The organism is Bacillus mycoides (assembly GCF_001757995.1).
In the GTDB taxonomy this organism is placed as follows: Bacteria; Bacillota; Bacilli; order Bacillales; family Bacillaceae_G; genus Bacillus_A; species Bacillus_A mycoides_B.
Map to the genome: position 1 here is coordinate 1 of NZ_LXLV01000031.1, position 57,671 is coordinate 57,671.

The 57,671-nt window shown below is 32.7% G+C and carries 48 protein-coding genes and 5 pseudogenes (1 of these 53 running past the window's edge); 40 read left to right on the plus strand and 13 right to left on the minus strand.

Features of this window, described 5'->3' with window-relative positions:
* On the plus strand, nucleotides 1-776 hold a 776-nt coding region (locus BWGOE10_RS11845; RefSeq protein ID WP_081340017.1), incomplete at its 5' end, for an exosporium glycoprotein BclB-related protein.
* 119 nt (nucleotides 777-895) lie between these two features.
* Here the strand turns inward: BWGOE10_RS11845 and BWGOE10_RS29930 are convergent.
* Nucleotides 896-2,310: pseudogene (locus tag BWGOE10_RS29930) on the minus strand (IS1182 family transposase).
* Nucleotides 2,311-2,799: 489 nt separating this feature from the next.
* Nucleotides 2,800-3,432 (minus strand): cupin domain-containing protein, encoded by a 633-nt coding sequence (locus BWGOE10_RS11860; RefSeq protein ID WP_070142697.1) that lies wholly within the window; start codon nucleotides 3,430-3,432, stop codon nucleotides 2,800-2,802.
* Nucleotides 3,433-3,663: 231 nt separating this feature from the next.
* On the opposite strand from BWGOE10_RS11860, the gene BWGOE10_RS11865 reads away from it, so the two are divergent.
* The 3 genes from BWGOE10_RS11865 to BWGOE10_RS11875 all read left to right on the plus strand — a co-directional run bounded on the left by BWGOE10_RS11865 (nucleotide 3,664) and on the right by BWGOE10_RS11875 (nucleotide 7,634).
* A complete protein-coding gene (locus tag BWGOE10_RS11865; protein ID WP_070142700.1) occupies nucleotides 3,664-5,196 on the plus strand; it encodes an SMI1/KNR4 family protein in 1,533 nt (510 codons plus the stop codon).
* Nucleotides 5,197-5,479: 283 nt separating this feature from the next.
* The gene (locus BWGOE10_RS11870) at nucleotides 5,480-6,787 is read left to right on the plus strand and encodes a phytoene desaturase family protein (RefSeq protein WP_070142702.1); all 1,308 of its coding nucleotides are present in this window, start codon (nucleotides 5,480-5,482) and stop codon (nucleotides 6,785-6,787) included.
* A complete protein-coding gene (locus tag BWGOE10_RS11875; protein WP_070142704.1) occupies nucleotides 6,765-7,634 on the plus strand; it encodes a sigma-70 family RNA polymerase sigma factor in 870 nt (289 codons plus the stop codon). Before BWGOE10_RS11870 ends, BWGOE10_RS11875 begins: the two co-directional genes overlap by 23 nt.
* Before the next feature lie 38 nt (nucleotides 7,635-7,672).
* On the opposite strand, the gene BWGOE10_RS32850 is transcribed toward BWGOE10_RS11875, so the two are convergent.
* Complete coding sequence (locus BWGOE10_RS32850; protein ID WP_002085567.1) at nucleotides 7,673-7,831, minus strand: hypothetical protein; 159 nt, start codon at nucleotides 7,829-7,831, stop codon at nucleotides 7,673-7,675.
* Nucleotides 7,832-8,137: 306 nt separating this feature from the next.
* On the opposite strand from BWGOE10_RS32850, the gene BWGOE10_RS11880 reads away from it, so the two are divergent.
* The 6 genes from BWGOE10_RS11880 to tdcB all read left to right on the plus strand — a co-directional run bounded on the left by BWGOE10_RS11880 (nucleotide 8,138) and on the right by tdcB (nucleotide 14,672).
* On the plus strand, nucleotides 8,138-8,731 hold the full coding sequence (locus BWGOE10_RS11880) for an O-methyltransferase (RefSeq protein ID WP_070142706.1): 594 nt from the start codon (nucleotides 8,138-8,140) through the stop codon (nucleotides 8,729-8,731).
* 335 nt (nucleotides 8,732-9,066) lie between these two features.
* Entirely contained in the window at nucleotides 9,067-10,179 is a 1,113-nt protein-coding gene (locus BWGOE10_RS11885; protein ID WP_070142708.1) for a toxic anion resistance protein, read from the plus strand.
* Nucleotides 10,180-10,203: 24 nt separating this feature from the next.
* Nucleotides 10,204-11,037 carry a DUF3974 domain-containing protein gene (locus tag BWGOE10_RS11890; protein WP_070142709.1) on the plus strand — a complete coding sequence of 278 codons (834 nt, stop codon included), beginning with the start codon at nucleotides 10,204-10,206 and terminating at the stop codon, nucleotides 11,035-11,037.
* A gap of 303 nt (nucleotides 11,038-11,340) precedes the next feature.
* The gene (gene plsY / locus BWGOE10_RS11895) at nucleotides 11,341-11,889 is read left to right on the plus strand and encodes a glycerol-3-phosphate 1-O-acyltransferase PlsY (protein WP_070142711.1); all 549 of its coding nucleotides are present in this window, start codon (nucleotides 11,341-11,343) and stop codon (nucleotides 11,887-11,889) included.
* Between the two features lie 90 nt (nucleotides 11,890-11,979).
* Nucleotides 11,980-13,566, plus strand: a complete 1,587-nt coding sequence (locus BWGOE10_RS11900) for an aminotransferase class V-fold PLP-dependent enzyme (RefSeq protein ID WP_070142713.1) — start codon at nucleotides 11,980-11,982, stop codon at nucleotides 13,564-13,566.
* A gap of 104 nt (nucleotides 13,567-13,670) precedes the next feature.
* Nucleotides 13,671-14,672 (plus strand): bifunctional threonine ammonia-lyase/L-serine ammonia-lyase TdcB, encoded by a 1,002-nt coding sequence (gene tdcB, locus BWGOE10_RS11905; RefSeq protein ID WP_070142715.1) that lies wholly within the window; start codon nucleotides 13,671-13,673, stop codon nucleotides 14,670-14,672.
* Nucleotides 14,673-14,789: 117 nt separating this feature from the next.
* On the opposite strand, the gene BWGOE10_RS11910 is transcribed toward tdcB, so the two are convergent.
* The gene (locus BWGOE10_RS11910; RefSeq protein ID WP_002109937.1) at nucleotides 14,790-15,119 is read right to left on the minus strand and encodes a YkvA family protein; all 330 of its coding nucleotides are present in this window, start codon (nucleotides 15,117-15,119) and stop codon (nucleotides 14,790-14,792) included.
* A gap of 189 nt (nucleotides 15,120-15,308) precedes the next feature.
* Complete coding sequence (locus BWGOE10_RS11915) at nucleotides 15,309-16,067, minus strand: hypothetical protein (protein ID WP_070142716.1); 759 nt, start codon at nucleotides 16,065-16,067, stop codon at nucleotides 15,309-15,311.
* Between the two features lie 93 nt (nucleotides 16,068-16,160).
* Between BWGOE10_RS11915 and BWGOE10_RS11920 the strand changes: the two genes are divergently transcribed.
* From BWGOE10_RS11920 to BWGOE10_RS11935, 4 genes are all read left to right on the plus strand, one after another.
* The gene (locus BWGOE10_RS11920) at nucleotides 16,161-16,430 is read left to right on the plus strand and encodes a hypothetical protein (protein ID WP_070142718.1); all 270 of its coding nucleotides are present in this window, start codon (nucleotides 16,161-16,163) and stop codon (nucleotides 16,428-16,430) included.
* 73 nt (nucleotides 16,431-16,503) lie between these two features.
* On the plus strand, nucleotides 16,504-17,850 hold the full coding sequence (locus BWGOE10_RS11925; protein WP_070142720.1) for a DEAD/DEAH box helicase: 1,347 nt from the start codon (nucleotides 16,504-16,506) through the stop codon (nucleotides 17,848-17,850).
* Nucleotides 17,851-18,155: 305 nt separating this feature from the next.
* On the plus strand, nucleotides 18,156-18,866 hold the full coding sequence (locus BWGOE10_RS11930) for a class I SAM-dependent methyltransferase (protein ID WP_070142722.1): 711 nt from the start codon (nucleotides 18,156-18,158) through the stop codon (nucleotides 18,864-18,866).
* Between the two features lie 119 nt (nucleotides 18,867-18,985).
* Nucleotides 18,986-19,399: a VOC family protein gene (locus tag BWGOE10_RS11935; RefSeq protein ID WP_070142725.1), complete on the plus strand. Its 414-nt coding sequence runs from the start codon at nucleotides 18,986-18,988 to the stop codon at nucleotides 19,397-19,399.
* A gap of 244 nt (nucleotides 19,400-19,643) precedes the next feature.
* Here BWGOE10_RS11935 and BWGOE10_RS11940 read toward each other — a convergent pair whose 3' ends face one another.
* A complete protein-coding gene (locus BWGOE10_RS11940; protein ID WP_002017047.1) occupies nucleotides 19,644-20,276 on the minus strand; it encodes a type 1 glutamine amidotransferase family protein in 633 nt (210 codons plus the stop codon).
* Between the two features lie 273 nt (nucleotides 20,277-20,549).
* On the opposite strand from BWGOE10_RS11940, the gene BWGOE10_RS11945 reads away from it, so the two are divergent.
* The 21 genes and pseudogenes from BWGOE10_RS11945 (at nucleotide 20,550) to BWGOE10_RS12025 (ending at nucleotide 41,526) form a co-directional block, all read left to right on the plus strand.
* Complete coding sequence (locus tag BWGOE10_RS11945) at nucleotides 20,550-21,026, plus strand: MarR family winged helix-turn-helix transcriptional regulator (RefSeq protein ID WP_070142728.1); 477 nt, start codon at nucleotides 20,550-20,552, stop codon at nucleotides 21,024-21,026.
* Between the two features lie 153 nt (nucleotides 21,027-21,179).
* Nucleotides 21,180-21,917: a 2,3-diphosphoglycerate-dependent phosphoglycerate mutase gene (gene gpmA, locus BWGOE10_RS11950; RefSeq protein ID WP_070142730.1), complete on the plus strand. Its 738-nt coding sequence runs from the start codon at nucleotides 21,180-21,182 to the stop codon at nucleotides 21,915-21,917.
* Between the two features lie 336 nt (nucleotides 21,918-22,253).
* The gene (locus BWGOE10_RS11955) at nucleotides 22,254-22,994 is read left to right on the plus strand and encodes a type II toxin-antitoxin system SpoIISA family toxin (protein ID WP_070142733.1); all 741 of its coding nucleotides are present in this window, start codon (nucleotides 22,254-22,256) and stop codon (nucleotides 22,992-22,994) included.
* A gap of 112 nt (nucleotides 22,995-23,106) precedes the next feature.
* Nucleotides 23,107-23,232: a hypothetical protein gene (locus BWGOE10_RS11960; RefSeq protein ID WP_000588712.1), complete on the plus strand. Its 126-nt coding sequence runs from the start codon at nucleotides 23,107-23,109 to the stop codon at nucleotides 23,230-23,232.
* Nucleotides 23,233-23,307: 75 nt separating this feature from the next.
* Nucleotides 23,308-23,484: a stage II sporulation protein SB gene (spoIISB, locus tag BWGOE10_RS32855; protein ID WP_002127426.1), complete on the plus strand. Its 177-nt coding sequence runs from the start codon at nucleotides 23,308-23,310 to the stop codon at nucleotides 23,482-23,484.
* Between the two features lie 177 nt (nucleotides 23,485-23,661).
* The gene (locus BWGOE10_RS11965) at nucleotides 23,662-25,131 is read left to right on the plus strand and encodes an aminoacyl-histidine dipeptidase (RefSeq protein WP_070142735.1); all 1,470 of its coding nucleotides are present in this window, start codon (nucleotides 23,662-23,664) and stop codon (nucleotides 25,129-25,131) included.
* Between the two features lie 399 nt (nucleotides 25,132-25,530).
* Nucleotides 25,531-25,680 (plus strand): hypothetical protein, encoded by a 150-nt coding sequence (locus BWGOE10_RS32860; RefSeq protein WP_002069316.1) that lies wholly within the window; start codon nucleotides 25,531-25,533, stop codon nucleotides 25,678-25,680.
* A gap of 785 nt (nucleotides 25,681-26,465) precedes the next feature.
* Entirely contained in the window at nucleotides 26,466-27,125 is a 660-nt protein-coding gene (locus BWGOE10_RS11970; RefSeq protein WP_070142737.1) for a CatB-related O-acetyltransferase, read from the plus strand.
* A gap of 504 nt (nucleotides 27,126-27,629) precedes the next feature.
* Nucleotides 27,630-28,943, plus strand: a complete 1,314-nt coding sequence (locus tag BWGOE10_RS11975) for a D-alanyl-D-alanine carboxypeptidase family protein (protein WP_070142739.1) — start codon at nucleotides 27,630-27,632, stop codon at nucleotides 28,941-28,943.
* 541 nt (nucleotides 28,944-29,484) lie between these two features.
* Nucleotides 29,485-30,594 carry an acyltransferase family protein gene (locus BWGOE10_RS11980; RefSeq protein ID WP_070142741.1) on the plus strand — a complete coding sequence of 370 codons (1,110 nt, stop codon included), beginning with the start codon at nucleotides 29,485-29,487 and terminating at the stop codon, nucleotides 30,592-30,594.
* A gap of 83 nt (nucleotides 30,595-30,677) precedes the next feature.
* Nucleotides 30,678-30,803, plus strand: a pseudogene (locus BWGOE10_RS33995) (Fic family protein); the annotation flags it as partial.
* Between the two features lie 2 nt (nucleotides 30,804-30,805).
* Nucleotides 30,806-30,892, plus strand: a pseudogene (locus BWGOE10_RS34000) (VanZ family protein); the annotation flags it as partial.
* 194 nt (nucleotides 30,893-31,086) lie between these two features.
* Entirely contained in the window at nucleotides 31,087-31,680 is a 594-nt protein-coding gene (locus tag BWGOE10_RS11985) for an SGNH/GDSL hydrolase family protein (protein WP_070142742.1), read from the plus strand.
* A 471-nt stretch (nucleotides 31,681-32,151) separates the two neighbouring features.
* Nucleotides 32,152-34,119 carry a penicillin-binding transpeptidase domain-containing protein gene (locus tag BWGOE10_RS11990; protein ID WP_070142744.1) on the plus strand — a complete coding sequence of 656 codons (1,968 nt, stop codon included), beginning with the start codon at nucleotides 32,152-32,154 and terminating at the stop codon, nucleotides 34,117-34,119.
* 619 nt (nucleotides 34,120-34,738) lie between these two features.
* Nucleotides 34,739-35,443, plus strand: a complete 705-nt coding sequence (locus BWGOE10_RS11995) for a response regulator transcription factor (RefSeq protein ID WP_070142746.1) — start codon at nucleotides 34,739-34,741, stop codon at nucleotides 35,441-35,443.
* Between the two features lie 2 nt (nucleotides 35,444-35,445).
* Nucleotides 35,446-36,432, plus strand: a complete 987-nt coding sequence (locus BWGOE10_RS12000) for a sensor histidine kinase (protein ID WP_070142748.1) — start codon at nucleotides 35,446-35,448, stop codon at nucleotides 36,430-36,432.
* A 129-nt stretch (nucleotides 36,433-36,561) separates the two neighbouring features.
* Nucleotides 36,562-37,332 carry an ABC transporter ATP-binding protein gene (locus tag BWGOE10_RS12005; protein WP_070142750.1) on the plus strand — a complete coding sequence of 257 codons (771 nt, stop codon included), beginning with the start codon at nucleotides 36,562-36,564 and terminating at the stop codon, nucleotides 37,330-37,332.
* Nucleotides 37,307-39,244, plus strand: a complete 1,938-nt coding sequence (locus tag BWGOE10_RS12010; protein WP_070142752.1) for an FtsX-like permease family protein — start codon at nucleotides 37,307-37,309, stop codon at nucleotides 39,242-39,244. The genes BWGOE10_RS12005 and BWGOE10_RS12010 overlap by 26 nt, the downstream gene beginning before the upstream one ends.
* Nucleotides 39,245-39,279: 35 nt before the next feature.
* Nucleotides 39,280-39,960, plus strand: a complete 681-nt coding sequence (locus tag BWGOE10_RS12015; RefSeq protein ID WP_070142754.1) for a lipoprotein BA_5634 family protein — start codon at nucleotides 39,280-39,282, stop codon at nucleotides 39,958-39,960.
* A 215-nt stretch (nucleotides 39,961-40,175) separates the two neighbouring features.
* Nucleotides 40,176-40,709: an RNA polymerase sigma factor gene (locus BWGOE10_RS12020; RefSeq protein ID WP_000435493.1), complete on the plus strand. Its 534-nt coding sequence runs from the start codon at nucleotides 40,176-40,178 to the stop codon at nucleotides 40,707-40,709.
* The gene (locus BWGOE10_RS12025) at nucleotides 40,699-41,526 is read left to right on the plus strand and encodes an SH3 domain-containing protein (protein WP_070142756.1); all 828 of its coding nucleotides are present in this window, start codon (nucleotides 40,699-40,701) and stop codon (nucleotides 41,524-41,526) included. Before BWGOE10_RS12020 ends, BWGOE10_RS12025 begins: the two co-directional genes overlap by 11 nt.
* A gap of 11 nt (nucleotides 41,527-41,537) precedes the next feature.
* On the opposite strand, the gene BWGOE10_RS12030 is transcribed toward BWGOE10_RS12025, so the two are convergent.
* On the minus strand, nucleotides 41,538-43,304 hold the full coding sequence (locus tag BWGOE10_RS12030; RefSeq protein WP_070142758.1) for a peptidoglycan D,D-transpeptidase FtsI family protein: 1,767 nt from the start codon (nucleotides 43,302-43,304) through the stop codon (nucleotides 41,538-41,540).
* A 402-nt stretch (nucleotides 43,305-43,706) separates the two neighbouring features.
* Between BWGOE10_RS12030 and BWGOE10_RS12035 the strand changes: the two genes are divergently transcribed.
* On the plus strand, nucleotides 43,707-45,842 hold the full coding sequence (locus BWGOE10_RS12035) for a peptidoglycan D,D-transpeptidase FtsI family protein (protein ID WP_070142760.1): 2,136 nt from the start codon (nucleotides 43,707-43,709) through the stop codon (nucleotides 45,840-45,842).
* 234 nt (nucleotides 45,843-46,076) lie between these two features.
* A complete protein-coding gene (bla, locus tag BWGOE10_RS12040) occupies nucleotides 46,077-47,003 on the plus strand; it encodes a class A beta-lactamase Bla1 (RefSeq protein ID WP_410254624.1) in 927 nt (308 codons plus the stop codon).
* Between the two features lie 19 nt (nucleotides 47,004-47,022).
* On the opposite strand, the pseudogene BWGOE10_RS33385 reads toward bla, so the two are convergent.
* The 5 genes and pseudogenes from BWGOE10_RS33385 to BWGOE10_RS12060 form a co-directional block, all read right to left on the minus strand.
* A pseudogene (locus BWGOE10_RS33385) lies at nucleotides 47,023-47,100 on the minus strand (undecaprenyl-diphosphatase); the annotation flags it as partial.
* Nucleotides 47,101-47,239: 139 nt separating this feature from the next.
* Nucleotides 47,240-48,367 carry a Ger(x)C family spore germination protein gene (locus BWGOE10_RS12045; RefSeq protein WP_070142762.1) on the minus strand — a complete coding sequence of 376 codons (1,128 nt, stop codon included), beginning with the start codon at nucleotides 48,365-48,367 and terminating at the stop codon, nucleotides 47,240-47,242.
* Nucleotides 48,364-49,467, minus strand: coding sequence for a GerAB/ArcD/ProY family transporter (locus BWGOE10_RS12050; RefSeq protein WP_070142764.1), 1,104 nt, complete (start codon nucleotides 49,465-49,467; stop codon nucleotides 48,364-48,366). The genes BWGOE10_RS12045 and BWGOE10_RS12050 overlap by 4 nt, the downstream gene beginning before the upstream one ends.
* Nucleotides 49,454-50,962: a spore germination protein gene (locus BWGOE10_RS12055; protein ID WP_070142766.1), complete on the minus strand. Its 1,509-nt coding sequence runs from the start codon at nucleotides 50,960-50,962 to the stop codon at nucleotides 49,454-49,456. Before BWGOE10_RS12055 ends, BWGOE10_RS12050 begins: the two co-directional genes overlap by 14 nt.
* An 838-nt stretch (nucleotides 50,963-51,800) precedes the next feature.
* Nucleotides 51,801-52,844: a Fic family protein gene (locus BWGOE10_RS12060; RefSeq protein ID WP_070142768.1), complete on the minus strand. Its 1,044-nt coding sequence runs from the start codon at nucleotides 52,842-52,844 to the stop codon at nucleotides 51,801-51,803.
* Nucleotides 52,845-53,932: 1,088 nt separating this feature from the next.
* Between BWGOE10_RS12060 and BWGOE10_RS12065 the strand changes: the two genes are divergently transcribed.
* A complete protein-coding gene (locus BWGOE10_RS12065; RefSeq protein WP_070142770.1) occupies nucleotides 53,933-54,160 on the plus strand; it encodes an ArsR family transcriptional regulator in 228 nt (75 codons plus the stop codon).
* A gap of 179 nt (nucleotides 54,161-54,339) precedes the next feature.
* Here the strand turns inward: BWGOE10_RS12065 and BWGOE10_RS12070 are convergent.
* A pseudogene (locus tag BWGOE10_RS12070) lies at nucleotides 54,340-55,467 on the minus strand (alpha/beta fold hydrolase).
* Between the two features lie 147 nt (nucleotides 55,468-55,614).
* Here BWGOE10_RS12070 and BWGOE10_RS12075 point away from each other — a divergent pair.
* Nucleotides 55,615-56,190, plus strand: a complete 576-nt coding sequence (locus tag BWGOE10_RS12075; protein WP_070142772.1) for a TetR/AcrR family transcriptional regulator — start codon at nucleotides 55,615-55,617, stop codon at nucleotides 56,188-56,190.
* 333 nt (nucleotides 56,191-56,523) lie between these two features.
* On the plus strand, nucleotides 56,524-57,671 hold the 5' portion of the coding sequence (locus BWGOE10_RS12080; RefSeq protein WP_070142774.1) for a lytic polysaccharide monooxygenase. The gene runs 229 nt beyond the window's last position; only the first 1,148 of its 1,377 coding nucleotides appear in the window; the start codon lies at nucleotides 56,524-56,526; its stop codon lies off the right edge, out of view.

A 57,671-nucleotide genomic window follows, 5' to 3' on the forward strand; every position in this document is an offset into this window, starting at 1 on the left:
GAATGAGTGTTACTCCAGGAACAGGAGCAACAGGAGCAACAGGAGCAACAGGAGCAACAGGAGCAATAGGAGCAACAGGAGCAACAGGAGCAACAGGAGCGACAGGAGTAGGAACAGGAACGACGGGAGCAACAGGAGCAACGGGAGCAACAGGAGCAACAGGAGCAACAGGAGCAACAGGAGCAACAGGAGTAGGAACAGGAACGACGGGAGCAACAGGAGCAACAGGAGCGACAGGTTCAACTGGTTCAACAGGAGCAACAGGTGGCGGAGCTATCATTCCATATGCTTCAGGAATACCAGTTGCATTAGCAACTGTTGCAGGTGGTTTGGCAAATACAGGCGCGCTTCTAGGTTTTGGAAGCTCGTTCCCTAATGTAAACGTAGGTGGTGCTTCAATAATCTTAGCAAATCCCGCAGTTATTGACTTTGCATTCGTCGCACCTCGTGCTGGTACAATAACTTCATTAGCTGGATTCTTAAGTGCAACGATAGGAATCGCTCTCCCTGGATTGGGCAGCCCCGTGCAAGTTGAAATGCGAGTGTACAAAGCATTAGCAGCAAGTAATACTTTTCTTCCAGTAGGAACGCCGTTACTATTAACGCCAGCATTTACTACAATTGTTGTTGGAGGTACTGTGACTGGACTTGAACCACAAGCAATCGCTGTAGCTGCACAAGAAAAAATATTACTTGTAGTTTCTCTATTTACAGAGGATACAACTTTAGCTGCTGTTGTTACAGGATTTGCAAGTGCAGGTATAACATTCAATTAATTTATTCTAAACGTCGTAACTTGAAATTTGAGCATAGACAAAAGGAATACTCTTTTTGAAGAGTATTCCTTGTCAGAGTGTTGAGAAACCCTTTAGGGTTTCCAACACTCTGACATCTTTTAAATTTTATTAAATAAAAACAATAATAAATGATAGAAACCAAGAAAATAGCCCTTCACTTGACCCTTTTTGCTCAGGTGAAGGGCTATTTTTTTCATGTTTTGACAGGCTGCTGTGAGATATGCCTGCATTTGGACATACTTCAGCCCACGAAATCGAGCATATCGATAGCCATGTAGTTCTTTGGCGTCCGCAAAGCTTCGCTCTATAGTCGAACAGCGTACTTTATACAGTCTTTTCCCTGTAGCTGTTAGATTGTTTTTTCTAGCGATATCTTTATATTTCTCCCACATATGATGAGTGATAACTTTTTGTTTTTGTTTCTATGAAAAGCAATCCTTACGTAGTGGGCACACAGCGCAGTCTTCTGGATTCGATTTGTATTGACGATATCCTTCGCGATCCGTTGTCGCATATTCTAAAATACATCTCATTGGACAAGCAAATACATTTATTTCTGTTTTATATTTAAATTTATTTTTTTGTACTTCTTGATTTCGTTTTCCAAATCGGCGATACCCCATCACCATAAATATATTCTGTTCTGATAGTTTCTTACAGATATAACCTGTAAAATAGCCTGCATCAAGAGCTACAGCTTCAACTTTGAATCCAAATTTATCAATTTGAGCTTGTAGGCGTGCTAAATACGGCTCGGAATCTGCCATATTTCCAGCCGTTATATAGGTATCTGTAATAATATTGTACTTCGCATCAGTCGTACGATGATCTAAGAAATGAAAACCGTTCGGTTTTCCATCCCTCATTAAAAATCCACTATCTGGATCAGTTGTACTTATACGAGTTTTTTTAGTAGGGGTATCACTTTCCTTTCTAGGTTTTAATTCTTTTTTCCATGTAGCTCACGATCTTCAATAACCGCAGCTTCTAGTTCATCTATATAAAACTTTGGCTTTTCTTTTTTATATTTATGTACAAATTTATTTTTATTGGCATTAGCCTTAATGTGTGTAGAATCTGTCATCAATGCGCATTCTCCCACCATACGGTGCTCCGTCGCTTGACTCACAATTTCATCAAAGATTTCTTCAAAAATAGTTGTATGGATGAAACGAGTACGGCGATTCCAACTGATTGTAGAATGATCTGGAATCGTATCTGATAGGGAAAATCCTAAAAAACAACGGTAAGCGATATTTGTTTTGATTTCTTTTTCTAGCTGACGTTCCGAGCGAATACCATAAAAATATCCGATAAACATCATCTTAAATAGAACGATAGGATGAATAGAAGGACGACCATTATTTTCACAGTAATAAGGACGTAGTTTTTCTTCAATAAAATCAAAACTAATTGTTGCTTCAATCGTACGAAGAAAATGGTCTTGCGGAACTAACTCTTCTACAGAAACTGATACACGTTCATCGCGATGATTTTTGAATGCACCCATCATAAAAATCCTCTCCTTTTTCTTTTTTATCAGTTTTGACACGGAAAAAGAGATTCAGACACAAAAACAGGCTGTGGAGAAGACTTTCTCCACAGCCAAACGAAAAGGAAAACAAATTTTTCTAAAGAAAGTAATAAATATTATTTTCATAGTAATAGAACTTTGTACAGAAAGATCTTATTTATTTTTATTACAATTACATCCTTTTTTCTTTACATAACCTTGTTGAGATAAATCTTTTTGCGATTGTGAATTGGAAGATTGAGAGGATGTTGAAGAGCTACTATTTTTGTTATTAGAATAGTTTTTTCGATAGTTGCTATAATTACTCATAGTATCATCACCTCCAATTAAATATATAAATAGTATATGTTTGTACTCTACTAATTGTTACGTTTGAGAATATGTAATGGGGATATACTATACAATACAAAAATCTCCAAGGTATTTTCCAAGGAGATGAATAATTTTCTTTGCTAGAAATAACTGGAGTTAATAGCCCCAATATGGAGGGAAATAATATGAATCTTGGTAATATAAATTTTGTTGTTGATTAGGGGGCTGATTTGGTGGATTTATGTTTCCGCGGTTTTGATTACAGTTTGCTGGTGGACCAATTACTGTAGTAGATTGAATTGGAGAAATGGCTTGTTTCCATTGTTGTTCATCGAGACAGTAAGTATGGGCCATAATGTTTGATGGAGTTAATCTTAAAATATCAGATCCAAAAATAACTTCAGGAGTTGGGGCATCAAAAATGGCTAATAAATGTGTATTATCTGTTGTGGCGATTTCATAATGCCACCAAGCTTGTGGGATATTAGCAACTTGCCCTGGTTTTATAGGTAAATTTAAAATTTGATTTGTAAACGGATTAAGTAAAGAAACGACAGCGGATCCTGAAATACAGTAAACGAGTTCAGCTGCATCTTGATGAATATGTGGTTCTACAACATTTCCTTTACTTAAATAAATATCTAGTAAAGAAGTATTTTCTAAAATATTTAATTGTTTTATACCAAGTACGTTTATATAATTTTGGGCATCTTTCTTAAAAAAATTACTTTTACTTAAATCATGAGTGAAATTGGTTGATGGGGATGTGTAGTCGATATTGGAAGTCAATTGTATTACCCGCCTTTCTTATGTTGTATTGCAATCTGAAATTAGGGTATGAGTCTAGTTATTGAAATGTGAAGGAGCTGATGGTTTTAGTTTGTTAAAAATAAAAGTTAGTATGATTGGACTACGATGAAATTATAAATTTAGTTTGGTTGCGAAAAAAAGTGCCTTTAATTACAATTAATGTAATTGATAGTGCTTTTTTTATTTTGGAATACAAGGGGAGTGTGGGGAATGAATAAAACTATTTTAAAAGAGTTAGAAGTTGAATTGAAAAATCACTTTAAACCTTTTTTGAATGCACCTGCAACAATAGAAGAAATTAAATATGTCGAAAGTGAAATGGGAATTTCGTTTCCAGATGAATTACGTATGCTTTATCTCGCACATAACGGTGAGGTTAAATCTGGACCAGGATTATTTTTTGGTTTGCCATTTCTCTCGTTAGATGAAGTTTTAGATGAGTGGAGAATATGGAAAAAGGTTGAAGATGGAGAACCATTTGATTTTGATGCATATTCTATACCGACGAATTATATTAAAGAAAAATATGCAAATAAAAAATGGATACCAATTAGTAATGACGCTGGCGGGAATAATATTGCAATAGACGTTGATCCGGATAAAAAGGGGAAAATAGGACAAGTTATTAATTTTGGACGAGATGAAGAAGTAAAATATGTAATTGCAAATCGAATTTCAGATTTTTTATTATTTATTTTACAAACACTAAAAGATGAAAATTTCACCATTCATCGAGAGGAAGATTATTTATATTGGAGTTATGGTGCTAGCGATAATATACATTTTTTAGACGTATTATTTAATATTGAATTACCTGTCTTACACCCTAATTTTATATTTCAATCTGAAAAAAATGTTAAAGATTGGTATGATGGTTTAGATGGGAAATGGAAAAACATCGTGGGTTCTTTTGAACGTGCAAGTAAATTTATTAGAGAGAAAAGATTATATTTAGGTGGAAATGAGTTAGTAGATGTTAGTCCATTACAGATGTGTACCGAAGTAAGAGAGCTAATTTTAACTGGAAATGAAATTAAAGATATTAATGGATTAAAACGGATGACTTCTTTAAAAAAGTTATATTTAGTTAATAATCCAGTTCAAGATTTAACGCCAATAGTACATTTGCAGTACTTAGAAGAAATGAATATTAAGAAGACGAGTGTAAATAATCTATCGGCACTTGTAGATATACCATCATTAAAAAAATTGGATATTTCAAATACGGAAATTAAAGATTTTTCGTTACTACCGCAGTTTCGGAAGTTAGAATCACTTTCTGTACATATTTCAAATCGTGAGCAACTCTATGCGATTTCAAAAGTAGATGCTTTAAAGCATTTACGTATTTTAGGTTTAGAAAATGTCAATGAAGTAGATTTACTCGTTTTACAAAACTTAAATAAATTAATAACAATTGAATTTGAAAATAGTATTATTGATAATTTTAATTGTTTTAAAGATAATACAGCACTACAAAATATAAAGTTAAAAGATACAAATGTGAAAAATGGAACTGTATTAGGGCAATTGAAAGGATTAAAGGAATTAGAATTAGATGGAGCAGCAATTGAAAATCTTGAAAAGGTTTGTTGCTCTAACTCATTAGAAACATTTATAGGTTCGTTTGCTCAATTTAATATGCTAAAAGATTCTTTTAGTAGAAAAATAGATTTTTCATCAATAATAGGAGAAATGAGTGAGGAAGAAAGTGAAATTTGGTACCAGCATTTAAGTGATTAGAAAACAGAAAATAATATTATTATGTAAATAAGTTCATTTGTGGAAGTTGTAACTGTTACTAATTTGAAAAATGTTTGTATATCAAACTGTTGATATTAACAGTTGAGAGAAGTTATAAAAGTGTTCACCAACACTTTATAGAATATAAATTAGTTTTAAGCCATTGTTTGACAGTTGATTCTGCAATAAAGTGGTTAAAAGAAATAAATTATATGTAACGGAATGTCACATCCCTCCTTAATCGTTCGTCTTGTATGTAGAACGATTAAGGAGGGATTTTATTATGAAAAATTTTGATGTAGCAATTGTAGGCGGCGGGCTTGCTGGCTTAACAGCATCTATATATTTAGCGAAAGAAGGAAGAAAAGTTGTTGTATTAGAAAAATCTAGCCGTTTTGGTGGCAGAGCGATGACAATAAATAAAAATGGCATCTATATGAATCTTGGAGCACACGCTTTATACCGCGGAGGAGAAGCATTTTTAACATTTAACGAGCTTGGTATGAATCTTACGGGAGGAATACCGTCCACGAAGGCACACGGGATATGGAAAGGTGACGTATATACAATCCCAACTGATTTTCGCTCCATTTTATCAACGTCGTTACTTTCATGGTCAGCTAAAATACAATTTTCTCGCCTTATGATTCATTTAGGGAAATTGGATATTAATACGATTCCAAGAATGAGTCTTTCTGTATGGGCAGAAAAAGAAATACAGGATACTATGGTACGAAATATGTTTTATGCGTTATGCCGAACTACGACATACACATATACTCCTACCATCCAATTAGCATCGTCTGTATTAAAGCAAATACAGCGTTCTATGAAAGAAGGAGTATTTTATGTAGATGGTGGTTGGGAGACGATAATAACAAAATTAAGAGATATAGCTATAAATGTTGGTGTTCAATTTTTAGCAAATAAACATGTTTTTGAAGTAGAACATTGTGAAGATATACAAAAAATACGTTGTTTAGATGATGATATATTCGAAACGGATACTGTTATCGTGACGATTCCACCGAAAGAAGCGTGTAAAATAATAAAAGGTGCAGAAAAAACCAGTTTGCACATATGGAGTGAACAATCATTACAAGTGACAGCAGCAGCATTAGATATTGGTTTGAGACAATTACCTAATCCAGTACATCAATTTGCATTAGGATTAGATCAACCTGTATTTTTTACGAACCAATCGAGATCAGCTAAATTAAGTGAGGATGGATCGATAGTTGTAAGTTTGATTAAGTATCATAATCCTATGGAAGAGATGAATAGGATCAATTACGATAAAGAACAGTTAGAGAAAACGATGGAGCTCTTACATCCTAATTGGGAACGAGAAGTTGTTGTAAAGCAATATTTACCTAAAATAACTGTTGTTCATGATTTCCCGCATATTGGCCGAGGAGAAATTCCGGGGCCTGTAATTCCTGAAATGCCAAGTATATACGTAGCAGGAGATTGGGCTGGGCATGATGAATTATTAGCTGATGCAGCAGTTGCAAGCGGGAAGCGGGCCGCACTGCACATCTTAAAGAAATTTGAAAGAGGGGCTCATCGTGGAAACGGAGCAATTGTATGAAGCGCATAAATCTTTATTGTTTTCTCTAGCTTATCGAATCCTTGGGAGTGTAATGGACGCTGAAGATATTGTCCATGATGTATTCATTTCATTAAATAATAAGGATGATATTCAGTCTGATGAAAATATAAAAGCGTATTTATGTAAAATGGTTACTAATCGTTCAATTGATAAATTACGTTCTGCGGCACATAAGCGGAATGTATATGTTGGAATGTGGTTACCAGAGCCACTTGTGGAAGAAAATGATAACCCATCAGATTCATACGTAATGAAAGAATCTCTTTCTACAGCATACCTTTTACTTTTACAACAGTTATCTGAAGTAGAAAGGATTGTATTCATATTAAGAGAAGTTTTTAGTTATGATTATGAAGAGATAGCATCAATAGTTGGTAAAAGTAGTGTGAATTGCCGGAAGATATTTCAGCGTGCGCGAAAGAGTATAGTAGATAAGCCAAAGAAATCCAAATTAAGTACGAAGCAAATGGCCACTTATGTTGAAAAGTTTGTTGCATCATTACAAAGTGGAGATGCACAAGGTATGTTAGAGGTATTAAAAACAGATGCGATATTCAAAGCAGATGGTGGCGGTAAAGTTACAACTGCTATTAATCCGATTTATTCTGCGGATAAAATTATACGTTTGTTCTTTGGAATTGCAAAACAATTGACAGAAGAGTACAGTGTTGATTTTAAAATGGTAAATGGTGCACCAGGTGTTATAGTTACAATAAATAACAAAGTAACTTATGTACTTTCATTTGCATTTGAGGATGAGAAAATTTCAAACATTTATATGATGGTTAATCCTGAAAAACTTATGCATTTAAATGTGGAAATATAAAATAAAGACGCATTTCACAGAAATGCGTCTTTATTTTATTACTTTTCTAACATTTCAAGAGGTACATCTTTTTCGCCAGCTACCTCGAATTTAATTTCCCCGTCTTCTTCATAAATGCGTTTAATAATCGGTATAGTTATCATTAGTTTTTTATGCTGTTTACGTCTTCTAGCAGCATCTAAATTAATCACGTTCATGTGTAAGCATCCTTTCTCACAGAAATATATAAACAAAAGAAAATGCGTCCGAAAAGGGCGCTTGTTTGAATTAGAAATACCGATTCATTTAAATGGGGTTTATATTATTTTATAACTGCAATTTTAATGTGAAATAATATGAATGGAATAATTGCACGTAGAAATTAACTTTACCAAAAAACGAAACAATATGCTATAAAAAATTATAAATCTTTGTCATATAACGGGAAAAAGGTTTTTGTTTCGCATATAATAAAAAGTAGACGGGCAGCAAGAGCTTATTCATCATATTGCTTTTGAAAGGCGATGAAAAAAATGGATACTTTAGATTCATTACTATCTCAACTTGAACAATATGGAGAAGAGCATGATCGACATAAAAAAACGCGGGAAGAAAAATTACGGAATATTTCTCGTGAGATGGGACAATTTTTATCAATTTTAGTAAAAGGTTGTAATGCCAAAAACCTTTTAGAAATTGGAACCTCAAATGGCTATTCTACATTGTGGTTAGCAAATGCGGTAGAAGAAACAAATGGAAATGTTACAACTGTAGAAATTTCTTCAGAACGAGTTGGAGAAGCTCTTGAAAATTTTGGGAAGGTAAATCTTACACATCGAATTGATGTTCACAATCAAGAGGCAGGAGCGTTTTTAGATGCACAAGTAAATCGTTCATTTGATTTTATTTTCCTAGATTCAGAGCGGACGCAATATATGTGGTGGTGGGAACATATAAAACGTATTTTAGAGCCAAAAGGTTTTCTTGTTATTGATAATGCAACTTCTCATGCGGAGGAATTAGCAGAATTTATAAAGATGATTGAAGAAGATGATACGTTTGAAACGGTGTTATTAGCTTTTCAAAAGGGAGCATTTGTTGCGCGGAAGAATAATTAGAAGTGGGCTTAATGTAATTATCACATTGAAAGATAGCATATGTCAAAAGATAGAGCATTATATAAATTTAAGAGGATAACTAAATGGGACTTCAATTTAATATTCAGTGGTAATTCGTAAAGAATCCGCCTTCAGCATGTTACTCTCTAGGTCTTAAGTCTGAGGAAAATAATGACGAGAACAGGTATACTTATACTATGAAACAGGGAATGACTGCATAAGCAGGTATTTCTTGAAAAATCGATTTCAAGCAAGCAAAATGTATATGAAATACGATATATTAGATGAAATATAGTGCACATAAATTCGCACATATAAATAAAGGAGCGATTTTGTTGACTGAACTCGAGAAAAAAGAACCTGTATCGATTGTGAAAGATAATAATGTAGAAGTAGTAGTTGATACAGTAATAAAAGATGCAGAACTTGAAGAACTGAATAAAGAAGCAGATCTTTATGTACAAAAGTTAAATAGCGAGCAAAATACAGATTTGTCAAAAGTATTGTCGCAGCTTGGAGACTTAGGAGATAAAGAGCAGCAAGCGGCAGGACAAACGCTATCAGCATTAAAACGTCCTGTAACAGCGATGATGAATGGGAAAAATGAAGAAATTCCAAATACATTGTTAGAGTTGCGAAAAGTGGTATCTGAACTTGATCCAAACTCATTAAAAGCAACTGGTATGAAGAAACTTATGTTTAAAGTGTTTAAGAAAAATCCGCTTGAAAATTACGTGCATAAATATCAATCTATAGATAAGCAAATCGAGGAGATTATAAGATCACTTCTCATTGGCCGTGATAACTTGCAAGAGGATACGGTTGGTCTTGAAATGTTAAAAGAGCAATCGCATGATAAAATTCATGCTCTTGATAAACAAGTATACTTAGGGAGAAAACTTGCTGGTATGCTTGAAGCTGAGAAACAAAATCCAGAACGTCAAAGGGATATTCCCTTAATAAATGATGCATTAGAAAAGATACTTGTGCGTACTCGTAATATGCAACAAGCAAAAAGTGTATTATTACAATCTATCGCATCTGTAGATATTATTAAGAAAAATAATGAAAAGCTAACAGAAGCAATTCGTAATGCGATTACGATGACACAAAATGTTGTAACGGTTTCAGCTGCAATCCAGTTAGCGTTAACAAATCAACGTAAAACAATTGATGCAGTAAATGCGACAAATGAAGCGATTGAATCAATGGTATTAAGTAACTCTCAAGCATTAAAACAAAATACAGAAGAAACAACAAAACTCCTAGAAAATCCTGCAATTAGCATGGATAAATTGCGTGAATCATTCCAAAATGTATTCGCTGCGATTGAAGCATCTGAGAAATCATCAGAACGTATTATCGAGTCAAGTAAGAAGTTTGTAATTGAACTTGACACATTTAATGATGAGATGAAGCAGAAACTCATTCAGCGTCCAAGGAAATAACAGATCATTAGAGGAGGTGAAAAAATGAGTTTCATTCAAACAGTATTATTACTATTAGGTACATTGCTTTTAATAGCATTTACTGTCGTTGTTTTAGTTGTATATTTTGGACGTAAACTTTATTTTTCATGGACGAAACCATATAAGAGAGCGCAAGATTCTTTAGAAAAGTTATCGAACAAATCGACGCCGTTTTTACAAGAATTTACGCAGCATCCACTTTTTTATCGCTGGATTCGTACTGAAGGGAAGAAAGAACAAAATACATTAAACACTCTTTTCTGTGCTTCAGGCCAACGTACGAGAGAGCAAGTATTCTCTATGTTACCGAAAGAAAAGCAGAAAAAAGTGCATGTGATGGCAAAAACAACGAAAAAGCTTACAAATGAAGATATCGATGTTGCAACGATGAAAGTGAAAGATTTCTTGAGACAAGAAACACAACAAACTGTTAAACCGACAGATTTATCTTTTTATAAATTGTATTTTTACGATCGATATCCAGATGCGTTGAATACAATTCAAGCATACAAACGATCCATTAATCCTTCCTTACAAAGAACGGTTGATGAAATTACAATTTCAGTATTAAATGCACTTCCGTACTATCAAGAACAACGTATGTTTGAACAACAGCATAAACTAGAAACGTTCTTAATGAAAGACTTAACAGCGATGTTATCGCTAGTGGTACAATTACCACCGTCGCAACGTCCTGAAAAAGAAGAAGAGTTAAAAGTTTACTTGCAAAATTTCCAAAAAGAAATGGAAGTAGTAGAGCGTGATATTCGCGACTCCATTGATCATGATTTGAATGTGAAGATGAGAGCAGCGACAGAGAAGTTTAAGAATAAATAGAAAAAACCGCCTAAAAGTTGAATGTTTCGGCTTTTAGGCGGTTTTTTGTGAATTTGAGGAAGTTGATAATTTAAAAAATTGTATGGGAGAAGTTCCATTTGTATCACAATCAGAAATGGCAGCGAAAAGAACATATTATTTGATGAAGGAAATATTAAAGTACAAATAGCTGAATGAGATTTTTTGTATGATTTGTAAAAATATGATGTTAAAATATATAAAGGGATGTAGAGTCAGAAAAGTACAATGTGCATAGTAATTGAATATTGTATAAGTATTCCCATGTAGAAAGTGAATGATTACATGATTAATAGTATGCAGTTGTTGTATGTATTGGCTTCTTATTTGTTTGGAAACATATTGACCGCTTATATAGTAACAAAATGGAGACATAACGTTGATATTCGTGATGAAGGAAGCGGAAATCCTGGTGCAAGAAATATGGGGCGAGTATATGGAAAAGGGTATTTTGTCGCTACATTTATAGGTGATGCGATCAAAGGTGCAATTGTAGTTTATATAGCAAAATACCTTTTTGAAGATGCTACATTCGTAATGCTGGCATTATTGGCTGTTATCATTGGACATATTTATCCAATTTTGTTTAAAGGCAAGGGCGGAAAAGGTATTTCAACATTTATTGGAGGATTAATCGTATTCGATTATTTGATAGCGCTTACTCTAATAGGTATTTTTATTGTATTTTATGTAATATTTAAAGGATTTACTAAGCCAGGGTTAATTACAATCGCTTGTTTACCAATTTGCATGATTTTTTATTCTTACTCTAGTGTTACGACGATTTTAAGTGTACTTATTATTCTACTTATTCTATATGTAAATCGAGAATAAAGTGAACTTTTAATAAGTGGAGTAATCTCCACTTATTATATTTTTTAAATAGATAGTGAGCGATAATTAGAGAGATAAAGGGGATAGGACATGGGGTTAATTTATAAAGTTGCTGATCAAACTTGGGAATTTGAAAGTATACATAAATTGAACTATAAAACATTTGTAGAAGAGATTCCGCAGCATGAAGAAACGAAAGAACGTTTTCGTATAGATCGATTTCATGAAGAAAATACATATTTAATTTGTTTAGATGGTGAGAAATTAGTAGGTATGGTCGCGGTGCGGGGAAAACGACCATTCTCAATAGATTATAAAATCTCAAATTTAGATTTTTATTTACAAGAACATGGTGAAAAAGTATATGAAATTCGTTTACTCTCAGTAGAAAGTGAATATCGAAATGGAAGAGCGCTGTTAGGCTTAATTCGCTTTTTACATCGTTATTTGCTTCTAAATGGATATGAATTGGCACTCATTTCAGCCACAACACGTGAGCTTCCTCTATATGAGCAAATGGGATTCAAACCTTTCCATACGTTAGTTGGTACAGAAGCAGCAACTTTTCAGCCAATGTATGTTACACCCGCTAAGTTTGAAGAGTCGAGTGTTGGGGGGATTATGACGAAAGAATATACGTTTTTACCTGGCCCGGTAGATATCGAAGAGAATGTCCAAAAGGCATTTTCTACTAAGCCTATTTCCCATCGCTCTAAGTCATTTCAAGTGACGATGGAAAATGTAAAAAAACGATTACTTCAAATAACGAAAGCAAAACGTGTACAACTTATGTTAGGAACAGGGACGTTAGCGAATGATGCAATTGCTTTACAGTTACGTTCATTAAAAGGTAAAGGACTAGTTTTAGCGAATGGGGAGTTCGGTAATAGATTAATTGAGCAGGCAAAACGTGCACATTTAAATTTTGATACGTATAAAAAAGAAATGGCAGAGCCGTTTATTTATACAGAATTAGAAAAAATAATGTTAACTGGAGATTATGAATGGCTTTGGTTTGTTCACCATGAAACATCAACTGGAATGTTAAATAATTTAGAAGAACTAAACACTCTTTGTAAAAAGTATCAAATGAAACTATGTGTAGATTGTATAAGCTCAATTGGAGCAATACGAATAAATTTGAAGGATGTATATTTTGCAAGTGGTGTAAGCGGAAAAGCGATTAAATCATATACAGGATTATCTTTCGTTTTTCATAATCACATTATAGAGAAAAACGAAGCAATACCCGCATATATGGACATTGGTATGTATGAAATGAATGATAGTATTCCATACTCCCATTCATGGAATTTAATTTATGCATTGCAAGAAGCATTGAAGAGATTTGAAGATGAAGAGGCATTTAAAAAAATAAAAGAGACGTATGCTTATATTGAACAAGCTATTACTACTATCGGTTTAAAGCTAGTTTCACCTAAAGAACATGCCGCTCAAATTGTTCTTACTATTCAATCAAACGAAGGGCATTCTTCTAAGGTAGTAGGCGATGCATTAGCATTACAAGGATATATTGTTCATTATGAATCAGCATATTTACAAAAGAATAACTGGATCCAAATTGCATGTCTGAATCACTATAAAGAACGTGACATGAAGAGGATGTTGAATTGTTTGCAGATGTGTGTTTTGAAGAAGGGCGTACATATATCATGAATGTTTTCTTAGCATAGTTGGTTGCGTATAAAGGAGTTATTACTTACGAAAACTGAGGAATGACAATAGGAGTAGATCCATAAATCATTAGAAGAGGTGTTAGTATGATAACTAGAAAACTACCATTACATATAGCAGACATTAAAAAAGCTCAAAAAATTCTGGATAGAAATGCTCGTAAAACTCCATTAGTGAAATCTTTTTATTTGACTAGTAAAACTGGTGGAGAAATTCATTTGAAGTTAGAAAATATGCAATTAACGGGTTCTTTTAAATTCCGTGGTGCGTTTAATAAAATGTCGCAGCTTACAGAGCAAGAAAAAGAGAGAGGTGTAATTGCATGTTCGGCAGGTAATCATGCGCAAGGAATTGCTTTATCTGCTCATTTACTTGGTATTAAGAGTAAAATCGTAATGCCAATTTCTGCACCTCTAGCGAAAGTCGAGGCTACCAGAGGATATGGATCAGAAGTTGTTTTATATGGTGAAACTTTTGATGATGCGAAGGCAAAATGTGAGGAGATTATAAGAGAAACAGGTGAAACATACTTACATCCATATGACGATGTAGAGGTAATGGCCGGTCAAGGTACAATTGGATTAGATATCCTTGATGATATGTGGGATGTTGATACTGTCATTGTGCCAATTGGCGGAGGCGGAATTATTTCCGGTATTGCTGTTGCATTAAAATCTTTTAATCCATCAATCAATATAATTGGTGTGCAAGCAGAAAATGTTCATGGGATGAAGGCATCTTATGATAAAGGGACAATCGTAGAACATTATGAGTCACCTACTATAGCGGATGGTTGCGCAGTTAAAATACCAGGGGATTTAACTTTTGAAGTTGTACAAGAATTAGTAAATGATATTGTAACAGTATCAGAAAAAGAGCTGGAAGTAGCGATGAAAGATTTATTACAACGTGGAAAAGCTGTTGTGGAAGGTGCAGGCGCATTAGCTACTGCTGCTCTGCTTGCAGGGAAAGTTGATCAATATATTAAAGGGAAAAAAGTAGTAGCGGTTATATCTGGAGGAAACGTAGACTTGCAACGTATATCAAGTGTATGTGAGCACTTTTTTGTAGCTAATGAAGTGAAATGATATTTATAATAAAGTGAAAATGCCCCACTGATTATTAATTGTATCAATCGGGATTTTAAGGGGTAAATTAGTTTTATGAAAGAAGAGCTAAGGGGAATCATCTTAGCTCCTTTTTTATTATGCTTGTGCTGAAGTAAATAATGACTCCATTTTTATTTTACTCTTTTCTCTAATTTCAGCATCAGCATGTCGCATAACATATTTATGCGCCACAGCGATTGCTAAAACATCATCTAATAAGCCAATCCCAATAATAGCAGCTATATCTGGAATGAAATCGATTGTTAATACGTAATAGGATAAAGCGGCTAATATAATGAGTTTCGCTTTAGTAGGTAACTCTTTCTTTTTCATTGTGTAAAATAAAATAATACTTTCATATACGCTGGATTTACCGAGGTTTACTGAGCTTTTTTTGAATTTTTTCCAAAGGGTCTGTTTCTCCATATAAACACTCCTTTTATAAAAACATAGATTTTTTAAAAGGGTGGACAAAAAAGTGAGAAAATAATCAATTTATTATTTTTTCTTACTTGTATATTTCCATAAGAAATAGGAAAGTACCTGTTCAAAAAAAATGTGTACTATATAAAATAATAAAAAGCCTAGCTTTCCTATGCCGGAAAGCTAGGCTTTTCAATTCATAGATTCTGCGATTTGAATCAAATCCTGAGCATTGTATTTTCCTTTTATATATAGTTTGTTACCAATTGCGATTTTATATTGAAAGCCGTCTTTCTGAAATATAAGCTCATATGCTAAATCAAAATGAGGATTATATAATGCAGTTCTATTATTTTTTAAATAATAGAACTGAGTACCTTTATGTACATATTGATTTAATTTATATTGAACTGGTGAAACAGTGATTTTAAAAATCCCATTAATATCATCATTATAGTAACGAAGTTCCAAGTTATTGCTATAGATGTAACCGTGAAATTGCTGAATTTCGAATGGGAATTTTGTAGGTGTTAGTATATGCCGTTTAACCTTCAATTCATATTCTTTTACAATAGTAGCTTCTTTCATAAACGGATTAGTTCCATCATAAATTTGATTAATTTGAGATATTTTCTTATTTTTTGTTACTATTTCTAAAATGAAACCGATAGTACTTACATCATCAGTGTCTTTGAAATAAGAAATAAGAATTGTAGTGTCCTCTTTTGGAGATGGTACTACTTTAATTTCATGAATAGGTTTATCTTTTGGGAAAGTAGGTAGTTTAATCCCTTCTGTTACATATGACTGTATTAATTTTTTATCATTTTTAAGTAAAGCGTGTTTGAATTTACTTATTATATCGGTTTGAGATTTCGCCATAATAATTGAGGCAGATTGAAAATATAGTAAGAAAAATATGCAAAAAATCTTTATTAATTTAGTGGTCAATTTTATCACCCTATAACTATATTTCCGTAACATTGAAATATATATGTATAGGAGAATGTATATAATTTAAAAGATGTTTTAGGAGGGGAAAAGATGAGTTTATTATTTGATGTAATAGCAGATATAATTTTATTTTATCCTCGAAATGATATGAAATTAAAATATCATATTGCGAAGTTAAGTGAGTTTGAGTGGTTTCGAAGGTTACACGAAGATACGAAGTATACAAGGTTAATTTGGAGTAATAGAAAAATTAAGAAGTACATTTTGTCTTCCGAAAATATGGAAGGATTGTTAAAATCTGAAAGAAAACAAACCGAATTCGTCCAACTTGTATATAGTGAATATAAAAAGAGAAGGTAAGAATTTTTTTATTTTTCATATTTGGCGAAACAAATGGTACAATGAAAGCTAATGTGAAAAATAAGGAAAAGAAGTGGTCAATATGAAAAATTTTTTAGAATTAGGAATTAGTGAAACTTTTAATCATACATTACGTGAAAATGGAATCGCAGAAGCAACACCAATTCAAGAGAAAGCAATTCCTGTTATTATGTCAGGAAAAGATATTATTGGACAGGCGAAAACAGGAACAGGTAAAACGTTAGCGTTCGTTTTACCTATTTTAGAAAAAATCAATCCAGAGTCTAGTGATGTTCAGGCTTTAATTGTTGCGCCAACAAGGGAACTGGCACTACAAATTACAGCTGAAATTAAAAAGATGCTTGTTCATAGAGAAGATATTAATGTGCTTGCGATTTATGGCGGGCAAGATGTTGCACAGCAATTGAGAAAACTAAAAGGTAATACACATATTGTTGTAGCAACACCAGGGCGTTTACTTGATCATATACGACGTGAAACAATTGATTTAAGTAATCTTTCTATGCTTGTACTAGATGAAGCGGATCAAATGCTTTATTTCGGTTTCTTATATGATATTGAAGATATTTTAGATGAGACACCTGACAGTAAACAAACGATGTTATTCTCAGCAACGATGCCAAAAGATATTAAAAAATTGGCGAAGCGTTATATGGAAGAGCCGCAAATGATTCAAGTACAAAGTGAAGAAGTAACGGTAGATACAATTGAGCAGCGTGTCATTGAGACGACAGATCGTGCAAAGCCAGATGCACTTCGTTTTGTTATGGATCGTGATCAGCCATTTTTAGCAGTTATTTTCTGTCGTACAAAGGTTAGAGCAAGTAAGCTTTATGATGATTTAAAGGGATTGGGTTATAATTGTGCTGAACTTCATGGGGATATACCTCAAGCGAAACGTGAAAGAGTCATGAAGAGTTTCCGCGAAGCTAAAATTCAGTACTTAATTGCGACTGATGTAGCAGCTCGTGGACTGGATGTAGATGGTGTCACTCACGTATTTAACTATGATATTCCTGAAGATGTAGAAAGCTATATTCACCGTATTGGCCGAACAGGACGTGCAGGTGGATCAGGTCTTGCAATTACGTTTGTTGCAGCGAAAGATGAAAGATATTTAGAAGAAATTGAAAAAACGCTTGGTGCACCACTGCAAAGAGAAATAATTGAGCAACCGAAGATAAAACATGTAGATGAAAATGGAAAACCGAAACAAATGCCGGCTCAAAAACCGAAGAAAACTGGTCAATCCCGTCAAAGAGATAGCCGTGAAGGTTCTAGAAATAGCTCAAGAAATGATTCAAGAAATAGTTCTAGAAATGATAACAACCGATCATTTAATAAGCCAAGCAATAAGAAAAGTAGTACAAAGCAAGGCCAGCAAAGACGTGGCCGTTAAATTATGAAGTGGTAATCGGGATGAAGAGCTGTATCGTTTGTTAATAGAGAAATCGATATATACAATAAAAAAATTCTGATATAATTATTAATGCAGAAGGAGTCACAAAAATTTGTGGCTCTTTTTGTATTCTATAATTAGGTTGGTATGCATTTGCACCATAAGAGTAAATCTAATAATTTCATTTACCGTATTTAAAATAATTTAAAAAATAAAGAAAGAATAAAATATGGAGCGTCTGTTTGTCTGAAGGTTCAGGAAATTATATAATGATTTTCTGACTATTAAAATGTGGAGGGGTACAAATGAAAAATGAAACGTTACACACACAAGAAGATATTTTCAAAATGCTTGATTCATTATTAAGACCTGCAGAACCATTTTGGAATGAATTTTATGCAAATAGGGAGAAGAATGTTCCGTTTTTTGAAAATGTCCCAGATGAAAACCTAGTTTCGTATATACAAAAAGAGAGTGTTTCAAAAGGGAAAGTATTAGAACTTGGATGTGGTCCAGGAAGAAACGCAATTTATTTAGCGAATGAAGGATTTGATGTAACAGCAGTGGATTTATCTATAGAAGGTATTAATTGGGCGAAAGAGAGGGCATTAGAAAAAGGAATAGGAATTCACTTTATTTGTGATTCAATTTTTAATTTAGAGGTTCAAAATGAATTTGATTTTGTCTATGATTCCGGTTGCCTTCATCACATTCCACCACATAGAAGAATGAATTATATAGACTTAATTGATAAATCTTTAAAATCGGGTGGTTATTTCGGATTAACATGTTTTGCAGCAGGCGATTTAGATGAGCGAAATGGCTCAGAAATAACGGATTGGGACGTATATAGAGGGTGGAGTTTACAAGGTGGTCTTGCCTATTCGGAAGAAAAATTAAGGGAGATATTTAAAGGGTTTGAAGTGATTGAAATTAGGAAGATGAAACAAATTGAACAACCAAATAATATGTTTGGAGAGTCATTTCTTTGGACAGCATTGTTTAAGAAGAAATAAAAAAATATAGAATTGACAAATTCATTGTTTTTATAGACAATATATTTATAAGAATGTACGTTCGGTTTTGTTGTCCGATGTATGTTTTGCATAAATACATAATAAGGGGATGTCTCTAAATGGGTAACACAAATCAAAAAATCACTACGTTTTTAATGTTTGAGGGCAAAGCTGAGGAAGCGATGGATTTTTACACATCGCTATTTAATCAATCAGAAATTGTAAGTATCTCTCGTTATGATGAGAATGGACCAGGTAAAGAGGGAACTGTAATTCATGCAACTTTTACGCTAAATGGACAAGAGTTCATGTGTATTGATAGTTATGTAAAGCATGATTTTACATTCACTCCAGCTATGTCTCTTTATGTAACTTGTGAGACGGAAGAAGAAATTGAAACGGTCTTTAATAAACTAGCGCAGGATGGAGCAATACTTATGCCTTTAGGTGCCTATCCATTTAGTAAAAAGTTTGGCTGGTTAAATGATAAGTATGGTGTGTCTTGGCAGTTAACTCTTGCTGAAGATAAATAATTAAAATAACATAGTGATATTAATGTTATAAAAAATAAAAGGGATGATACAAGATAAATATGTATCATCCCTTTTATTTTTTGTTTTACAAACGTCACTGGTTTTTAAAGAACGTTTCATTATTATAACTAAAGAAGAAAGACCATCGTTATTCAATAAGATTAAAATAGATTTAGCTAACCGTTGTATTTATAACAACTTTAGGTTTTTATATAATATAAAACTGCTAATTTAATTTTTTAGCTTATCTAGTAATGGAATTCATTAACTGGAAGAAATATTCAGGTTTATAAGTCTTATTTAGGTTATACCATGAATGTAACGTATCTGGTGCAAATACATCGATTTTTTTCAATACTTCCATTGCAAATTCCAGAGGAGCTACTCCTGATGCAGTAATCAAATTTTCATCACATACTGCAGGTTCCATCTTATAAAGTTGTTCTCCTTTATAATTAGGACAAACCATTTTAATATATTCTAAATCATTGCTTGTATGTTTTCTAGAATCTAGGTATCCAAAATTCGCTAACCCCTCAGTTGCACCACAAATGGCAGCAACAATAGTGCCGAGTTTTAACGCTTCACCAATTTTTTTTAAGATAGGGTGATGAATGCTTTCTCCCCAAGTAGTCCCTCCAGGTAAAACTAAAAGATCGTTACTCTCAAGAGTACATTCATCAAGGGAAATATCTGGCTTTATGCTCAGTCCTCCCATCGTAGTAATAATTTCATTATTAGCTCCTACTGTAACTACCTTTAAAGGGGCTAACTCTTTTTTGAAATATCTTCCTGAGTTTAGTTCTGCAATTAAATGTCCATATTCCCAGTCTGACATCGTATTAAATACATAAAGATAAACTTTTTTTGTTTGCATACAATAACACTCCAATCACAATTGAGTTTTTCAAAAAAATATTAATAAATAAATTTTACAATATTTATCATTTGAATTTAACCTATTTCCTTAAGAAATCTTTAAAAAGTAATTTGGATACATTATTTGAAGGTATGGTTTACGAATTAAACAACCTTCAAAAATATAATAGTTGAAATTTGTTGGTTTTAGAATGAAGAAATTAGGCTCAATATACCAACTTAATTATTCATAATTGAGTTGTGGTATAATTTACATACAGGGGGAAAGTAGATGACACAACATAAAGAAGAGCAAATGAATGAGGCATTAGCATTATTTTACTTTGCATATAAAACTTTCACAGAAAAACCAGATGAAATAATAAAAGAATATAGTATACAGCGTGTACATCATAGAATTTTGTTTTTTATCGCTCGTTTTCCAGGGCTTAGTGTAAATGAGCTGCTATCACTTTTAGAAATAAGTAAACAAGCTCTTCACGGACCGTTGCGCCAACTGTTAGATAAAGGACTTATTGAGAGTAATGAAGCTGCACATGATCGTCGTGTGAAACAGCTGTCTTTAACAGAAGAAGGAACAGACTTAGAGAAAAAGCTGAGCGATGTTCAAAGAGAGCAAATGGGAGCTATTTTCTCAAAGTTTGGAGAATCATGTGAAGAAAGTTGGCATCAAGTTATGAATGAAATGGCAAATAGCTGTTCAGGATTTGATGCATGGACGTCTAAGCGTGAAATACCAGTAGAATAAAAGATAGAAATAATATCTTGTTTTGTAGTTTGAAAAATCATAAATTTTTATCTGTATATTTGGTAACTATGGATAAAAAATTCACATTACCAAAAACTTTATATGTGTACGTATTGAAATTTTAAAATTCATATTTCCGAGAGGGGAATTATAATGATAAAACTTGTACTCATTCGTCACGGACAAAGTTTGTGGAATCTTGAAAATCGATTTACAGGATGGACAGATGTAGATTTATCAAAGAATGGATTAAGTGAAGCGAGAGAAGCAGGAATAATATTAAAAAAGAATGGATATACGTTTGATGTTGCGTATACATCAGTATTAAAACGAGCAATTCGGACATTATGGATTGTACTTCATGAAATGGATCTCACTTGGGTCCCAATACATAAATCTTGGAAGCTAAATGAAAGACATTATGGTGCGCTACAAGGATTAAATAAAGATGAAACCGCAAAAAAATATGGAGATGAAAAAGTTCATATTTGGAGAAGAAGTATAGATGTGAGACCGCCTGCACTTACTGAAGATGATCCCCGATATGAAGCGAATGATCCGAGGTACAAAACATTAAAAAAAGGCGAATTCCCATTGACTGAATGTTTAGAGGATACGGAGAAAAGAGTAGTTGATTATTGGCATGCAGAAATCGCACCGGCATTAAAGAATGGTGAAAAAGTAATGATATCATCGCACGGTAATACAATTCGTTCGCTAGTGAAATACTTAGAAAATCTCTCAAGTGATGGTGTAGTATCATTAAACATTCCGACTAGTATTCCGCTTGTTTATGAGTTGGATGAAAAATTACGCCCAATTCGTCATTATTACTTAAGTATGGACGGAGAAGTACCTGAAGGGAAAATTCCGAAACATATTTCTTTCTAACATGAAAATTTGAAACGCATGCTTGTCTACATATACAATGTAGATTCATGATAAAGTGAAACTTTAATCAGTGGGGGGGGTTCATCCCGCACTGATTATTAGTTGAACCAATCGGGCTTTTATGGGCAGTTGATCCCTCACCTAACTTCTTTGCTTTCGCTGAATTTTGAGGTGGGGGGGTCTTACTGCCCGTTAATGCGGGATAAAAGACGTGGCACTTTCTAATTATATGCGATATAGCTAAATTTAGAAGGTTGTCCACGTCTTTTGTCATAAAGAGAGCTGTTTGCGCATGTAATGATATCGTGAAGAGTTTTTGAATGGAGGGTGATGTAATTGACGATCTCTAACCTTCGAATCGGTTTATTTATTCTAGTAATCGCCTTTGTAGTTCTTGTTTTCTTTTATTGGAGAAATGAAGAGTTGTACGAGGAGAAGAAACAACGAATTCGAAAAACTTGGTATGGTTTGTTTATAATATCAGTCACAGTTTATTTCACGATAAAAGGAATAGATTTAACCCTCTGGAAAAATCTTTTAATGTTCACTGCGATGGTGATTTTCGTTGATATTGCATTCATTTTGACACCTAATATTTCAGAAATATGGGGCGCAAAATTCAGCGATATTGGAAAGACGGTCCAATCAATTAAAAGGTCATTAATTGCTTCAAAAGCAAGAGGAGAAATATATACGACAATTATTCAAAATGTGAATCCAGCAGCCTTTGGGACAATGGAATGGCATATGGAAAAGGAATATACAAAAAGCTTAAACGCATTTTTAGATTCATATGGGGAAAAGATTGGTGCGAAAATTGTTGTGTTTGAAGCGGTGAAGGAATTAAATACAAACTTTCGTGGTATCCGCTCTCAATTTAGTATTATTGTTCCATTAGAACACATCGAGCAATTGAATGAGCAGAAAGCGGTGCAAGTAGAAAATGTCGGAATTATACCAGCAAAAATAGTTAGTGATGTTTTCATTGTTATTGATGGGAAGAAAAATAACCTTCAAGATCGAGATTTTGAAAATGTATATAATTTAACAATTCATCATAGTTATTTTAGTAAATAAGGACAGAATCTTTTTCTGTCCTTTTCACCTATACATAAAGGGAGAACAAATTCAGACAAGCTTGTATAAAATCGGACAATCATTCCTACACTAGCACGTAGAGGTGATTGTAGTGATAAAAGATTATGACAATGATTTTTTTAAAGAAGATAATGAAGATACAACAGATTTCTCTTTAATAAAAGGAGATACTTTGCAGCAAGTAGAAGAGTTAGAAGAAGAATTAAAAAGAAAATGATACGTGTACACTCTGTCTGCATTTGCTATATAATATAAATAGAAGGTTGTATCTTTTTGAAAAGGGGTAGAAGAGATGGCTGAAATAAATGTACAAAATTCTTCGTTTTTTAAAGAAAAAAAAGAAGAAGCAAATACAGATTTCTCTCTTGTGAAGGGTGCATTAACGGAAAATATAAATCGTTTAGAAAAGCTTATGAATAGTAATAGTTCGAAATATATACAGGTGAAAAAAATAAAAGAAAATGCATAGAGCATTTTCTTTTATTTTTTTTCGTTATTTGTGGATTAATAAGTAGTAGAGTATGAAAAGCCTTATTAATTAAAATAACAAATTTTTAAAATGTTAAAAGAAAGGTAAAATAATGAATCATGGTATAATGATAAAAGACTTACATATTATTTCATCATTTTGAGAGGAGCTTGAAAAATGTATTCTACTTTAGAACAATTAACAAAGCACCCTGTATTTTATCATTTTGCAGAAATTTCAAAGATTCCTAGAGGATCAGGTAATGAAAAAGAAATTAGTGATTACTTAGTGAGTTTCGCAAAGGAACGTAATTTAGAAGTTATTCAAGACGAAGCGTTAAATGTCATTATAAAAAAAGAAGCTACTTCTGGTTATGAGAATGTTCCAGCTATTATCATTCAGGGGCACTCTGATATGGTGTGTGAAAAAAACCAAGCGACAGTTCATGATTTTGAGAAAGATCCAATTGAATTAAGAATTATTGGAGATATGTTATATGCAAGCGAAACTACTTTAGGTGCTGATAATGGTATTGCCGTTGCATATGCATTAGCATTATTAGATTCAACAGACATCCCGCATCCAGCTTTAGAAGTTGTTATTACAACTGAAGAAGAAACGACAATGGGCGGTGCATTCGCTGTTGATTCAAATCATTTTGACGGAAAAATATTTATTAATATTGATTCTGAAGAAGATCATAAATTACTAGTGAGTAGCGCAGGTGGTGCGAAAGCAGTTGAAACGATTTCAGTGAATTGGGATGAAGCGCCAGTAGATATGGACACATACCGACTATATGTTGGTGGACTTAAAGGTGGACATTCTGGTTTGGAAATTGATAAACAACGCGGTAATGCGAATAAAGTATTAGGACGAGTTTTACGTGATTTATCAATTCACATTCAATTTAATATGAGTGAAGTTCATGGCGGCTTAAAAACAAATGCAATTCCACGTGAAAGTGTAGCTACAGTTTTATTACGTGCAGAAGATGTACAGCAAGTAGAAGAAAAACTAAAATCATGGACACGTATTTTACAAGAAGAGCTGCGTGCTGTTGATTCGGATGTTCATGTTTCACTTACAAAAGTAGAAGAAAAGGCGGAAAAAGTCTTTTCTAAAGAAACACAAAAACAGCTTATTTCTTCATTATTCTTAATTCCAAATGGTATACAAAGTATGAGCATGGATATTAAAGGTCTTGTAGAAAGCTCAACTAATTTAGGAGTTATTCAAACACTGCAAGATGAGATTAAATTACGAAGCGAAGTGAGAAGTTCTGTAAGTAGTTTAAAACAACATATTGTAGATGAAATTAAGTATATTGCGGAATTAGTAGGGGCAACGTTTGAAAAAGAGTCTGAGTATCCAGAATGGCCGTATAATCCTAATTCGCCTATCCGTAATTTATTCGAAAAAGTGCACCAAGAAAAATACAGCAAAGATGCTGAAATCTTCGCAGTACATGCAGGAATTGAGTGCAGTGTATTTGTTCAAAAAATGCCTGAGTTAGATGCTATTTCATTCGGTCCAGATATCTTTAATGTTCACACTCCAGATGAACATATTAGTATTTCTTCTGTTGTGAATAACTGGGGATTTTTCGTTGATGTAATGCAGGGAACGAAAGAATTAGCTAAGTAATAAAAGACGGAATAAAAAGCAGCCTAAATTTATAGGTTGCTTTTTTGTATAGAATTTTATGTAAAGCAAAATAATGGCCAAGAAATTTACCTATTGTCGATTTAAAATAAAGTTTGATCATTTGTAATAAAGATTGATAATTTGTAAAAAAGTTTGATAAAAGGATCTATTTTGCAGAGTATCTCTTTCTTCAACAATCGGGCCATTTAATTGAATAAGACTACACAAAAAGTCGCTTTCCCTTACCTAAGGAAAGCGACTTTTTAGCTTGATTTTCCCCTTGTTATCAAGCTTTTTACTTTAAGTTCCTTTGACTAATAAGGTTTACTTCAGTAAAATAAGGTATATTATATTTGTTGAATAGATTCTCTTTAAAGACAAGAAAAGTAGGTGAACAAAGTGGGGAAATATCAATTGGATTACAAAGGTCAGGCAGCTGTGGCAAAGTTTCATGAAAAACAGACGCCTGCCAAATTTGATAAAAAGCAGCAACTTGAAAAATTGCGTGCGGAGTATTTGAAAAAGAAGCAAAAACAAACAGATAAATAATATGTTAAGTTTTTCTGGATTTTCTGTATATAGTGCAAACCAACACAAGAAAATAGGTAAGTTATTCATCGTTCAAATATATACAGGCTATTTTTTCAAACCTCTTACTTATGCAACTAACGCATGCGTTAGTTCATTAAGAATAACTAAAAAGTCGATTCCTTGAGATGGAAATCGGCTTTTTTAATAAGTGACATTTCCTTAGCGTTGTAAATCCGCTTTTTCCTGACGCTATCCCAAGAAGTAATTGAGGATAATGTATCTACCACAGTCGGGCGTTTTAATTGAGTAAGGTTCACAAAAATTATCAAACTTTTTTATAAAAGGATGATTCAAGTGAATATAGAAAAAGCGTGTTTTGATTAATCTTTTTTTCAAAACATGCTTTTTCTATTCGCTCTTTTATCAAGGTTTATTAAGTTAATTTAATCAAACTTTATTCAAAAGCTACACCTATGTAAAAGTTCTGCTGTAATATTATACCCTCTTGATAAGGAGAAAGTATTACTACACAAGTGTTATGTGAATTTCATGTACCGTAATTTAAATGAAAAAATAAAGAGTTTCAAAAAAATTATAAAATGGTTTTCTTGTCCGTATTCTCGGATTTATTATAACTTGGTTAATTTGACTTGTGTAATTTATTACGTTATGATTTTTCATTATAACTGAAAGGCTTGAAGATAATGATTCGTCGTTTGAAAAAGTTTAAAAATGTCGCTGTCGTATTAAGCTTCTAAGTAAATTGCAAAAATCTACAATACTTAGAAGCGAGGAATATAGTTATGAAGCATCCATTATTTAATCATTGGTCTGAAACAAAGTATTTAAAAGATATAGTAACAAATCCACTCATTGAAGTAGGAGAGTACTCCTATTATTCAGGGTATTATGGAAATCAAAATTTTGAAGATGGTTGTGTAAGGTATTTATGGGGCGATGCTAAGTCCCAAGCACTTTTCAATCCAATTGAACAGATGGGTTGGCATCTTGATAAACTTATTATTGGAAATTATGTTTGTATTGCAAGTGGCGTTATCATTTTAATGGGTGGTAATCATAATCATCACTCAGAATGGATTACAGTGTATCCATTCGTTGAGCAAATCGGACAATCTTATGAACCGAAGGGTGATACAGTCATTAAAAGTGATGCCTGGATTGGTATGAATGCTATAATAATGCCTGGCGTTACAATCGGTGAAGGTGCAATCGTTGCGGCAGGATCTGTCGTATGTAAAGATATTTCGCCATATACAATAGTGGGCGGTAATCCTGCTAAGGAAATAAAAAAACGGTTCACTGATACAGAAATTAATATGCTAATGGAAATACGTTGGTTTGATTGGGATAGAAAATTAGTTGAGAGGGCAATTCCTCTTTTATCTAGTTCATCCATTGAACCTTTATTTACTTTTTATAAAAATGAAGTGAAAAATAAATAAATCAGTTAGAAAAACTACATTCTATATAGGATGTAGTTTTTTTACTACAAAAAAACTAATAGTTTAGATAAAGAAGAATTCATATTTGGTATGAGTCTAGCAAATGGTGCAAATATAGTGATTTTTGAAAAGAGACCGACAGACCCTGTCAATTAGACAATAAGAAAAAGGCTAAGCTACCAGTGTGTTTCGATATTCAATCGGGACACACTGGTTTTATTTTTTGTAAATGTGGAACAAATGTATTACTTAGATTGTCTATTAAGTGTAATCCTAAAAAATATGAAAGTACGGATCAATTTGAAAAATACAAGGGTATTAAAAATAGGGATGTGAGTGGGAATACTAAGTGTCAGTGCTCCTAAAAGGGTGGGATGAGATGGTCTATATGAAAGCGATCCTAATGTCTTATATGTATATAGAATTTGAGAACACTGTCTATTTTTTGGGGGATTATGTTAGAATAACGTTTTTTTGAGTACAAAAATATTGGAGGTAACAGAAGTGAAAGGTATGTTTTGCAAGAGATTTATTGCAAAAGTAACAGTGCTTACACTATTTTGTAGCATGGTCGTTACATTTGGAAGAGCATCAGCGGAAACAGTTCCTGTTTTAGACGTAGAAGCAGGATCAGCAATTTTAATAGAAGCAAATTCCGGGAAAATTTTATATCAAAAAAATGCAGATGAATCATTAGCAATTGCTAGTATGACAAAAATGATGAGTGAGTACTTAGTTCATGAAGCGGTGGATAAAGGAAAACTTAAATGGGATCAAAAAGTTAAAATCTCTGAATATGCATATAAGATTTCGCAAGATCGCTCATTATCAAACGTTCCATTAGAAAATGGTGGCTCTTATACGGTAAAAGAGTTATATGAGGCAATGGCAATTTACTCTGCAAACGGTGCAACAATTGCTTTAGTTGAAGAAATTGCTGGAAAAGAAGTCGATTTCGTGAAAATGATGAACGATAAGTCAAAAGAGTTTGGAATGAAACGTTATAAATTTGTAAACTCTACAGGTTTAACAAACCAAGATTTAAAAGGATATCACCCAGAAGGGACAACTCTAGAAGAGAAAAATAATATGTCCGCAAGAGATTGTGCGATTTTAGCACAACGTCTCATTCAAGATTTCCCGAAAATATTAGATACAGCAAAAATCCCCCAAAAAACATTCCAAAAGGGTGGCAAGTATCCAATTGATATGGTGAACTTTAACTTGATGTTAAAAGGTTTAATTAAGCAATACGAAGGTGTAGATGGGTTAAAAACAGGAACTACTCCAGAAGCCGGTGATTGTTTCACTGGTACAGTAGAAAGAAACGGTATGCGTCTAATCTCTGTAGTGATAAAAGCAAACTCTCATACAGCACGTTTTGATGAAACGAAGAAATTATATGATTATGGATTTGCGAATTTTGAAGTGAAGAAGGTCTATGGAAAAGATTCAGTAGTAAAAGGTCATGAAACAGTGCGAGTAGCAAATGCAAAAGACAAAGATGTAGTTGTTCAAACGAAGCAAGCTGTTTCACTTCCAATGCCAAAGGGCAACAATGACGTTTATAAAAAAGAATTTAAAGTATCGAATAAAGAACAAGAAGCACCTATTAAAAAAGGTGTAACAATTAGTCAAATGATTATTTCGCCTAAAGATAGTGCAGATCCTGGATTTTTATCAAGTAAATCATTACAAGTAGACCTTGTAACAAAATCTGATGTAGAACAAGCAAATTGGTTTACACGTTTTATGCGCGAAATCGGATCTTTCTTTAGCGGTATGTGGGATAGTGCGGTTGATATAGTAAAAAGCTAACTTTATAGGATAAAACTAAATATTAATCTGAAACCAAAAGCTTCAAAGTATTATAGATTCTTATGTGGATAGCTTGGAATGGAAGATTGCATTAATTCTCAAATTTGGTTCTTCGGAATTTTCCGTATAGCTATCAAACTAAGATGAATTTGTATCCATATAATCAAAAAACGCTATTCTTTTTGTAGAAATATACAGAAAGGATGGCGTTTATTATGAATATTTCGATTCAAAGGATTTTGGTGCAAGGTTAGTTTAATAAAGTTACATGATGAAAAACATTCATTATTCCATCGTGTGACAAAAAACAATTAATATCTGGTACTTATTTCTGTTATTAAATTTTATAGAAATTTAATAAAATCTTTTCTTTCTATTAAATATTTTGTTTTAAATTAATTATATAAAGAAATGGAGGCCAAATTGACTTTGTACTGCTTATATTAGGAATTTAAAGAAACAATATGTACAATTCTCCCACTACACTAGTATAGTGGCTTTTATTAACAGCAAAATCTACAATTTATAAGGAGAATATTTTATGAGTAAGAGAATAAAAGAATTAGATTCCATACGAGGGTTAGCGGCACTTACAGTGGTATTTGGACATTTTTGTTTAATGCTACCATCGTTGCCTAATTCTATTAAATTTTCCCCGCTTAGGTTTTTATGGGCAGGTGGAGAAGCTGTAATTGTTTTTTATGTACTAAGTGGTTTTGTGTTATCTATGGCACTTTATCATTCAAAAACAAATTATTGGGGATATTTAATTAAGCGATTTGTACGAATCTATATCCCTTATTATTTTTGGATAATCATAACCTTTGCTTTATTTATTTTGTTTTCGCCATATGAAGTGGCAGGACTACGGGATTGGTTCTATGATAGATGGCAAGGGTCTATAACAAAAATAGATATTATAAACCACTTTGTGCTTCTTAATAACTTTTTTACGGAAAATTATAATCCAGTTATCTGGTCATTGGCTCAAGAAATGCGTATATCTATTGTGTTTCCTTTGTTATTCATCCTTTTTTATAAACTGAGTTGGAAGAAAACGATACTAATTGCTTTGAGCTTTTCTTTAATTAGTGTTTTCCTTAATATGTTGCATATAGGGAAAGCAGAGGGATTTTATAATGGTTATGCTGATGCACTGCATTTCACATCTATGTTTATGGTTGGAATGTTCCTTTTTAAGCATCAGGAAAAACTTATTAATTTATATCAAAATATGAAAAAATATAAAAAAGGATTTCTTATTACATTAGGGATAATTCTATATTTATATTCCATTTTAATTTATGGTTTTTCCCGTAATGATACTACTTTCTTATTAAAAGATTGGGGTGTCGTAATTGGTGTTAGTATATTTATTATCATGGCGATGAGTAACCTAAAAGTAAAAGCATTTTTAAATAAGAGTGTATTTGTATACTTAGGGGAAATTTCATATAGTATCTATTTGTGTCATTTTCCAATCATGATGGTACTATTTAAACTTTTGTATACAAAGATACCTGTCTTCTTCCTTCTTACTTTATGTATTACAATGACAATACTTTTTTCTATAGTATCGTATCATTTAATTGAAAAGAAATGTATGAACTGGGCAAAACAAAGAACAATAAATTTCCGGAAAAAAGTGTAATGCTTGAAGGAATCTTATTTCTTTAGTACATATACGTATATTACCGATTCCTAAGTATATTAGGAATCGGTCAATTATGGATTATATATAAACATACTAAAATTGAATAAATTTTTAATTTTATACATAACTCCAAAAATCCTCTTACTAAAGAGAATTTTCGTAACGTTTATCCAAACATAGCTGAAAATACAATTAGTAAAATGTTAGTGATCCTATAATATTTTTCAAAGTAGGTGATACATTAGTCATTACAGATTATGATATAGATTACCATACTGATTCAAAAAGTTTTTCTTAATCTCTTTCTGCGAGTAAATGACGTAGATTTTCATGTTTTTGTTCATGTGGAATAGTTTAATCTATTTGTACTTGTTCATTTTAAAAATCCCCTTTGGAATTTAATTGAAATCGAAAAACATGTAGAAAGAACAATTACGTTGTGAACTATTGTATAGTGTAGATATGAATAACAAAAAAGGGGGACTAGATATGTGGAAGCGATTTGTAGCGATTGGTGATAGTTTTACAGAGGGGATAGGGGATGAAGTTGAGGGAATAGCATTAAAAAGCTGGGTAGATCATTTTGTTCAACTGAGTGTAAACGATATAGAATATGCTAATTTTGCAAAGCGTGGGTTAGTAACTAAAGAAATTCGCTCACAGCAATTGGAAAAGGCATTAACGTTTAAACCAGATTTAGTTAGTCTAATTGCAGGTGCAAACGATGTTTTAAAAGGACGTTGGAATCATCAAGAATATAAGAACGATATGGAATTTATGATAGATACATTAAGTAAAACAGATGCTGATATTATTATAGCAAACCTTCCAGATTTCACAGTTAGGCTTCCTTTTTCTTCTGAAAAAAAACAAGTATTAAAAGAACAATTATTAGAGGCAAATGAAGTTATACTTTCACTGAGTAGAGAGTATAAGCTTCATCATGTTGACTTTTGGAATCATCATTTAGTTAATGACAATACGCTTTGGTCTACAGATTTAGTTCATCCGAACTCAAAAGGATATGTAAAAGTTGCTGAATTGATTTTTAGTAGTTTGCCTGTACATGACTCTTCTAAATAAGCTGTAGAATGAACTATGATGATACCGTCAGAAACCCCTGTCGCATACCACAGGGGTTTTTGATGAGAAAAAGAAGGATATAGGACACCTATAAATTATACTTTAAGTAATTCTTTTTATTGTTTATATTTTTGTTATTTTCTGTTGCAGAATCCTTAGTATAAGGATTCTTTTTTTTATTAAAAATCTATAAAGAAAATAGATAAAATTGGTGAAAACGAACTGAAAGGTATTATAAATGAAATTGTTAAAACAACACTAATAATGATAACGTGCGCTAAATATATTCGCCTCTTTTGTTTGTAAGAATCTTAAAATCTTCCCTTTTTGAATGCAGCTTAACCATAAATTTAATTTTTTTGTAAATGTGGAACAATTTCATTACTTACACTGTCTATTAAGCGTTAAAACATTTTTTATTTAATAAATTAAGAAAGGAATAATCATTTATAACTAAGGGAGAAGATTGAATTGAAAAAAATATGGATGCTACTTTTCTTTTGTTTCGGAGTTATGTTGGTAGGATGCAATAAAGATGAACCGCCAAAACAAGCATTTGAAGAATATATCAATTTATGGAATGATAAAAAATTTGCAAATATGTATGATCATTTATCAGAACATGCAAAAAAAACGATTTCTAAAAAGGATTTCACAGAGAAATATCAAAAAATCTATGAGGGTATTGGAGTTAAGAATTTAAAAGTTAAAACGAAAGGAGAGAATACTAAAAATAAAGAACTTTTTCTTTTTGAAGTTAATATGGATACGGATGGAGGAACAGTTTCATTCATCCATGAAGCAAAACTCGTGAAAGATAAAGAATCTTGGAAAATAGATTGGACACCAGACTTCATTTTCCCAGGTATGAAAAAAGATTACAAAGTACGTATGCAAACAGAGCAAGGAAAACGCGGAGAAATATATGATCGAAATGGAAAAGGGCTTGCAATGAATGGTAAAGCGACTGAGGTTGGAATTATTCCAGAGAAACTAGGTGAAACGGCAGCGCAAACAAAAGAAATAGTAGCACATTTACTTGATATGTCTACAGAAGAGGTCGATCAGAAGCTCGCAGCGAAATGGATAAAACCAGATTCCCTTGTACCAATTGGTATTTTAAAAGAGGGAACCAGACAGAATGATTATATTGAATTAGAAGGAGTTTCATCTCGCCCAGTAAATATTCGTACGTATCCATTAGGAGAAGCAGCGGCACACTTAACGGGATATATAGGAAAGGTAAATGCAGAGGAGTTAAAATTGCTTCAAAAAAAAGGTTATCAAGCAGATGATTTAGTGGGTAAGACAGGTTTAGAGAAAGTATTAGAGAATAAATTGCGTGGTGAAAAGGGTGGACGCGTATTTATGGAAGATGAGAACGGGAAAGAGATTAAAAACTTAGCAAAAAAGGAAGCAAAAGAAGGGGAAAATGTTACGTTAACAATTGATGCTGCAATTCAAGAAAAAATCTTTAATGAGATGAAAAATGAAGCAGGATCTAGTGCAGCGGTCAACCCTAAAACGGGTGAAACAATCGCACTTGTAAGTAGCCCTGCTTATAATCCAAATATAATAGTTAGAGGAGCATCAAAAGCCCAACGAGAAGCATGGAATAACGACGAGAAACTGCCAATGATGAATCGCTTCACACAAGCATTTGTACCAGGTTCTGTATTTAAAACGATTACAGGTGCAATTGGTTTGGAAACAAAAACAATAAATCCTAAGGACGAATTTAAAATTCAAGGATTAAAGTGGACAAAAGATTCATCGTGGGGAAATTATTATGTAACACGTGTGAAGGATGCTAGTCCGATTGATTTTGATAAGGCAATGAAGTACTCTGATAATATTTATTTTGCTCAGCAAGCTTTAAAAATGGGAAAAGATCAGTATGTAAGTGAATTTAAGAAGTACGGATTTCATGAAAAATTACCCATTGAATACGAATTTCCTATTTCAACAATTGCAAAAGATGGGATAAAAAATGATATTCAACTAGCAGACACGGGATACGGACAAGGACAAGTATTAATGACACCACTTCATTTAGCATTAACATATGCACCGATTGTGAATGAAGGGAATATTCCGTCGCCTCACCTTTTAAAAGAAGCAAAAGTAGCGGGGAATTGGAAAGAAAATGTGATTTCTAAAAAGAATCAAGAGATATTAAAGAGTGCATTAATAAAAGTCATTAATGACCCTGATGGCGCGGGGAGAATTGCTAAGGTTGATGGTGTAACTCTTGCTGGTAAAACCGGTACAGCAGAACTGAAAGAGTCGAAAGAAGCAGACGGAAAAGAACTTGGATGGTTTGCAGCTTTTGATGCAAATGCGCCAGACATGATTGTTACCATGATGGTCGAAGATGTAAAAGGAAGAGGGGGAAGTAATGTTCCAGGCGAAAAAATAAAACATATTTTCCAGAAATAATAGTTAATTAGAAGGTGAAATCGGCTGATACTGATATGTTAGTTTAGATTTTATGATTTTAATAATCGTATTTAATTACGTGTTTTTACACAATTAAATACGATTATTTTTTATTTGAAAATTATAAAACAAAAAGTTTAAAATGTTAAATTAAATAATTAAAATTTAAAAAATAAGAGAGCTATTATACTTAACTTTATTTTCAGAAACATTACACAGCTGTTAGATTCGAGTAAGGTTATTCAATATAAGTAAGAGGGAAATTTCTTTATAATAAAAGATAAAAGTATATTTTATATTCTTACAGATAATAAACATATACTTTAACTAGTCCTACTTAATGACCTTGCGGCATGTTTGAAGAGAGAGATTCCTGCGGACACCGATGTAACCGTGGGTTGATCGAACGTTAAAGCTTTTACGATTTCAAAGATTTTTCTGCAACCAACCTCATATGTTCTGTTTTCAAAGAAAAATTTGTACAACTAAATCGGAGCAAACATCTTGGCTTACGCCAACCGGCATTCATCTTCCTCTTATGTGCTGATGCAATAATACCTTCACCTAAATTGATGAGGGAGCCTTCTATCGGAAAAGATAAATAAAAGGAGCTTAATATATGTATAAAATTATGATTGTAGAAGACGACCAAAAAATTTCTAAATTACTTCAATCCCATATTAACAAGTACGGATATGAAGGGAACATTACAGAGGATTTTGAAAATGTTTTGGTCAACTTTGAAAAAATCCAGCCCGATTTAGTTTTATTAGATATAAATTTACCGAGTTTTGATGGTTTTTACTGGTGCCGCCAAATTAGAACGGTCTCTACTTGCCCCATTATTTTCATATCAGCACGTAGTGGAGAGATGGAGCAAGTTATGGCCCTTGAACATGGTGCCGACGATTATATCACTAAACCGTTTCATTATGAAGTTGTAATGGCAAAAATCCGAAGTCATCTTCGAAGAATTTACGGAGAATACGCACCGAAAGCGGAAGAACGAGTTGTTCAGCAATCTGGTTTAATACTTTATCCAGAGAAAATGGAATTAAAGCTAAATGATAGCATGTGTATCCTGTCTAAAAAAGAAACGGTTTTACTAGAAACTCTCTTACGACAATCTCCTAGTATTGTTAGTCGGGAGAAAATCTTAGAAAAGCTTTGGGATGACTATACGTATGTAGATGATAATACTTTAAGTGTAAATGTTACACGTGTCCGAAAAAAATTAGAGGGAATCGGAATAAAAAATGCATTAGAAACAGTTCGTGGTGCTGGATATCGTTTGAAAATAACTTGGAAGAATGATGAGGTATAATAATGAATTTATTTTTACGTGAACAAATACCTTTCATCTGTTTCTCAATCATTCAGCTATTTGTCGTTTTAACTGTTTATTGGCTGGATGGATATGATCACTTATCTACTGCATTATATAGTGTGTTTTTAGGGGGATGCTTTTTAATTGGGTTTTTACTTTATCGCTATTATAGCCATCGTAGATTTTATAACAAATTATCCACTCCTTCAGAAACATTAGAGGAATCCTTAGAAGAACTCGATTCTACTCCATTATCAGTAGCACTTCAGCGTATGTTAAAAACACAATACAGTCAATATCATCACCAGTTAAAGACTTGGGAATATAAACAAAAAGAGCACCTCACATTTATTAATCAATGGGTGCATCAGATGAAAACGCCTTTATCAGTTATTGAATTGATCACACAAGAAGAGAATGGGGAGGCTTTTGAAAGTATTGTAGAAGAAGTAGATCAAATGCAGTACGGATTAGAAATGGTCTTATATATGGCGCGATTACAAACGTTTGAGCAAGATTTTTATGTGGAAAGAGTTTCGTTACAGGATGTTGTTCAAGAAGTAATCCGTGAAAATAAACGTCTGTTTATCCGTAACTATGTATATCCAGAAGTAAAAGTAAAACAAACTATTATGGTAGAAACCGATAGAAAGTGGCTTCGGTTTGTTATTCATCAAGTGATATCCAATGCCATTAAGTATTCAGCAGGAAGTAGAAAAAACGTTACTATTACTACATTAGAAGCAGAGCGCTCTATAATTCTTGAAATACAAGATCATGGTGTGGGAATTCCAAAAGAAGATCTTCCGAGAGTGTTCCGCCCATTTTATACAGGAATAAACGGTCGGAAATTTAAGGAATCTACTGGTATGGGATTATATCTAGTGAAAAATATTATAAAAAGATTGGAACATAATATTGAAATAGAGTCGGAAGTAGGAAAAGGAACAACAATCCGTATCATTTTCCCTTATGCAAATCGTTAGAATATTATATGTTTTTGACTTTTCAGAAATCTTACAGTCCTGTTAGATACATGAAAGGTTAATCGATATGAGAAGAAGGGAAGTTTAGATAAACTTAGGTTATCAAAAGATAATAAGGAGCAAAATGATATGGAAATATTAAAAGTTTGTGAACTAAGTAAAATCTATACAGGAAAGGTATCTTATGAAGCACTATCCGACATTAATTTGAATGTGAAGAAAGGGGAGTTTGTAGGAATAATGGGGCCATCAGGAAGTGGAAAAACTACTTTGTTAAATATGGTTTCTACTATTGATTCTCCCACATCAGGAGAAATATTGATTAATGGAGAAAATCCATATCAATTATCTCAAAATGAACTGGCATTATTTCGAAGACGTGAATTAGGCTTTGTGTTTCAAGCATTCAATCTTCTTACAACATTAACTGTAAAAGAAAATATTGTTCTTCCTCTGACGTTAGATGGTACTAAAGTTGAGGAAATGAATCAGAAGGTAGATGGTATTGCAGAAAAATTAGGCATTCAAGATATATTAAATAAACGAACATATGAAATATCGGGTGGGCAAGCACAAAGAACAGCCATTGCACGCGCTCTAATTCATAAACCTAAATTACTACTAGCAGATGAACCGACGGGAAACTTAGATTCAAAAGCGGCTAATGATGTAATGGAGTTATTAAAACGATTAAATAAAGAACAAGATGCAACAATGATGCTTGTTACGCACGATCCAGTGGCTGCAAGTTTTTGTGATCGTGTTGTATTTATTAAAGACGGAAAATTGTATAACGAAATTTATAATGGAGAAAACCAACAAATGTTTTATCAAAAAATTATAGATGTACTTGCATTACTAGGAGGTCGTAAGCATGACTTTTCAAAGATTCGCTTTTAATAATATCATTCGAAGTAAGCGGACTTATGCTGCACACTTTCTAAGTAGCTCATTTTCAGTTATGGTTTTTTTCACATATTCACTCTTACTTTTCCATCCTGATTTACAAGGAGAACTAGTCTCCACAAGTAAAACAATGAGTCTTTTAGGAACAATGGGAATGCAAATATCTCAATATCTCATTTTTGTATTTTCATTCTTCTTTCTTTTATATTCGGGGAGTTCTTTTTTAAAAACAAGAAAAAAAGAATTTGGAATTTTAATCATGCATGGTATGTCACCGGCGCAGTTAAACAAATTAATTTTTTTAGAAAATATGTTAATTGGAATCGGATCTATTATGTTTGGTATCTTAATTGGATTGATATTTGCAAAGCTCAATTTATTAGCAAGTGAAAATATATTAGCGATTGATAAGGGGCTTCCTTTTTACGTTCCTATAAAAGCTGTCTTAATGACAACTGGCGCATTTTTGATTCTGTTTCTAGTTATTTCGTTGTTTACTTCTAAAATGGTAAAAGGAAACAAGTTGATTGATTTGATGAAATCAGAGGAAAAACCAAAACCAGAGCCAAAGGCATCAAAAGGATTGGCATGCCTTTCCATATTCTTCATTGGATTAGGGTATGGATGTGTGTTCTATTTCGTACTAGAAAGAAACTTCATTATGCCTTACTTACTTGGAGGGGTAGTCTTTGTAGTGATAGGGACATATTTTTTATTTTCACAGTTGAGCGTGTATGTAATACGTGTCTTAAAGAAAAAAGACACTTTGTTTTTTAATAAAACAAACCTTCTTACTATATCTGAATTGGCCTATCGTATGAAGGATAATGCAACTATGTTCTTTATGCTAGCGATCGTTTCCGCTGTGGCCTTCACAGGGATTGGTACATGCCTAGCAATGGGAAATAAGGGATTAACTGAAATGACCAACCCATTTGCATTTACCTATACTTCGTTAGGAGAAAATTTACAAGAAGAAGAGCACATTACAGAAATAAAAAAACAACTCACTCGCTCAAATTTCTCTTATCAGGTAGCGGTTACGAATCCTAAATTCACGGAAAATAATTTAGTGCTAATCAAAGTATCAGAGTATAACAATTTTGCGAAAATCTTTGGGTATGAAATGGAAAAGATAGATAATGATCAAGAAGTGATCATAGTACCCTCAATAGTTTCGCAAAAAGAAAAGTATGCAAGAGGAAAAGATATACCTGAGAGAATAGATGTAGTACAGGAAAACATGGAGATGTCTCTTCGGGTCAAGAAGGCAGTCCCATATATAGTTCTCCCAAATGCAATTGGAGCTATTATTGTCGTTTCGGATTCCTTGTACGATAAAATCCCTAACAGAAAGACGGAAGATGATTCTTACGTAATGAAAAGTCAATATGGATTTGTCGTGGAAAATTGGGAAAAATCAAGGGCGGTTACAAAAAAATTAGAAGCAACAATGGGTAATAATAATTTGGTGGAAGCACATCATTATTTTGAAGCATTATATTCTGAATGGATTTCTTCGAAACAAAAGAATGGTATTTTACTTATCGTCAGTGTATTAGTAGGTATCGTATTCTTTACGTTTGCAGCCAGCCTATTATACTTCCGACTATATGCAGATTTAGAAAGAGAACAACAACAATATGAAATGATTGCGAAGGTCGGTCTAAGCAAAAGAGAACTAAAGAAAATCGTAACGCGTCAGCTTATGTTAATGTTCTTCTTGCCATTAATCATAGCGATTATTCATAGTGGTGTCGCTTTTATAGCCTTGCAACAGCTAATTGACTTCTCTGTTTTCAAGATGTCCATTTTAATTATACTAGCCTTTATGTCCATTCAAAGTGTGTACTTTTTCACTGTCCGTTGGCGTTATTTACAACGGTTATATAAAAAAATCATGTAGTGTATTGATAAAACAAGCAAAGAGGAGAAAAAGAAATGAAAAAAGTAATGAAAGTGTGCATGGCAGGAATAGTGTCTATTTCTATGTTAGGAGCTTGTTCTTTTGGAAAGAAAGAAGAACCGAGGAATGCTGCTTTATTGATTGGGGAAGAACAATCATTAAAAGAAATAGTAAATCAACATAAAAGCGAAATTAAGACCAACACTTTATATAAAGTGAAAAAAGCAGAAATTGATGGCAAACAAGTATTAATTATGGATCAAAAAACTGCGGAGAAAATGGTTGAGATAGGTGTGTTGAGAGAATCAGATAATGATAATGAAGTATGGAGTTCAGACCCAATTAAGTCAGTACCTTCAGTTCCAAAGGATAAAGCTGTATTACTAGCTAGTAAGAAAAATAAAAAAATTAAGGAATTAACAATTAATGAAAAGAAAATAGATGTCCAGTATGCTAGCGATACTTGGTTTGGTCACTATCGTAATTCAGATTATGAGGAGCTAATTGTAATTGTTGATAATGCTACTTTCAATCAAATCCCTGTAAATGAAACATCAATGGAAATCCTACATTTCAATAAATCGTATGGAGAAGATAGACCATACAACTCAGATGATGTTAAGGCTGTACAAGCAGAAACTGAATGGAAAAAACTCACTAAAACTATGGAGAGTCAAGTAGATGCATTAGATTCAGTTTCTATTATAAAAAAATAGTGAAAGCATATTTAATACAGAAAAACCAGGATAAATTCTTAAAATTATCCTGGTTTTTTCATTATATCTTCCGCTTTTATATTTTTTAAGAAAGAGTTTTCTATCGAAAAAGATTATTAATGGAACAAATGAAACTTGCATCATGTCTATATATTGAAACCATAATAAAAGTGAGGGTAGTTTTATGTTTATTCAAATAAGTTTGAGGTGTGGGAATGGAACAGAAGTTTATTGAAAAATGTAATCATGATGAGCTGGACTATGTTATAAAAGACTATTGGCAAGATGTATGGAATTATTCATTTATTATTACGAAAGATCCACACTTATCAGATGACATCACACAAGATGTCTTTATAAAGGTTTTTAAACATTGGCATTCGTTTCGAAAGGAGTCATCTATTAAAACGTGGATATTAAAAATTACAAGAAATACAGCAATTAACTATTTGAAATCCTCTTATTTTAAAAGGATATCTTTAGTGGGGTTTTTTAGTGACGACAAGCAGTCTTCCTCGGCAGAACAAGAGTTTTTTAAGCAAGAGGAACTGAATGAAGTGTGGGATGTTGTATTAAAACTACCTAAAAAACACCGTGAAATACTAATATTGGACGCAAAATATGAATTATCTTATGAAGAAATGGCTGAAACATTAGGAGTGTCAATTGGAACTGTAAAATCTAGATTAAGCCGAGCGAGAAGTAAGGTTTCAAAATTAATAGGGGAGGGTAGAAGTGATGAACAATAAAAAAAATCCTGACTGGTATAGCAAATTAAAAAACGGTCCAATGGAGAACCGTAAAGATGAAGAAGAATTTATTTATAAAATAAAGCAATCGATAGACCAAAATAGTGAAGTAGATTCTGCAACATACAAAAGACCATTTCGTAGAAAAGTATTGCCTATTGTAGTTGTTTTGGCTTGTACAATGTTATTTTTTATTGTTCAACAACCTTGGCTTGATGATAACAAATCACCGGTACAAAGTAGTACTCAAATTAAGCCGAAAACAAAAGATGAATCTGCTCAAGATCCTTCACTAAAACAATTTATGAATGACTTATATCGAAGTACAAATTCTAAAAATGAAAATGATTTGTATGGAGCATTAAATGATGACGTTATATTTAAAGGGAGAACGTATTCGAAGGATGAATTGAAGGTTGATGAGGATATTTTTCATGAGTTGCAAGTCGCTCTTACAATGGGAGGCAAATTTGTGAATGATACTAAGAAAGTGTATAAAGTGCCAAGTGGATTGACAGAAAGTAATCAATCAAAGCAAGAATACTTTATATATGCAACTGTTACTGGAAACAATACAAAAATTTTAGCTGAACCAAAACTAGAATCACAAGCTTTATATGAAGTTTCTAATGAAATGGTAAAAGCTTGGATTCCGGAAAAAGTGCAGAATGATGGATTTATAAAAGTATCGACTATTAACGGTAATACTGGATATGTACCAACAAAGTATGTTTTAACTGATATTAAATATTCTTTCATGTTCGAAAAGAATGATGAAGGTAAATGGAAAATAACAAATATAGATTCTATTTGGTAAAAGAGGAAGGTTCACTTTAATGAACCTTCCTCTTTATCTTTACCTTTATCCTCTTTTTGAAGTGAATTCCAGCACTCTAAAATTTCTGACGTAACGAGAGCAGCAATATTTTTTTCCGAATTACTACCAGGAATAACGACAGAAATAGCAATTTGTGGATCTTCGGTAGGAGCATATGCAATGAAAAGAGAATGATTTATCATTCTTTCTTGCTCGTTCGGAGAACCAGTAATACCCGTTTTACCTGCGACATCAAAAGGTAAGTTTTTAATCTCCTGTATATTTTGACTCATCCCACCTTGCACGACACTCCAAAATTTCATAGGATAACGATTTGAACTTTCTAAGATTGGTTTAAACTTTTTTGTTTCCTTACCGTCCTGACCAATAATAGCACTTACAATTTGGGGTTTATATTTATCACCTTTACTTGCCAAAGTTGCTGCATATTGAGCGAGTTGAAGAGGGGTATGCACTTCATTTCCTCCCCAAGAGGCATTTAATAAAGCGGAGATTCCATTTTCAAACTTATTAGATGGATGAAATTCATATTGTCCGTCTTCTTCAAAGGGTAAATCAATCCCAGTTTTAGAACGAAGGCCGAATTGCATTAAATAATCTGTCCATATATTTGCCACTTTTTCTATATTCCCATTATTTTGGTTGAATAAGGGTAGAGCTACTTTGGCTGTCATAAATGTATTAGATGAATTAATGATAGCCTGAATCGGTGTAATTTCACCTGTTGGCGTTCCAGGTGCATTAGTAATGTTATTTTGATTATCATACTGAAAAGTACCTTTATCTAAATAAGTATCTTCGGGTTGAAAAAGCTTTTCGTTTAATCCAATTAAAATAGTAAGTGGCTTTATAGTAGAGGCCATATTTACATAAGATCCACCATACTTTAATTTTTGAATTGCTTTATTTTGCGAAAGTGATTTAATGTTTTCCTTTTTAGATGATACATGTGTATTTAATATATTGGGATCAAAAACTGCCGAGTTGGCCATAGTTAAAATTGCGCCAGTTTTTACATCGGTTACTACAACATAACCAGCGTTAGCATCATGTATTTTCTTAATTTGAGATCTTAATGTTTCCTCTGTTTTTTGCTGCAGCTTAGAGTCTAAAGCTAGCCGGACATCTTTTCCTTTTTGTACTTTTTGAATGTTCCATAAGAACTTTTTATTATTCATTTTAAAAATCAGAGTTTTTCCTGGTTTTCCTTTTAAATCATTTTCATATTGAAGCTCAATCCCACTTTTTCCAACAGGTCCATACTTAGAATTAAGGTCATTTTCTACATACCCAATTAGCTGTGAACCAATTTCATGTTTGGGATAATATCGAATTAATTCATCTTTGATTATTACATTATTGGGTTTGTTCTTGTTTATGAATGTAAGTTCATTCTCATTTATGTCAGAGTATAACGGTATATTATTCATAGTCTGCTTTTTACAAGATTGTTGTAATTGCGATTTTATGTCCTCTGCAGAAATGTCATGTTGAAACTCGCTTGAAAATTGATTGAAAAAAGCTAATGTGTTTGATGTATCTTGATTCGATAGCTTTTCATCATTAGAAGTGCAATATAGAGACTTAACTTTCTTATTTGTAGCTAGTATTACACCATTTTGATCAAAAATTTTTCCTCTTTCAGCTGAAGAAGTTGCGATAGTAATTGAAATGAAGTTGATTTTTAATAAAATTAGTAAAATCAAACCTACAATAGAAAGAACCGCAAAAAATCTCCATCTTTTTGTATGTAACATATAACCCTCCCTTATGTAGCCTATTTCATCTTATAGTTAATTATTTTTTTTGTAAATGTGGAACAACTTTATTACTTAGGTTGTCTATTAAGTATTACAGCATGAAGAAAGGAATAATCAGTATGAAAAGTTACTAGCAAGTCTATGTGTAAGTTTAATATGAGTCATTATACAGTTTAGCATTTCTAATGCAAGCGACAAAAAAATAGAGAGAAAAACAAGAAGGGAGATTTATCAATTACGCGGCTAAACCAAAAGGAATTGAAGCTTACAAGGATTTAGAAAAAAAGATAAGACACTATTTATAACTGAATGGTGGTTTCTAATATATAGGGAACGTATTTAGTATATTTATTTACTAAGTATTAGTGAGGAGTTCCGGAAGAATTATATGGAGGATTTATGAAAAAACAAAAAGGAAAGAAGCAGAAGACGTATATATCTATTCGATTAAATATAATGTTCCTTTGCATATTTCTACTATTCTCAGCTATTATTATGCAGCTAGGAAAAGTACAAATTGTTGAGGGAGAGGCTTATAAGAACCAAGTGGAAAACAGTCAAAATGAAACAACTAGTATTCCAGTTCCACGTGGACAAATTCTAGATCGAGAAGGGAAAACGGTCGTTAATAATAAATCTCTTCGCACAATTACGTATACAAGGGTGAAGGGGATTACGAGTGAAGATATATTAAAAACAGCAAAAGAATTGGCGAAAGTGCTTGAAATACCTGAACTAGATATAAATAAGTTAACCGATATCGATAAAAAAGATTTCTGGATGCAGTTGAATACGAAGCATGCGGAGACAAAGATTACTAAAAAAGATATAGAAAAGTTTAAAGAAAAGGGAATAGAGGGAAAAGAGTTAGATAAAAAAATTGAAGACTTAAGACGAAGTCGCGTTACAGAAGTAGAATTGGCAGAATTAACAGCACAAGATTTAAAGGTGTTAGCTATTAAAAGTAAAATGAGTTCAGGTTATCAACTAACACCACAAATTATTAAAAAAGATGTGACAGATCAAGAATATGCGCGGATAAGTGAAAACCTTGCGGAGTTTCCAGGAGTAGATACAACAGTTGATTGGGAACGTAATTATGTAAATGGTACTTTATTTCGTTCTGTGTTAGGTAATATTACAAGTAGTGAAGAAGGATTACCGAAAGAAAACTTAGATTCTTATTTGGTACGTGGATATAACCGTAATGATCGTGTAGGAAAAAGTTATATTGAACAACGATATGAAGATGTATTACACGGTACAAAAGAAGAAGTGAAAAACATTACTGATAAATCGGGAAACATTGTTAGCGCAGAAATAATCTCTAAAGGAAAAAGTGGTAATAGTTTAACATTAACGATTGATATGGAATTACAAAAGAAAGTGGAAGAAAGTATAGAGAAAAATTTGAGAGCTTTTAAGAGTTCAGAGCCACTGTTGGACCGAGCGTTTGTCGTCATGACAAATCCAAATAACGGACAGATTTTATCTATGGCAGGCAAAAAGATTGTAGAAAAAGAAGGGAAAATGGAGATTGAGGATTTGGCATTAGGTAACATGACAACTTCGTATGAGCTAGGGTCAGCTGTAAAAGGCGCAACGTTATTAACTGGATATGAGACAGGGGCAATACAGCCAGGAGATCAATTTTATGATGCACCGATGAAATTTAAAGGTACACAAGCTAAAAAATCGTGGAATGTATCCGGATTTGGTAATATTAATGATTTACGAGCTTTACAAGTATCTTCGAATGTATACATGTTCCAGACAGCTTTAAAAATTGCGGGAGTTAATTACGTACCAAATGGTTCGTTGGATATTAAACAAGAAGCATTTGATACGATGCGCTATTATTTTAAACAATTTGGTTTAGGTGTCCCAACAGGTATTGATTTACCGAATGAAATAATTGGACAAACGAGAAAAGTAGATAGTCAACCTGGATTTTTACTAGATTTTTCTATCGGCCAGTATGATACGTATACGCCGTTGCAATTGGCACAATATATTTCAACTATTGCAAATGGAGGCTTTAGAATGCAACCCCAAATTGTACAAGAAATACGAGAGCAATCAATAAAAGAAGAAGAGGTTGGTAAAGTTATACGCTCTATAGAGCCTGTCGTATTAAATCGAGTTGATATGAAGAAAGAACATATTGATCAGATAAAAGAAGGCTTTAGATGGGTATTCCAAGAAGGTGATGGAACTGGCGTGAAGTATTTCAAAAATGCTTCATATAAACCAGCAGGAAAGACAGGGACAGCTCAAACTGTATATGGTGGAGATGATCCAATTGGTAGAAATGCAAAAGGAGAACGTATGGAATGTTACAACTTAACATTAGTTGGATATGCTCCATATGATAATCCAGAAGTAGCATTTTCTGTAGTAGTCCCATGGCTTCATGATGATAAAAATGGAATTAATTCTATAATTGGAAAGGAAGCTTTAGATGTATACTTTGATTTAAAACAGCAACGTATACATGGTGAAGCTGCTAGTACAGATAGTTCGAATCAAAATTAGTAAAATTTGTGCACTTTCCTCAGGGGAAGAGACCCTGTTTATATAAAAGTCTTTCTAAGTTAGAGAAATAGCAGCCATCAGAGTTGCTATTTCTCTTTTTTGTTAATATCTCTGCTACTAGTTAAAAAGTTTTTTATTTATGGAACAAACTTGTTTCTTAGATTGTCAATTATGTGTTCGTATAAAGACAGGTGTTCAAATTGGATAAAGTGTATTGAAAATTTGAAAGGAATGATGATTTTGAAAAACAAGAGGATGCTAAAAATAGGAATATGTGTTGGTATATTAGGTTTAAGTCTTACAAGCCTAGAAACTTTTACAGGAGGGGCACTGCAAGTTGAAGCGAAAGAAAAGACAGGACCAGTTAAACATAAAAATCATGCGACGTATAAAGAATTCTCTCAACTTGAGAAAAAATTTGATGCTCGATTAGGTGTGTATGCTATTGATACTGGTACAAATCGAACAATTTCTTATCGACCTAATGAGCGGTTTGCCTTTGCATCAACCTACAAGGCGTTAGCGGCAGGGGTATTGTTACAGCAAAACTCAACTGAGAAATTAAAAGAAGTTATCACTTATACGAAAGACGACTTAGTGGAATATTCACCCGTTACAGAGAAACATGTAGATACCGGAATGACATTAGGAGAAATTGCTGAGGCTGCTGTTCGTTCCAGTGATAATACTGCAGGGAATATTTTATTTAATAAAATAGGCGGACCTAAAGGATATGAAAAGGCGCTTAGACAAATGGGTGATCGGATTACTATGGCTGATCGCTTTGAGACAGAGTTAAACGAGGCTATTCCAGGAGACATTCGTGACACTAGTACAGCAAAAGCAATTGCTACGAATCTTAAGGCCCTTACGGCCGGCAATGCGCTTCCAACTGATAAACGTAAAATTCTTACAGAGTGGATGAAAGGAAATGCTACAGGAGACAAACTTATTCGTGCAGGCGTACCAACTGACTGGGAAGTTGGAGATAAATCTGGTGCTGGAAGTTACGGGACGCGAAATGACATTGCTATCGTTTGGCCGCCGAATAGGGCACCTATTATCATCGCAATTTTATCTAGTAAAGATGAGAAAGAGGCTACCTATGATAATCAACTAATTGCAGAGGCAGCTGAAGTTATAGTTAAGGCTCTTAGGTGATAATCTCTCAATTCTTTATTTAATGTAATTGAAAATATGAACTTGGAAAGCGATTCTTTTTAATGTGAAAAGAATCGCTTTCTTGTATTCCTATCATGAATAGTATAAAAGAAAAAATCTATTGGCTAGAATCAAATCAAAAGACCCTTCCTCAAGTATAATCACTCTTCACATAATAATACTGGAGGAAGGAAAATTCATAGGAGAAATTATATAAAATACAAGAATAGGGTGATCTAATTTCTAATGGTCCCAGTATCTTTTATTTTGACGTGTGTCTTTACATTTATTTTAGCCTCTGCTAACGCTTGCAACCAATTTCCTTTTAGTTTTTTCCACTCTTTATATTGAAAAGCTCTAGCATATAGGGATAATCCGATTGGATCAATTTTATTCTGCTGTATTTCATCCAAAATATCTTGTAACTTCTTATTAATTTCTTTTTGAATAGCGCTCTTTAAATTATTTATATTTTTTTTATTATCATAATGTCCCTTAATTAAATTCGCATTGGTTTTTTCTATTAAAGCTACATTTGCATTTATATCGAGATTAAATACAAACTTTCCGTTTTGAAAATTAACATCTACCTTCCTTGTCGCATTCTGTACCAAGATAGAAGTGTTTGGTTTTTTGTTGGATTTTTTAGGAGGAAGCGCAAGGTGTAGTATCATCCGACCTTTATTTTTGGGCTTATTTATAAGATTGAAGAATTTAACATCTTTTTTAGGGATATGAGTTAAAAATTTTCCTTGTTGATCTAAAAGTGCAATTCCTATCGTGTCAATTTCATTTTTTGTTTTTTTGATAACTGGAACAGCTTGTGTCATTCCTTCTTCATTTTTTTCTCTCATTAATTGTTGAATAGTGGAAGAAACGGATTGATTATTTTGAATGGAGGATTCGATTACACTACTTATATAAGATGGTAGTGATGGTTTATCGGGCTTATTAATTGTGAAAATTTCTTCTACAGGTCCATCAACAAGTACTACTTTAGCATTAATGGTAGCGTACGGGTCACGGTAAGAAGAATCAAGCTCCAGCATCCAATTTGCTTCTTGTGCTAATTTTTTTCCAATTAAAATGATTTCGGCTTTGGAGGCTGTCATATAACCCGTTAACTTCGTATCTATCTTACTGAATCCATTATATACAGTTGATGCCTGCGTCCAATGCTCTATAGTATTTTTTTGCTGTTTATGATGAAAGAGTGGTATGCTTGTGCCCACCTTTACGTCTCCATTAGAGTTTCTATCCAAGGCAATTAAAAGGATTAATGAAACCTTCTCAAGTGGAATTCTCTGACTACAACCAATTAAACATACACAACAGATTACAATCCATATCCATTTTCGAATCAAAGCTGTTTCCTCCTAGTAAACCAAGTAAAAAGAATGCTGTAAGCGAAAAAGAAGATTGGTAATAGAATAAAGAAAATGATATTTAAGATATCCATAAGAGAATATATAAATAAATATTGATCCACATCGGGATTTAGAAAAACGAATAAGCCGACTATTAATAGCATAAAACCAGCCAGCACCCAATTGCGAACGGTTTTTTGAAATAAAATGGTCACAGATTCGAAACTGAAAAATAAATACGGATATATTGTAGTGGAAAATACAATCAAATAGTAAGCGATATATATAATTTCTAATCGTTCTATGAAAGAAAAACGAACCCCTTTTAACAGATGAAATACTGGCCAAATTACGTCTTTTATCCCCTCCGGACTAAAGTATATATAAGAAAGAATAGTCACATATAGATAGAAAAACATGGTTCCAGTATTCGCTATTAGTATTCCTTTTATGGCTTTTTGCTTTTTTTGTAAGAACGGATAAATAAAATATGCAATTTCTAAGCCTGCATAAGGAGTAATGGTTTCTTTCGTTGCCTTTACAATAGGGTATAAGCCATCTTTAAAAATAGGTAGTAAGTGTAAAGGATTGTAGTTACTCTTTAGTGAAAAAAGAAGAAATAGTGGCATCCAAGTAGTGAAGAAGAAAACAAGCATAGAATAACTAGTAAGAGCCCTTAACCCACTCAGGGCTAAAATAATAAAAGGCAATAGTAATAATATGGCGATTTGATAAGCAGGAGTGGAAGGGAATACCCACACTTTTACAATATCAGTTGCCTTTAATAAAGTGTTAAAACCAGCAAAAAATAGATAAAAGGCATATAAAAGAAGAAAAATTGTCCCAAGCCATTTACCAAAGTATGTTTTTAAAATCTGTGAGAAGTTTTTGTTAGGATTTTTTTGTAACATTAATATAATAAATACGCCAATTATAGAAGTAGTTATCCAACCCAGAATGATAGAAATCCAGCCATCTGTGCCAGCGGTAGTAGCAAGTGGGCTTGGCATAATTAACATACCTGATGCAAGTTGCAGTGAATGAATGAAAACAATATATTCGAATGAAGTTATGTTTTGGAATTTAAGATTCCCCATGTGAACCACCTTCTTTTTTCTTTCTTTGTTTCGGCTGTCCTGTACTCGAGCGGGTGGTGATCATAGAAATAGGAAATCTTACAAAAGAATCTTTTAACTCTTGGAGACGAAATGGTGCTATTGGCAATCCATATGGTGAACCATAGGAAGTTAGTGAAACAAAATGAGCAAATAAGAGCATTAATCCACTAACAATACCTACAATCCCATAAAAATAGGCCAATAACATCATTGGAAAACGAATAAGCCGAATACAACTTGATAAATCATAATTAGAAACAATAAATGATGCAATAGCAGTAATAGACACGATAATAACCATAACATTACTCACAAGCCCAGCTTGAACAGCCGCCTGCCCAATTACAATCCCTCCAACAATTCCAATTGTTTGTCCAATTGGTTGTGGTAAGCGAATACCAGCTTCACGTAGCATTTCTAGTGTGATTTCCATTATAAAAGCTTCCAATAAAGGAGAGAAAGGGACTTTAACTCTTGACGTTGCAATAGAAGTGTATAGATCTAAAGGAATGATTTCAAAGTGAAAAGAGACTATAGCAATATAAAATGCAGGTAAAAAAATAGCTATATTAAATCCTGCAAATCGTAATAAGCGAAAAAATGATGCAATGAGCCAATGTATATTATAATCATCTGGAGTCTGAAAAAATCCAATTAAATTTATTGGGACAATCATCGCACCAGGAGATCTATCAATTAACACTGCTACTTTTCCATCAAGTATATGATTAGAAATGGCATCTGGGCGTTCACTTAAATAAGCCTGTGGAAAAGGAGTCCAATTTTGATCCTTTGTAAAATTAGATAGTTCTCCAATGCTCAATACCGCATCTGTTTTAATTTTACAGATTCTAGTTTCTATTTCTTGGACCACATCTTCGTTTGCTACATCCCCTAAGTAAATTAAATAGACTAAAGAAGTGGCGCGTTCTCCAATTGTCAATTTTTTAATTTTCAATTCAGTAGAAGGAATATATCGACGAATTAAGCCTATGTTTTTTGTGGCATTCTCAATAAACCCATCATGTGAGCCTTTAATAGTAACTTCTGAAATGGGTTCTTGAATCGCTCTCTCTGCCCAACCTTTTGTATTTATTAGAAGGGACCTCTTTTCTCCTTCCATAAACAGTACACATTGTCCCTCAAGTAATCCTTCTTTAATTTCATTCCACGTATATACTATTTTGGTATGAGTAGCAATAATATTAGAATTAAATATTTGACTGTCTTCATTCACTTCTTGTAATAATGGTGTAACAACATTTCCTTTTAATGCAACACCATCTGTAAGGCCTTCAAAATAATATAGTAAAATATTCGTGTTTGTTTTTAATTGCAAAGGATGTTCAATCAAATCTGCACTAATATTAAAGATGTTATCTAATGTATTTTTAAGTTCTTTTAAGTTACTTGTTTGGATTTTTTCAATGGTTTTATCTGTCTTTGTTTCTAGGGTCTGTTCATTTAAGGACAAAATTGACACCTCTTTAATATATAACGATTAGTTGTAGTTATTATTTTTATATGTTTGAATTTTATTCACTAATTTAAACGGATTGAGATCAAGAATAACTAAAATTGAAGTACTATATTATAAATTCAATAATTGAGAGTAAAAAAGTAGATGTAATTTGTGTAGAAATCTAAGTATCAAGATAGAAGTGAAATTTGAATGATTATAATAAAAAAGAACCCTTGATAGGTTCTTTTTAATAGTTGGTAAATATGTTGTCAACAATAGATGGCGATAAAGGTAGTAATTTAGATGTCTTTATGTTACTCAGCTGAATTTTGTAGGAAGAATTATTTTTTCATACCTCAATGCTCATTAAAAAAGGACATTTCATTTATTTGGGTGTTTTAGTGTATTTGAATTTTGCACGCTAACAAATTTTGTTTAGGGACAAAATGTGAAGTTTTATTCTGAAATAACAGAAAGTTAATGCGGCAAAATTCCTATTGGTAATTTGGATAGGTATCAAATATTTCTTTGGCCTTATTTTCTTGATATGACCGTACGTTTATATGTTTCTAAGGGAAAGAAATATTTTCATTTTTATTACCATCTATTGTTTGATTAAGATGGTAACACGAAAATGAAACGTTTACAACCAGAAAATAAAGAAAAAATATTAAAATGCGACTTTTTTCGACAAGTATTCCTATAAAATGTTTTATAGGAATTAGAAATAACTAAATTAGTAATAATAGCTTATTAAAGTGAAATTCAATGAATAAGAGTCCAAAGGCATGAATTTAAATGATAAAGTTATAATTTTCTTTTTTGAACTGTAAGTGTTTTACAAGTATAGTTAAACTTTAATCCAACTAGCATTTCTTCCTTTTGTCACTAGCTTAATATGGCCAAACAATTGCAAGGAACTTAAAGCCTTACTGATTGTACTCTCGGCTATGTCTGGATATGTGTTACGAATACTCTCCTTAGTAAAGGACTGCTTTTGTTTAAGTATAAAATCCTGAATTCTCTCCACTTTAGTATGTTTACATATAGAATCTAAAACTGTATTATGAAGATCTTTGTACGCCTCTAATATAATAGTTAAAAACGTTTTTAACCAAAAGCTACTATTATGTTCCTCGCAGTACCAATTTACCGAAGATTTATAAATCGAATTGTAATATTCAGATTCATTTTTCTTGATATATTTATCCAAACATACATATTTTACAAATGTATGTCCATTCTGTATTAATAGCAATTGCATTAACATAAGTGCCAATCTGCCGTTTCCTTGATTAAAAGGGACTATGCAATAAAAATTAAATATAAAACGAGCTATTAATAAAAGTGAATGATGGACCTTACTAGAATTTAATGAGTTATATTGATCACATAATTGTTCCATTACTTGTGGAATAAGCTCATGTGGGAGAATGCGGTAACTATTTAAGTGCATTCCGTTTTCAGGAATACCTGGAATAGTAAACGGTTTTTCGCGCCATTTGGCACTATCAGAGGTAATGTAATGTATCAATTGAAAATGTAATTCCTGTATAGTCTCTGGATTAATTAATAAATTACAGGAATTCTTATGTACAAAAGTAAGTGTTTGATAAAAACAAAAAATAGCATCTTCTGAGATATTTTGAGGTACTATATCATCTAAAATAAGTTCTTTTAATCTTTTATTAGGGACTTTTATATCTTCATAGGTAGTAGTAAAGTTTTTTATGTAATGAAGTGGTATGGTTTTTTCTAAGCTAGTAAATATATCAGGATTTTGTTCCTGATAAGCAGCTAATTTTCCTTTTAATTCACTAATTTCACTGATTATATTTAATAGTCTCCTTTTTAATTCAATATTTTTATACTTGTCATCGAAAAAATTTCTCATTTTTATTCCCCCTGTAACCCCTTAACATGCTGTTACATAAATCTTTCCATTCTAAAGATAGTTTACAACATTATTTTAAAATAACAATATATTTATTTTGATTTTGAACTTATTTTAGAATCAAAATTGTTATTTAAATTTGATTAACGAGTTAGAACTTATAATTAATCATGTTTGAATAAAGAATGAATATACACAGATAGAAATTATAGTTTGAATTAAATTCCTTTTTATGAATTTACGAGATGAAAATATAATTTTAGAATTATTATTAGTGTAGTTTGCTGTATTATTGCTGGGAATTTACTAGAAAGTAACTAATTTTCACAAATAAAATAAAGAAATCTTAAAGAGGAATCAATAGGATCTAATTTGAATAGGCATAATCCTAACATTAAATGTGCAAATGTACAATAATTAAATGAAAAAAATATGAAAATATCGACTTTTTTCGACAAAATAAATTAGATAGAAAAACAATCAAATGTAAGAAAATTGTTGCTTTAGATGGTCTCTGCATTTCATAAATTAATATTGAAGGAATCATCAAATGATTTTTACGAGTAATAAAAGAGTAGATATATAAATTAAATTGTGACAATTATAAAGTTAGTATTCTCCATTTTCATTATTTAATTTAACAAATTTAATAATAGTAAGGTGACTTTTCTATATTTAATATAAGTATTTGATGGGGTATGCTCATAAAAAGTGCCATTTTCTATATATCCATGTAGCATTTAGCACTTGTATTGCGAAATATTTTGACATAAGTTAATTTAAATATTAGGTACAGAAACATTTTAAGGAAAAGAGTCAGTATAAAAGTACCCTGAAAAACGTTTCACCCTAAAAACGTTTTTCCTCAAGAGATTTTCTCAGGAGCACTAAAGTTTTTTAATTTGTTTCTGTGCCTTATTAGATAAAAATAATATAATAAGTTGTTTAGAAAAGGTGAAAAATTTCCCCATTATAAAATGAACCTCATATAACTTAACGTCCGTATGGTCTAGTTAAAGTAGGAATTTAAAGAAAAGGAAAGGGCTAGCTCTAGTTATAATTAGTGCAATAAATAGGGGGCTACTCAAATTTTTTTGTTAGATTTAGTAAGAATAATTATAAATGAGTTAATTCAGTATAAAAAATGTAATGTTACACAATTGACTAAGCTTTTAAAAATTCCACAATCCACTGTTTCCCAACATTTATCGAAAATGAGGGGTAAGGTGCTAAAGGCTGAAAGAAAGGGTTTAGAGATGTACTATTATATTACTAATCTAAAGGCGAGTCAGATTGTTGGAATTTTAGGTTTGTAAATAAACAAAACTTCACACATTTCATTATAAGTAAAACGCAGAATAATCCCCCACAAATACGTGGGGGATTTCTTTTATGACAATAATATCAGTCTTTTTGAGGAGTGACACGATGGTCACCATGTTCTAATGTGCTAGTAAAAGAAAAATTTTGAAAGTGCTAAAACGCTTCATATTTCTCAATATAATTTATGTCGCAAAAATCTTTTAATTTCATCAAAAGCTAAGTGACGATGACCAGCCTGACAATGTTGTTCACCGCCAGTTTTCTTAGTGAAAACTACAGAAGTGATGGAGGCTGCATTACATAGCTCCAATTCGATTTGCGATAATCGGCTAATTGGAACGTACTGATCGTCTTCACCAGCCAGGAGCAATACTTCTTGATTTATGAACTGACCGATTCCTGCCATCGTATGTTTTTCAAAGTTTTTAAGTAAGTTGAATGGCGTCTTTTCACCTGTATTTTCCATACCCTTTTTAATTTTCTAGTTCAGGTCGATGCTGGTGGCCATCATTTGTTTAAACATGGTATTAATTTTGTCAGCTTCATTAGTAGCCAGAAGCGTGGTCAATTTATCCCAGATATTATCCGGCATGCGCATCTTAAGTGCATCAAGGCCACTATAAAAAATATTAAAGGCGATGACTTTGTCGATTCGTTTTTCAAAAGCGGCGGCACGCATTGCCAAGTAGCCGCCCCAAGAAGCTCCGAGAATACTAACACGGTCAAGTTTGAAATAGTCAATGACTGTGGAAACGGGCTTCTCCCAGTTGTGGATAAATTTCAAGCCGGTTTTCAGTGCTGTTCCTTGTCCAGGTCCATCAAACACTATAATATTATAATTGATTCCTTGGAGATAGTTTAGCATCTTCATCATTTCCTCCATGTAGGAATCGTAGCCTCCAAAGAAAAGTAGTGTATTACATGCGCCTGGATTCATGAATTTGATTGCAGGGAGATAGGAATCTTCATAAGGAATTTGATAGGTTTCATACTCAAAGTCATGAAAACTCTTATAAAAGGTTTCACGGTATTTTTGGTACACTTTTTCTTTTTTTGGATCGGATGACTCCATATAAAACTCGGCAGCTTGATAATAAACCGAAGCCAGATCGAAGTCTTTAGGGTGCTCCCGCATCGCTGCATATTCTATCCAAGTGTTATACCAGCTGTCCGTGTCTGCAAGTTTTGGGATGATGGCTAGCAAATCCTGATTTGCCCGCTCATCGTCTTGATAGAAATCGTTGAAAAAACGGTTAATTTGCAAATTAAACTGTTCGTTGTTTACATACTGTTTAAACACAAAATCCCTCCTTATATTTGACTACAAGGTAAGGATAAGAGAAGTATATTAAAGAAACAACAAGCAGGAAAGGGGAAGAAGTACGAAATCGAACCATAAGGATATAAACGGTTCGATAAGCAACTTTGGGAAGGAGATTGATTATTAATGGGAGAGGATGTTCGCGTTTATAAAACGAAGAAAAATATTTCTAATACACTTATTACCCTCTTGAACGAAAAAGAGTTTGGTCGAATTACAACTAAAGATATTTGCGTACATGCTTTGGTGAGTAAGTCCACATTTTACAGCCATTTTGCAGATAAATATGATCTTTTGGAAAAAATAGTGCAAAATTATGTTTGCTGGTTCAAGGAAGAAATTGAATTACGTTTCGCATTAATAGAGAATGGAAATGTGGCTCAAGTTATCAATATGATAACCGATAAGGTTTCAGCGCGAAAAAAAGAGATTGCAACTTTACTCCATGTACGTGTTCCATCAGCGGATTTACGTTTAGAGTTAGAATCTATTTTATATAATGCCTGTTATTCCTATTTGAAAGAGCAGCAGGTGGTAGTAAGTGTGCCGATTGACTTTGTAGCTCAGTTGTATAAAGCAAACGCAATGGTGTCAATCAATTGGTCGCTTAGCAAAGATAAAAATCCAGATGTGGTTAAACTAATAGATAATATGCAGAGATATGTTTTTGATCTGATTTTGTCAGGTAGTGAGAGAGTGTAATAAATATTGATTTATGAGCTTGTTGAAAAACAACAAATACGCTTATAAATCATGAATAATGCTTAATAATGTAGTTATTGTGTCGGATGTGGTTGTAAATAATTTCGTAATCAAAATTTGGATTTTTTGTGAATCTTTATTGTTTTTTTATAAACTCTTTACTACATAATGTTACAAAATAGAATTAATTTGCCTAATTTAGCCCCATAGCAAGTCAATAAATAAACTAAATGTGTTTATGTTATTGAACTATTAATATATTAGTAGGTAATTTGTTCGTTTATTCCTATATTGCTATTATATTAGCGTAAACAATATATTGGGGGGATAAGAATGAATTTGAAATTAACATCTAAATTAGAAAGAATAAGAAAAAGTAAAAAAGGAATTGGTGCTTGTGTTTTAGCTGCAGGGGTGACGGCAATTACAATGATTCCTCAAAGTACATATGCACATGGGTTTGTTGAAAAACCAAGTAGTCGTTCTGCTTTATGTAGTCAGAATTATGGAGCATTAAATTTAAATTGTGGAAATGTAATGTACGAACCTCAAAGTCTAGAAGCGCCTAAAGGATTCCCAGAGGGTGGACCGATTAATGGGAAAATCGCTTCGGCAGGAGGACTGTTTGGAGGGATTCTTGACCAACAAACCTCAAATCGCTGGTTCAAAAACACAATAAAGGGGGGAGCAAATACATTTACATGGAAATACACAGCGGCACATTCTACAAGTAAATGGCATTATTACATTACAAAAAAGGGATGGGATCCTAATAAACCATTAACACGTGCTGAATTAGAACCAATTGGAACTGTGAACCATGACGGTTCGGCCGCATCAAATAATTTAACACATACAATTAATGTACCAACTGATCGAAATGGTTATCATGTTATTTTAGCTGTATGGGATGTAGCAGATACGTCAAATGCGTTTTATAATGTAATTGATGTAAATCTAGTAAATAATGAAACTCCCGATACAGTAGCTCCAAGTCAACCAACTGGATTAAATGCGTCTAAAGTTTCTGCCAATAGTGTTGCACTAACATGGAAGGCCTCTACTGATAATATAGGTGTAAAAGAATATCAAGTGTTACGCAATGGAGAAGTAATTGATACGGTACCAGGTACAACTTTTACTGATAAAAAACTAAAAGCAAATGCGGAATATACCTATACTATAAAGGCATTAGACTCTGCTGGAAACATATCAAAAGAAAGTGAAAAACTAAAGGTTAAGACAACAAATGAAAAGCCAGATACAGAAGCTCCGACTCAACCGAAAGGATTACATAGTATGAGTACAACAGCGACAACTGTTGATTTGATGTGGAGTCCGTCTGAAGATAATGTAGGTGTTGACCATTATATTGTATATAGAGAAAGCGCTGGGGTTATGAATAAAATTGGGGAAGCTGATAATACATCCTTTATGGATAAAGATTTGAAGACTAATACATCGTATAAGTATGTAGTGAC

Coding starts and splice junctions, on each gene's coding strand:
- BWGOE10_RS11865 (WP_070142700.1), top strand. CDS start 3,664: ATGAATAAAACTATTTTAAAAGAGTTAGAAGTTGAATTGAAAAATCAC.
- BWGOE10_RS11870 (WP_070142702.1), top strand. CDS start 5,480: ATGAAAAATTTTGATGTAGCAATTGTAGGCGGCGGGCTTGCTGGCTTA.
- BWGOE10_RS32850 (WP_002085567.1), bottom strand. CDS start 7,831: ATGAACGTGATTAATTTAGATGCTGCTAGAAGACGTAAACAGCATAAA.
- BWGOE10_RS11880 (WP_070142706.1), top strand. CDS start 8,138: ATGAAAAAAATGGATACTTTAGATTCATTACTATCTCAACTTGAACAA.
- BWGOE10_RS11890 (WP_070142709.1), top strand. CDS start 10,204: ATGAGTTTCATTCAAACAGTATTATTACTATTAGGTACATTGCTTTTA.
- plsY (WP_070142711.1), top strand. CDS start 11,341: ATGATTAATAGTATGCAGTTGTTGTATGTATTGGCTTCTTATTTGTTT.
- BWGOE10_RS11900 (WP_070142713.1), top strand. CDS start 11,980: ATGGGGTTAATTTATAAAGTTGCTGATCAAACTTGGGAATTTGAAAGT.
- tdcB (WP_070142715.1), top strand. CDS start 13,671: ATGATAACTAGAAAACTACCATTACATATAGCAGACATTAAAAAAGCT.
- BWGOE10_RS11910 (WP_002109937.1), bottom strand. CDS start 15,119: ATGGAGAAACAGACCCTTTGGAAAAAATTCAAAAAAAGCTCAGTAAAC.
- BWGOE10_RS11920 (WP_070142718.1), top strand. CDS start 16,161: ATGAGTTTATTATTTGATGTAATAGCAGATATAATTTTATTTTATCCT.
- BWGOE10_RS11930 (WP_070142722.1), top strand. CDS start 18,156: ATGAAAAATGAAACGTTACACACACAAGAAGATATTTTCAAAATGCTT.
- BWGOE10_RS11935 (WP_070142725.1), top strand. CDS start 18,986: ATGGGTAACACAAATCAAAAAATCACTACGTTTTTAATGTTTGAGGGC.
- BWGOE10_RS11940 (WP_002017047.1), bottom strand. CDS start 20,276: ATGCAAACAAAAAAAGTTTATCTTTATGTATTTAATACGATGTCAGAC.
- BWGOE10_RS11945 (WP_070142728.1), top strand. CDS start 20,550: ATGACACAACATAAAGAAGAGCAAATGAATGAGGCATTAGCATTATTT.
- gpmA (WP_070142730.1), top strand. CDS start 21,180: ATGATAAAACTTGTACTCATTCGTCACGGACAAAGTTTGTGGAATCTT.
- spoIISB (WP_002127426.1), top strand. CDS start 23,308: ATGGCTGAAATAAATGTACAAAATTCTTCGTTTTTTAAAGAAAAAAAA.
- BWGOE10_RS11965 (WP_070142735.1), top strand. CDS start 23,662: ATGTATTCTACTTTAGAACAATTAACAAAGCACCCTGTATTTTATCAT.
- BWGOE10_RS11970 (WP_070142737.1), top strand. CDS start 26,466: ATGAAGCATCCATTATTTAATCATTGGTCTGAAACAAAGTATTTAAAA.
- BWGOE10_RS11980 (WP_070142741.1), top strand. CDS start 29,485: ATGAGTAAGAGAATAAAAGAATTAGATTCCATACGAGGGTTAGCGGCA.
- BWGOE10_RS11985 (WP_070142742.1), top strand. CDS start 31,087: ATGTGGAAGCGATTTGTAGCGATTGGTGATAGTTTTACAGAGGGGATA.
- BWGOE10_RS11995 (WP_070142746.1), top strand. CDS start 34,739: ATGTATAAAATTATGATTGTAGAAGACGACCAAAAAATTTCTAAATTA.
- BWGOE10_RS12000 (WP_070142748.1), top strand. CDS start 35,446: ATGAATTTATTTTTACGTGAACAAATACCTTTCATCTGTTTCTCAATC.
- BWGOE10_RS12005 (WP_070142750.1), top strand. CDS start 36,562: ATGGAAATATTAAAAGTTTGTGAACTAAGTAAAATCTATACAGGAAAG.
- BWGOE10_RS12010 (WP_070142752.1), top strand. CDS start 37,307: ATGACTTTTCAAAGATTCGCTTTTAATAATATCATTCGAAGTAAGCGG.
- BWGOE10_RS12015 (WP_070142754.1), top strand. CDS start 39,280: ATGAAAAAAGTAATGAAAGTGTGCATGGCAGGAATAGTGTCTATTTCT.
- BWGOE10_RS12020 (WP_000435493.1), top strand. CDS start 40,176: ATGGAACAGAAGTTTATTGAAAAATGTAATCATGATGAGCTGGACTAT.
- BWGOE10_RS12025 (WP_070142756.1), top strand. CDS start 40,699: ATGAACAATAAAAAAAATCCTGACTGGTATAGCAAATTAAAAAACGGT.
- BWGOE10_RS12030 (WP_070142758.1), bottom strand. CDS start 43,304: ATGTTACATACAAAAAGATGGAGATTTTTTGCGGTTCTTTCTATTGTA.
- BWGOE10_RS12035 (WP_070142760.1), top strand. CDS start 43,707: ATGAAAAAACAAAAAGGAAAGAAGCAGAAGACGTATATATCTATTCGA.
- bla (WP_410254624.1), top strand. CDS start 46,077: ATGATTTTGAAAAACAAGAGGATGCTAAAAATAGGAATATGTGTTGGT.
- BWGOE10_RS12050 (WP_070142764.1), bottom strand. CDS start 49,467: ATGGGGAATCTTAAATTCCAAAACATAACTTCATTCGAATATATTGTT.
- BWGOE10_RS12060 (WP_070142768.1), bottom strand. CDS start 52,844: ATGAGAAATTTTTTCGATGACAAGTATAAAAATATTGAATTAAAAAGG.
- BWGOE10_RS12075 (WP_070142772.1), top strand. CDS start 55,615: ATGGGAGAGGATGTTCGCGTTTATAAAACGAAGAAAAATATTTCTAAT.